The following is a 57,671-nucleotide window of genomic DNA, read 5'->3' on the forward strand; positions in this document are numbered from 1 at the left end:
AGCAGGCGTTGATTCATTTTCCTGGCGCTGTAGTAACAGTTAGTCATGATCGGTTTTTTATTGATAAAATAGCGACGAAAATGCTCACCTTTGATCCTGAATTAGGCATTACTGAGCAAAATGTCTAGGATTACGCGGGAAGTCGGATGATCACTGTCGTTCCTTCCCCTACGTGACTGGAAATTTCGATTCCATATTTTTCGCCAAAATGAAATTGAATGCGATCATGAACATTTTTAATGCCAATATGCTCTTCATCTAAGGTATCTGAGGGTTGAGAGAGACGGAAACGCAGCTGTTTAAGTTTCTCTTCCTCGATGCCAATACCGTTATCTTTAACGATAATCAGCATATCCTCCCCCGATATCACCGAGGATACCTCAAGCAGACCTGGTTCACTGCGGCTTTCTAGGCCGTGTACGATAGCATTCTCTACGATGGGTTGCAAGGAGAAGTGCATGACCTTAACGATTTCGCATTGCGGATCTAGCTGCTCCATGTACTGTAATTTATCCCCAAAACGCAACTGCTGAATCTTCACATATAGCCGGACATGCTCAAGTTCTTCGCGCAGGGTAACGGTGATTTTCCCAGTCTGGATATGAATCCGAAACAATCTGCCCACGATCCCCACCATCTCGCCAATCTCTCTTTGTCCATTGATGATGGCTTTCATTTGAATAGATTCAAGGACATTTGCCAGAAAATGCGGATTGATTTGGCTTTTGAGCGCACCATACTGGGCTACTTTTTGTTGAGCCTTGGCCATCGAAGATCGCTCAATATAGTTTTGCAAATCTTTTACCATCTTACGAATTCCATTATATAGAACCCCAAATTCATCTTGACGATTACTATACAAATCTACATCGAAATTCCCCATCCCCACCAGCTTCACCTTCCGGCTTAACAGAATAATAGGTTTGGTTACGCGTTCCGAGAGGATATACATAAATAAGAGTGCAGTGACAAGCGATAAGAGCGCCAAGGTTAAAATGATTTTGCCAAGAAAAGAAGCCTGCTTAGTCATCTCTTTCTCATCAATATATTGAATGACCTTCCAGTTGGAGTAAGGAGAGGTAACAAAATTAATGTACGAATCCTTGTCATCAAAAGTACCATATAAGCTCCCGGCGTCATTGTTCATAAAAGTGTTAAGCGCCTGTTTGTCGATAGGGACTGGCTCTAAAGGACTCGTCTCCAATGAATCTGAGCTGTAAACGTTGCCCCCCTTATCGTCTAAAATAATAAATTTCCGCTTGCTATTCTCGGACAGCTTTAAGATTTCCCGTAATGAATCCAGCCGGATATCGATTAACATGACACCTAAGGGCTGCTTGCTTCCTTTTTTATTAATGACTCTGGCGATGGAGATGACGGATTGTTTGGAATTGGTGCGATAGAAGGGGAGATGACTTCCAAACAGGATTACGCCCCCCTTTTTTTGCTGCGTCTGTAAATACCAATCCTCTTGGGTGTAGTCCTTCACATCATAATCCGCACGATTGAAATTGGCGGAGTAGAATACACGTGACCCCGCGAAAATCTGCACACTGTCGACATTTTTAATCGTCATTTCAATCCCGCTGATGAACTGTTCAATCGTGTTTCCATACTGAATACTTAGATCATTCCCGATATTATCTTTGTTGATAGTCCAATGCTCGAGAGCGGTTTGTAATTGACTATCTACCTGGGCATTAAGGGTCCCTTTTTCAATACTTTGCAGATACTGGTCGATGTTGAAAGAAAGATTATTAAGGATGAGATTAGAGCTGCTTTGATATTCATTTTTGACGGCTTGATTTGAAAAAATATAGATAATCGCGGATATAATCAGCAAAGGAATAGTAATGGTCAGGATCATCAGCACAAAAATCTGCCGATTGACATGCCGCATCCGATAGCGTTTTTTTGGCTGGTTTATTTGCATCATTTTGCTTACCACCCCGATTGTTTTCTATAGTCTGATGGGGTCATGTTGGTGAAGAGCCGGAACGTTTTAACGAAATGCTTATAGCTCTTGTAACCACACATTGTGCAGACATCGGTCACTAGAATTTCCGGTTTTTTTAAGCATTCCTGCGCGTATTCCATACGGATTTCGGTTACAAATCGCATATAGTTCTTATCGAGTTTTCTTTTGAACAGACGGCTTAAATAAGAAGGGTTATAGAAAAAGCGATCCGCTACCATTTGTAGAGTAATATCTTGATCAATATTAGCTCTAATGAAGGATTTAATATGTTCAAAGATAATCACATCCTGCTGATGGTTATCCGTCAGACCTTCGGTATATATGTTCCCCAGATGAACCATCCAATTCCCCAGCCACTCGAACATGACCTCAAGGGAGTGAAAATCCTCAACAAAAGTAAGGTTTAATAGTTTATCGCTGTACACACCATCCCTATGAATGTGGTTTTTATTAGCGAAGCGGATAATGACACTTATGATTTCTTGTACATACGCAAGCCATAGATCAGGTGAAGGGCCATCTGCTTTATGCAAAATATCTTGTGCCAATCGTTGCATTAATTGTAGAATTTCTTGTTTATTGGCATTTTCGATGCAGGAGATTATTCGTTTCTTATCGTTGTCATCTAGTTGGATAAGCATTGGTTTAGTAGCTGTGGCGCCTGCCTTTATGGAAGAGATATGGAATATATTCTGTTCATTCTGATAGAAGCGTTGATATAACAGCTTTTCAGACTCGTGAAGTAATGAAGTGATTTGAGACAGTTCGTTCGTCACTGTACCTATGGCAAGATAAAGGGCAAGATGATGTTCTAACGTAAGCTTGTTCAAATGCTGATCGAGTTCAGTAAGTACTTGGGTCTCAAAAGGGACAATGCTCGTTGCAGTCTGTGATCCCATGACTATTAGCCCGTAGAGTTTGGATTTAGCAGCATATGTAAAAATAGATCGTGGCAGACTCGCCGGGAGATAGGCCTCCGTTGCAAGATGTATGAACTTAGTCGCCTGTTCTCGCATCCACCTTGTGGATGGTGAAGGTGTTTCTCTGATAGGGAAACCTGCCAAAACAAAAGGGAGATACAGATAATGTTTACTTTTAAAATTACATAATTCAGCGATCAAATTAGTGTCAATTGCAGGTTGTTCTTCTTCGAGTAGTAGCTTTATAAGTTGTGAGCCTTCCAGAGTAGAACGTTTCCTTTGTTCTTGTTGTTTAAGTTGCAGCTTGTTCATGCATTCTTGAATCACGGTTAGGCTTTCTTCATATTCCAGAGGTTTGAGCAAAAAAGCATGCACACTCCCAAGTTTAATGGCTCGTTGAGCGTATTCGAAATCATTAAATCCTGTCAAAATAATAAACAAAGTATCAGGAAGGAATTGGCGAAGCTCTTCTATCATCTGAAGACCATCCATTTCGGGCATGCGAATATCAGTGATCACTAAATCTGGCTGCTCACGTAGTGCGGTAGCGACGCCTTCTTTTCCATTCTCCGCTTCAACAATACTCTGAACACCAAGCTCCTGCCACGAAAAGTAATGTTTTAATCCCGTCCGTATTAACGGTTCATCCTCTACAATCATAAGCTTGTACATGAAATCCCTCCGGAAGACTAGATTTATAGTGGATTTTTCAACAACGATATCATCAAATGTAAGTTATAAGCTAAAAATTAAAATAATTATAGGTGAAATATGTAATGTATTATAACATTGAAGAGGGGCTGAAAGAAGGTATAGGTCAGAATACGACCCTAAATGTAAAAGGAGTGGGATTCTCCTGAATTTATAATTGATTTATGATTAGCGCAAGGAATGAGAAAGCATTCTATTCCACAAAAATAATAGGGGGTAGCACATGAGAGCAATGAAAAAAGGGCTAATGAGCATTGTTGGTGTCGCACTTTTAGGTACACAGTTAGTTGCATGCGGAAATACGAATACAGCGAATTCCGCCAATGAACCAAGTAATAATACTGATAAGAGTGAGCCCGCGGCCACTGAGACTGCTGCTAAACCAGTAGAAATAACATGGTGGAATTTTCCGAGCTTTCAAGCTTTAGATGGTGAAGTTGGCAAATATGAGAAGGAAATCATTGCAGCTTTTAATGAGAAGAATCCGGAAATTAAAGTCAACCTTGAGATGATCACCTTTGAAGGCGGCCCTGAAAAACTGAATGTGGCAATTGCTTCGAATACCGCACCTGATGTAATTTATGATGCTCCTGGACGGATTATTGACTGGGGTAAAAAGGACTTATTAGCACCTCTTAATGATATGGTGACCGATGAAGTGAAAAATGATATTTCGGAAGCCTTTTGGAAACAGTCTAGTGTTGGCGAAGAGATCTTTATGTACCCGATCAATACAGCTCCTTTTATGATGGCGGTAAACAAGACTGTTTTTGAGAAGATTGGCGCGCTAGATTTGCTTCCTCTGGATAAGGAAGACCGAACTTGGACGTTTGAAGAATATAAGAAAGCGCTGGAAGCTGTTAAAGAAAAAGCACCTGATGTTATTCCTACCGGATTCTTCGCGAAGAGCCAGGCTGGAGATCAAGGAACTCGTGCATATCTTGCTAACTTAGGTGTATCCAGATTTCTAAATGAAGATAATTCCGCAGTCGCTATCAATACTGATAATGCTGCAAAAGCGTTGGATTGGATCGTTCAAGCTACAAAAGATAAACTTAGCGTTTCTGGTGCGGCTTCCCTTGCGGCTGCTGACGTGAACGACTTATTTTTACAAGGGAAATTAGCCTTTACACTCAACTATTCTGCAGTACTTAAAGCTCAGAACGTATCTAAAAAAATGGTTGAATTCGAAGATGTTCTGCTTCCATTCCCTACTTTAGATGGATCGGAACCTAAGCTTGAACCTTACCTCGGCGGTATGGCTGTATTCAATAATGGTGATGAAGCTAAGATTGCAGCTTCTAAGAAGCTGATTGATTTTATTGCTAATGATCCTGTATGGGGGAAGAAAAACTTGATTCAAACAGGTGGTTTGTCTGTTCGTAATTCGATTACAGGTCTCTATGATGATGCAGAGTACAAATACGCTGAGTATGCTCGTAAATTCACAACAGATGCACCTACCATTGCCGATGGATATGCTGATATTCGTACCTTCTGGTTCCCTGAATTACAACGTGCTTTAACTGGAGGAGCAACCGGTAAAGAAGCTTTGGACAGCTTTGCTGCAAAAGCAAACGAAGCGATTACGAAAGCAAAGGCTGCAATGAAATAAAAAAAGTGAATGGTGTCCAAAAGAATAGAGTGCGGGAAGCACTCTTTTCTTTTTAAATCATCGAAGAAATGGGGAAGGACTGTGGGGACAACGGTTCGCAAAATAAAAGGTTATGTGATTCGTGACTGGATGATGAGTTATCTCTTTTTAGTGCCGGCATTTGGGTTTTTCCTGCTTTTTGTAGCTTATCCGATGGTGAAAGGGGTCTATATTAGTTTCTTTGATTACTCCTTGAGAGATTTCAGCTTTATTGGCCTCGATAATTATATCTCCTTAATAAAAGATGATAACTTCAGGAAGTCGATGGGAAATACATTATTGCTTGTACTCATCACCGTACCCATCGTTATTATTTTCTCGTTATTTATCTCTATGAATATTTATAAGAAAAAAGAGTTTGCCAGATCGTTTTTCCGTGGAGTGTTCTATTTGCCGGCTGTATCCTCGGTTGTAAGCATCACAGTCGTTTGGGGCTGGATCTATCATCCGAACTATGGGATTCTAAATTATTTAACCAGCTTTTTGGGAATGGAGCCTATATCCTGGTTAGGAGATACGAGGACTGCACTGCTTGCTATTATCGTGGTTCTGATAACGACCTCTGTAGGGCAGCCGATCATTTTATATGTGGCATCTATTGGGAACATTCCTACTTCTTACATAGAAGCAGCTGAGATTGATCGAGCGACGCCTTGGCAGATTTTCCGGAAAATATTATGGCCAATGCTAATGCCAACGAACTTATATATTATCGTGATTACCACGATCAACACCTTTCAATGTTTTGCGCTAATTCAGTTGCTCACCTCGGGTGGACCTGTGTATAGCACATCGACTGTTATGTATGGCGTTTACGAACAAGCCTTTATGCTCGGTCATTTTGGATATGCCTCGGCGATGGGTGTCATCCTTGCGATTGTGATCGGGATCATTTCTATCATTCAATTCAAATACTTTGGCAGTGATGTTGAGTATTAAGGAGGGGACATCATGAATTCTACGAATCCGTTAGAACTGAGAGCACCTATTGGCCAATCTAAGAAAGTAAGCAAATGGAAAAAAGAATTGACGATTCCAAAAATATTAGCGACCATCCTGTTGATTCTAGCAACGTTGTTTTTTATCTTCCCTTTTTATTGGGTGGTTTCAGGGGCATTTAAGCTTCAGACTGTGGCAACAACGATCCCCCCGGAATGGTTTCCGGCTAAGCCGACTCTGCAAAACTGGACCGAGTTATTTAAGAATCCCGTTGAGCGCTGGATGTTTAACAGTTTCATCATTGCTTTTTGTGAAATGGCAGCGATTTGTATCGTTTCTTCCTGTGCTGGATATGTGCTAGCCAAAAAGTCTTTTCCTGGCCGAGGCATTATCTTTACGATGTTTGTTGCCGCTATGGCATTGCCTAAGCAAGTTATTCTTGTCCCGCTGTTTACGATGCTTGCAGATTTTGGGTGGGTCAACACGTATAAAGGGCTTATTTTACCGGCGATTGGCTGGCCATTTGGAGTCTTCCTAATGAAGCAGTTCGCGCAGACGATTCCAGGAGAATTAATTGAAGCAGCCAAAATAGATGGCAGCTCTGAAATTCGTTTGTTCGGAACCATCATTTTACCTTTGTTAAAGCCTGCAATAGGGGCACTGGCAATCTTTACTTTCATCACTTCTTGGAATGATTATTTCAGTCAGCTGATCATGACCAGATCGACTTCAATGATGACATTACCACTTGGGGTAGCGACTCTTCGGGGTGAATTCACAACAAACTATGGATTGCTTATGGCGGGTGCTGCGTTAGCCTCTATTCCTATGATTGCAATTTTTCTAATGTTCCAAAAAGCCTTTACCCAAGGGATTACTATGGGGGCTGTAAAAGGCTAGTTATTCTTATAACAACGAAAATTAATAGTAATGAATTAAACGATGGAGGCTGTAATTTATGAAATCATATGATCTTGAATCCTTTAAAGGCATTATTATTGCTATGTACTCCAGTTATGATGCTGAGGGGGAAATCGATAAAGAAGCAGCCCGAAAATTAGCTCGTCAGTATGCTTCTACGGGAGTAAAAGGTCTTTATATTGGCGGAAGCTCTGGCGAAGGTATGCTGCAATCTGTAGAAGAACGCAAACAAATGCTCGAGGCAGTTATAGCAGAGGTTGGAAAAGAGCTTACAATCATTGCTCACGTGGGTGCTCCATCTACAAGAGACAGTGTTGAACTAGCTATCCATGCTGAGAAAGTTGGCGCACATGCCGTATCGGCTGTTCCTGCGATCTATTATCGTCTGTCTCCGGACAGTGTTGAAAGTCATTGGCAGGCAATTATTAATAGTACAGCGCTTCCATTTATTATCTATCACATCCCGCAAACTACAGGCTTTCAATTATCGAAAAGCTTGCTGATTAAGATGGCAGCTCAGGATAAAGTGATCGGGGTGAAAATTTCGGCGGAGAGCACGTTTGAGCTTCAGCAATTTAAAGCCGCAGGCGGGAAGGATTTTCTAGTCTTAAATGGACCTGATGAGCAGTATTTGGCGGGCCGCAGTATTGGGGCAGATGGCGGGATTGGTGGAACTTATGGGGTGATGCCAGAGTTATTCCTAAAAGTGGAACAATGTTATGTGCAAGGAGAGATGGCTGAGGCGCAGAAATGGCAGTTTATCATCAATGATCTCATTGTTGAATTGCTATCCTTTCCTTCATTATATGGTGCGTGTAAAGCGATCCTTAGTGTGCGCGGATTTGAAACAGGTCAGCCAAGAATGCCACTTTTACCGATTAAGGATTCCGATCAGGAGCGGGTGGAAGCTCTGAACAATAGAATATTAGATTATATTCTTGAAGCGAAGGGATAGGGTTAATAATGACTCGAATAAGTGATATCTTTCCGGTGAAAGGTCTGATTGTTTCCTGTCAGGCACTTGAGCATGAGCCGCTTCATGGTGGGGATACAATGGCTAAAATGGCAAGAGCAGCGGTTCAATCAGGAGCTATAGGAATCCGGACAAATGGTGTTCCAGATATTGTAGCTATCAAAAAAGAAGTAAATGTACCGGTCATTGGACTTATTAAACGGGATATTCCCGGATCAGCCATATTTATAACACCAACCTTAGATGAAGTGAAGGCGATTGTTTCTGCAAAAGCAGAGATTGTTGCGCTTGATGTAACGAATCGGGAAGAACGCTTAGAGTCAGTAAAGCCATTAATAGAATATGCACATCTGAGAGGTGTGCTGGTTATGGCGGATATTTCGACATTTGAGGAAGGGCTTGCCGCTGAGAAATTAGGTGTGGATTTCATCGGTACCACGCTTTCAGGCTACACCCCATACAGTACACAGCAGGAAGGACCGGACCTTGTCTTAATTCAACAATTAAGCAAATTAGTGAACATTCCTGTTGTTGCGGAAGGACGGATATGGACACCGGAAGACGCAGCAAAAGCTAAGAATGCGGGGGCATCCTATGTTGTTGTAGGAAGTGCAATTACTAGGCCACAATTGATCACTTCGAGATATGTTAAGGCCGTGAGCAATTTCAATGACTGACGGAGGTGAGTCCGCGATGGAAGGGTATGATCCTCATATAGAATATGCGATCGGAGTAGATATTGGCGGCACGAAAATTAATGCCGGACTCGTCTCTTCACAAGGGGACGTTTTACATACTGTAAGCCTAAGCACATTGACAGGACAGACGAAAACAATGGATCGTATTATACTAGCTATTCGGACATTAATGGATGAAATAACAGCACAACAAGCGGGAATTCAGCTCCAAGGAATTGGCGTAGGATCAGCAGGGCAAATGGATTGGGAGGCGGGGCGTGTCCGCTCCGCTTCGGAGCTTATTCCAGGCTATGCTGGCACAGCTTTGAAGGAGTTGCTTCAGACACAGTTTCAACTTCCGGTAATCGTTGATAATGACGTGAATGTATTAGCAATAACAGAGAAATATTTAGGTTCAGGCAAAGAGGTAAAAGATTTTATCTGTCTTGCCCTTGGTACGGGCGTGGGTGGAGCGATAGTCGTAGACGGCCATCTTGTCCACGGTTCTTGGGGTGGGGCTGGAGAGTTAGGCCATATGTCCGTAGATTTCAAAGGGCCTGCATGCGTTTGTGGTGGAACAGGCTGCTTGGAGCAGTATGCTTCAGGCACAAGTATCGCACGTCGCATGCGCGACAAGCTTTTATTACATAACCAGTCCCCAGAGAACGTAGACTCACGGGAAGTGATAGCGAGATGGCGGGCAGGTGACTCTCTGGCCACAGAGTTAATGGAAGACACGATTGCTGCGCTCGGATCCGCGATTGCTTCATTAATCCATATTTTTAACCCTAAAGTCATCGTCATTGGCGGTGGAGTTGCTGAAGCAGGCGAACTTTTGTTTGAAGGCATTAGAAGGGAAGTAAAGGGCAGAGTAATGCCATCGATGCTGGAAAATGTTCGTATTGAAGCAGCCTATTATGGTAATTTATGTGGAATGATCGGTGCGGGGCTGCAGATGTGGGAGTATAGTCCCGATAAAGTAAAGAGAGCAGAGTTATAAGGGGCTATTCACCATCTATCTGTATAGAAAATCACGGGGAGCAATACGTAGAAGCGAGTTTAATTGTACATCGTACAACTATATTTCTCGAATCCCTCCAGCCGATGGGTATAAGTGTATTTTGTACAGCTATTTTCTTGATTTACAGCCTTAGTGGTGGCTTCTCGTGTTTTTAGTTGTAGAAAATGCAACTAAAGTCAAAATGATTGCATTCGCCTACGAAATAACTGTATAGAATACATTTATTCTATTTCTCAGATTCCCCTGAGATCCGGTGTAATTGAGCCATTGAAGATTGATTAGTGTTTTGGGATTGGTTAAATTTTAAAATAATTTAGTTAGAACCACATGTGAATAATACTCCATGTGGTTTCTTTTATTAGTTATAGCCCGCCCCAGTACCCACTGCCGAATGAACCCTTCGTTCAACCATCAACACATCTAATCCATGTTATGGGAAGCAGTTTTTCGCTTTTTACGTTGAATTTATGATGATGATTCATTAATGTGAGCATATCACACGATATCGCTACGACGAATTCAATGTGTCCAAAGACTCGGGGAAATTCGACCTTAACTGGTCCGGCTCGGATAACTTGTTTGACCAAACCAGCCTAGCTAAGATTTTAATTAGGCTTAAGGGATACAAATTTTCCAGTTTGTATCCCTTAACTTATATAACAAAGGATGGGAAAATTATGGTCGATTATAATAACAACGAAGGAATAGGCGGTTTTCAACAAGGCAGCTATCGTCCATTAGCCATTCATCCCATTGAGGCGAATTGGACCAGACAATCCCGATTCAGAGCTCCAACATCGCTTTCAGTTTTGAAGCGAGTTGTTGACTCGGGGCGGCCGGATTTTTCATATGTATTAAGCTCGTTTACAGTGGATGAACAAGGGAGAGCCATTTTAGCTGTGGGGCAGGGTGATTTCGAGCTTAATCATCAATACGGCAAACTGTTTCGGGTTTGCTTTGAATCTGACACTGTGGAGCTGCTATTGGAGACTAAGGCATCCCTTATGTCTCCCCTGCTGATCAGCCCAGCCTCCATTTTGGTTGCGACCAATAGCATTCGAGATAATCAGCTCATTTCGGTTGACGAAAACGGCCGGATAAATTGGAAGACTGCAGTGGATGGTGTGCCGTATGGCAGGCCGGTGGTAAACAGCGAAGGGTATATTTACCTGTGTACATATGAAGATGAGTCACAAATTATTGGGAGACTCTATGCTTTTGATGCGGATGGAACCATAAGATGGGTTTACAAGTGCTCGTCCATATTTTGGTGCGATCCGGTTATTTCCCGTGAAGGAATCATATATATTGGTCAAAATGTGAATTCCAAACTTTATGCTTTTAGTCCTGATGGAGAGTTGTTGTGGGAGAAACCGATGGGTCAAGGAGAAGGGCACCGTCCCCCTGTCATAGATCAGGATGGGGTTATGTATGGGTGTCTTTCTAGCCAGTTATATGCCATTGCTCCGGATGGCGAAGTGAAAAGGATATACCAACCGGAGGAAAGTTACGTTGACACCAGCCCTTCCCTGGGCGCAGACGGTAATTTATACGTAAATTTGACCGGCGGGGAATTCATTTGTTTAACGCGAGACGGTGAACAGCTATGGAGAGCGGAAACTAAAGGTTTTGCAATAACTCAGCCAATTCTCGGCCGATGCGGCAACGTTATTCAAAGTCGCTTAATGGATAACTCGATTGAAAGCTACTCCGTTGTTGATATTTTTTCCCAAAAAGGAGTGCATTTAGCGGAGACCGCAATCAAAGGTTCCATTCATTCGGTGATTTTGGCAAATGATGAAGTGATTTACGTCCTGTCCTCCTATTGGACGGCTAAGATGGAGCCTAAATGGGAACTTCATTTGCAAATCTCCATCGGGCAGTCCCAAGGTTGGACAACAGTACTGGGGGAGAAATTCAACTGGGAAACGATTGGTGAAAGCGCCAGATCTTTGTCTAACTTGAAGGAGCTGAAGCAAAGCGAACTTCAATCCGATATTATTGAGCAAAAGAATATTCTTACTGAAAGATCAGATGAGGAATTGTTGACTTCACTTCAGCACGCAGATACTAGTGAAGCGGATATAAGGTGGTACTTGACGGAGAATACGCTGGGGATAAGTGTGCAGATTTCTCATGCTATCGGAGATCATGCTGAGTTTGAAATCAAGTATGACAAACTGAAGTTTAAGCTGAACACTTTTCTTTTTTCAGAAATAATAGAGCCTATTAAATTCCCTTGATTTAATAGAATAATTTACCGATAATGTTAATGGGGGGACCCAAAATCAAATCCGTCATGAAGCAGGAGGCACTATCGGACAATGATGACTTTAATGAACATGGTGCGGGGAACGGAGAACGATCTTCCTGCTAAAGAGATGATTAAGTATTGGAATCATGAGCCTGGAACTTTAAAGATGGTAAGGGCCAGCAGCAATTTTATTTATACCTTTCAGTGGAATGGTAACCGCTTTTATTTAAGGTTTACTCATGAAGAGGATAATTCTCCAGACAATATCCAGGCAGAGCTGGATTTTATGATGTATTTATTAGAGCAAGGTTATGAGACCGTCGCTCCTGTGCGTTCTAAGTCTGGTAATTGGATTGAAACGTTGTTAACGGATCACGGGCGATACCACGGGGTAGTTTTTGAACAGGCCCAGGGTGAATATGTTTCACTTGATGAGATGAAGGAACCTCATTTTTATCAATGGGGACAATCGCTTGCACGTCTGCATAATTTTTCGGAAACCTATGCACCGAGCACACCTTATCGCAAAAGCTGGGTCGATTCATTGAATTTTATTTATTCCGTATTGAGCAGGCATCCTGAGGAGCATAAGGCGCTTAAGGAATATGAGCGGATTGAAGCTTGGCTATCAGAGCTTCCTTTTGGAGTAGGGCATACTGGGCTCGTACATTATGATTTTGAGATGGATAATATCTTTTATATGCAAGAAGAATCCCGCTACAGTGCCATCGATTTTGATGACTCTATGTATCACTGGTTTGCGATGGATATTACATCGGCGTTAAGAGACCTGACGGAATCGGATGATAATGAGAGTAGAAGAAACATTGACCATTTTATTAATGGATATAGATCGCTTAAGCAGCTAGATGATGAGTATATGAAGTTGATACCTGAATTTCAAAGATTTGCAGACTTATACAGTTTTGCTAGATTACTTCGGTGTATGGAGAATACGGATGATTCTATTTTCCCGGATTGGGCGAAACAGCTTAAACAGAAATTAGAAAGAGTTTGTGACCGATTACGAACCGGCTTTCAAGCACATATAGTGCTGAAGGATATCACTGAAAAAAACTGGTACGCTTGTACTCAATTAGAAGTATCGGATGAGCAAAAGGCTATTTTTCCTGTACCGGTGGTCTATTGGTTAGCAGAAGCAGCTTATTGTGGTATGACCCCGCTCGCTTTATACGCAGATGAAGAATTGGTAGGTTTCTCTGTGTATAGCGTAGATCCTGAGGATGGAAGTTATTGGATTATGGCTTTTATGATTGACCAGAAATATCAGAACAGGGGTTTAGGCAGAACGGGTATGGATACCTTAATTCGTTATATTAAAGCAGAACATCATTGTGACAAAATCGTTATTGGCCATCGGATCGAAAACGAACGTGCTACGAATTTATATACATCACTCGGGTTCGTTGAAGTCAGTAGGGACGAGTTTGAAGTTATACGAGGGTTGGTAGTGTAAAAAGGGAAAAGCCGCCAAGGGTTTGGCGGCTCTTTTTTATATTAGGAAATAAATTAATCTACAGAGCCGGTTGTCAGCAGCTGATCAAAAGAGACAGGGAATAGTGGCTCAATTAGCGATAAAATTGCTTTTGCATACTCCTGAATTTCTTTCTGAGCGTCATGCTCCAGTCTTTGATTTAAAAAATGGGCTACAGATTGAACTGAAGCTGTCCAGTACCAACGAACGAATAATCCATAAGCAGGTAGAAACAGTCTTGCTTGTTCAGCACATATACCATCTGCTAAAGCTGCTTCATACTTAGATAATCCTAACTCGGTGTATTCTTGAAGCTCACGGGTGTATTTTTCACCAAGCTCCCATGCAATGGTGTCACCACTGCCTTGTTTGGAATTCTCTGGTTTGGATCTCCATTCTCCCGCAGCAGGTTGATAAAAAACGGGTTCTTCTGTTATGTATCTTCGGCTGGATTCGTTCCAGGCTTCCAAGCTATCTCCAGTACCTTCGTAATGGGCAGAACCGACTACGTATTTCCACCACTGTCTCGCAACCATTAATGGGGCATAAACCTCAAATTGAGTGATGGCATGGCGGAAAGGAGAGGTATGTCCTTCACGGGCAAGGAATTTTATTAGTTTAATATCCCGATCACTAAGCTCAAAAGATTGTTTTGCATAAGAAACACGCGCAGCGTTAGCAACCGTTAAATCTGAGCCCATATGATCTACTAATCTTACATAACCTTCATTTAAAACTTTGATTGTTGTCAATTTAATGTAGCCTCCTTTTCCAAAGCAGAGTAAATGAGTTCGTCACACCATTGTTGATTGCAAAATCTAGTCTCTCTGAGGATTCCATCCCTAATCATTCCTGCTCTAATCATAACTTTTTCAGATTGAAGATTCTCTGCATTGGCATAGGCAACGACTCTATGGGCATTAAGAGAGCTAAAGGCGTAGCCTATCAGTGTTTTGACGGCTTCTGTCGCATAGCCCATTTTCCAGTATTCCGGCAGTAGGACCCAGCCAATCTCCCACTCTCTGATCTCTTCCCAATTTAACTTTATACTTACGTTGCCTATGGGGGTTCTATTTTGCTTTGTACATACTGCTAGATCATAATGCTCACGCGGATCGCTGGTAGTCTGAGTCAGAATCGAAAGGAAGTTCTCTTTAATTTGTTTTGCATCTGGTGCGGTGTTTTCATATTTGTGAGACAAAGGATTAAGTTCCAGTTCTTCATAAAAAGAAAAATCATCGCTTGTATAATCTCTTAATATCAATCTGTCGGCTATTATTTCCATGAGTTAATACCTCCTAATCCATGATTATAATGGAAGACTCTGTAATTATCACGGAGTAAATTCACTAGAAATACAAAAAAAAATTTCTGTAAATTTTTCTCTAGTAAAATTGTGGAATTGTGATACAGTAATTAAGGTTTATATATTTAGAGGGGGATGTAAGGGAAATGAAAGCTATTAAATGGAGCATCACTGCAGCGTTAGCAGTATCTATGTTGGGTCCAATACATACAGTGAAGGCGGCAGATACGCGTAACGTCGATTACGATCAAGGTAGTATTTTACGGAGTGCCCGTTCAGTTTCGTCATCATACAATGAAGGCAATCCGCAGGTTGAAGATTTGATTTTTCAGATGGATGCGACCGAAATCACTGTTGGGGACAATGTTCCGGTACAAATCTATGCTAAAGATGCCGATGGCATATCTGAACGCGTTCCGTTAGCTCAAGCAAATGTCGTAATTGAAAAACCTTATTTGCTGCAAAAGCAAGCCGATGGCACAATGAAAGCCTTAGCGGTAGGAGAAACGAACGTAACGGTCATTTCAGGATCAGATTCCAAAACAATAAAAGTTTCGATCAGTGCGGACCATGATATTGATCAAGGTGCATTTGTTAATGGAACAATGTATTTGCCGGTTCAATCGGTTTTTCAAACGTTGGGAGCAACAGTCCAAGTTAATACAGCAACTAAAATCTTTAGCATTCGCCTAGGAGATTTACCAATACAGCTTCAACTCGGAAGCGATATTGCAATGGTGAATGGTGCGAAGGTCAAAATGAGTGGTAACGTGCAAAAGATCGACGGATCTACAGTTTTTCCTGCCACGCTTTTAAAAACTGCACTGTCAGCAGAGTTAATTTGGGATGGAAATTATCAGACGATGGAGATCTACTTCGGCAAAGCAGAGTTGTTCGCCTATACGAAACAAACCGCGCAGATTTTTAAGAAGGAAGAACAAGGAAACCTCGTTAAGTTCATTGGAAAAACATATTGGCTCAATCAATTCGACTCCGATTATAAGTTCCAAAAAGTCACTATTGTAGATATTTTACCTGATTATGAAGGTGAATTCGCCATTTCATTTAAGGTTTTATCAACGGGGCAAATTCTTAACTCTTATACAATGTCGGGGGATGAGTTGATCCGTACATTAGGAAATAAAGAATATTTCTTAACAACGGATCCATTTAAGACCTATAAGTGGTCGGATGCGATTTGGAGTAAGATTAAAAAGAGCATAGTTGCTACTGGGATGACCAAGCAGCAAGTGGAGTTTAGTTGGGGTAAGCCTATAAGTAAATCCACATTATCAGGTAGTGGCATTCAAGTGGAGACCTGGCAGTATGGTAATTATAACTATGTTACCTTTACGAACGGTGTTGTCTCCATGATTTATACGAATTAATTCTTCCTAACTTCTGCGTTACTTTAGTCATAGAGCCTGTCTTTGCGACATATCATTTTGGAGAAGCACTTTCAGAATTAAAGTGTTGACTATTGTTGGCCGAAATGAGGGGTTTATTCATGGCAAAGTCAAAACGTGGACATGCACTTTGGAATTTACCATCAAGGGGCAGGGGGACTTGTCCAATCTGTCAGAACACCCGTATTAAGCTGCTTTATCCCAAGAAAAAAACGGATGGAGCAGTCGTTAAGGTCTGTAAACGCTGTGACAAGGCTCCGCAGACGAAAGTGGATGCCGTGTTGATTTAAAAAGAGTACACAAAAAGAGGCTGTCTCAAAAGTGGATTTTTCTACGTATGAGGCAGCCCTTCTCATGAATAAAACAAAGAAGCACTTCTCTAATAAGAGAGGCGCTTCTTTTAAATTTTACAGAGATTTAGTACGTATATGATTATTTCGTTATCCGATTAATGACCTGTTCGCGTCTAGGACCCACGGAAATCGTAGTAATACGCGTGCCAATAGAGGTTTCAATAAAATCAATGTAAAGCTTAGCTTGTTCTGGCAGATCTTCGAAGTCGGTGATCTGAGAGATATCGCAGTTCCAGCCAGATAAATGCGTGAATATCGGTTTTGCAGAGTTCAGTTTATTCGTAGCCGGGAACTTGTCGGTGATCTCTCCATTTTCAAGCTCATAAGCCACACAAACTGGAATCTCTTCCAAATAACCAAGCACGTCAAGATTAGTCAACACGACTTCAGTGGCACCCTGCATTTGGCAACCGTAACGAGTAGCTACAGCATCAAACCAGCCCATACGTCTAGGACGGCCAGTCGTAGCCCCGAATTCCCCGGCATCGCCACCTCTTGTACGAAGTTCATCCGCAACGGGCCCTTCTAATTCTGTAACAAAAGGTCCAGCGCCGACACAACTGGAATAGGCCTTGGTTACAGCGATGACATTCGTGATAGCTGCTGCAGGAAGACCGGCACCGACAGGTGCAAACCCGGCAAGTGTTGAAGAGGAGGTGGAGTAAGGATAAATACCGTGATCAGGATCACGCAGAGCCCCAAGCTGACCTTCAAGTAAGATAGTCTCTCCCTTAGCATAAGCCTCTTGTAGCAAGTCTGTTGTATTGGCTACATAAGGCGCTAGCTGTACAGCTTCTTCTTGCAGCTGAATCATTAATTCCGAGATTTGGATCGGCGCTTTCTTATATAAATGCTCAAGTAAAATATTTTTGGAAGCGAGTAATTGTTCAAGACGTTTCTCAAGTCGGGCGGTATCAAATAAATCCGCTACCTGTATGCCTAGCTTTGCATATTTATCTGCGTAAAATGGTGCAATTCCCCGTTTTGTTGAACCGAATCCTTGAGATCCCAGACGTTCCTCTTCTAGTTCATCAAACAAACGATGGATTGGAAGCACGATTTGCGCCCGTTCGGATACGAATAATCTAGGCTTTGGCACACCTCTATCCGTTAAAGCTTTCAATTCTTTTATTAAGACTTCTGTATCAAGTGCTGTTCCGGGTCCAATAATGTTTGTAACGGAAGGATAAAATACCCCAGATGGCAGCATATGCAATGAAAATTTTCCATATTGGTTTATGATGGTATGCCCAGCATTACTACCACCTTGAAAACGAACGACAAAGGAAGATTGTGCAGCTAGCACATCCGTCATTTTTCCTTTTCCTTCGTCGCCCCAGTTTGCTCCTACAATTGCAATTACGGTCACGCGTTTTCGCCTCCCAAGCTTGTTTTTGGCTACAGGACTAAGTATAATGCTAGTTAAATCATTAGAAAAATTGATATAAGTTATATCTATTATAAGGTGGAGTAATGACGTGGGGATGGACATTAATTTGGAGTGGTATCGCTCTTTTTATTGGGTAGCGAATACTGGGAGTTTAACTGCTGCGGCAGAACGACTCAATATTACACAACCGGCAGTAAGTCACACGATTAAACAATTGGAAGAAAAAATGGGCGGCCCGTTATTTTTTCGCACTTCTCGCGGGGTCGATTTAACAACAGAAGGAAAAGTACTGCTAAGCTTTATTGAGCAAGCCTTTCATCATGTAGACATGGGCGAAAGAGCGATCGCAGATATGAACAATCTGAACAGCGGCGAGATTCATATCGGAGCAAGTGACACCTTATGCAAATATTATCTGTTACCTTTTTTGGAGCAATTTCATGAACAATTTCCCAATATCCGCATTCATATTACGAATCGTACGACACCAGAAACACTTACGCTTTTAAAAGAAGGGAAAATTGATTTTGGTATCGTCAGCTTGCCGACATCTGATAAACAGATTGATTTTCGCAAAAGTACTCAGCTTCAAGATTGCCTGGTAGGGGGCAAAGGTTTTCGTCATTTGGCGGACAAGACCATGCCGCTTGCAGACATTCAGCAGTATCCGTTGTTATGCTTAGAAGCGGGTGGCAGCACCAGAAAGTATATGGATCAGTTTTTAGCTTCTAATCATCTGACGATTACACCTGAATTTGAACTGGGAAGTGTGGATTTGCTTGTTCAGTTTGCGAAACGTGGTTTTGGCCTTGCTTTTGTTATTCGTGATTACGTAACCGAAGAATTGAAGAAAGGTGAGCTTGTCGAGATTCCTCTGGACCCACCTTTGCCAGAACGTAACATAGGAATTGCTACCCTGCGTGGAGTTCCTCTTACAGCTGCTTCAAAGTCTTTTCTAACATTATTAGAGTAGAATCAGGAAAGAGCTATTAGAGCATACCTAGTGAAGAGGAGGAAAGGTAATGAATCCTTTACTGGCTCGGCTGCGCAAGGGATACGGGAAAAAGCTTCGGGCGCTTCATACCTGGAATGGCTGGCTGGTTGTGTTGCTCACACTCACAGGACTTGTACTTGTAGGTGGCTTCTGGCGTGGCTTCTTAGGGGAAGGCAGAGTATGGATCAAAGGGCTTCATATCGTGGTCGGTGTCGCTTCGATCATTCCGGTTATTTATTATTTGCTGCTGGCAGGGAAACATTGGAAACAACTGAAGGAGCGGCCTTGGCAACGTTTTAATGTAATCGTTGTACTTTCATTGCTGCTCGGCTGGTTCGTTTCAGGAGTACTACTCTGGCAATTCCGCGTGGTGGGTCCACATGTATCGAACGTTGCTCTGATCGTCCATGACTTATTGACCTGGATAGGCCTTCCTTATATTATTTATCATTCTTTGACTCGGGTAAAATGGCTTAAAGAACCGAGCCGGCGGATAGTGAAAAGTGGCATTGAGACAGGCAGCCCTTCGAATCATCGGGAAACCCCGCAGCCGGTTTATACACGTAGAGCTTTCATACGCGGATCGATTGGTGTTGGGCTTGCGGTCACTATAGGTCCATCGTTTATAAAATGGCTCGGCAGTTCAATTGGAAATATCGGAGGCAGCGAAACAATTGATAAGCTGATCGAAAGTGATCGTAATCAGTTGTTGCCTGCACCCCAGCCACTGGCGGCATCCTCACCCCCTCTCGGAGGAGGGGCGCAAGGACAATTCCGTGTTTACACAGTCACTCCGATTCCAGAGTTTACGAACAACAATTGGTCTTTTACGATAGATGGGCTTGTGGAGCAGAATTTCAAGTGGAACTGGGAACAGTTCGTAAAGCTGAAGCGGACCGTTCAGGTGAGTGATTTTCACTGTGTGACAGGCTGGTCAGTCTATAAGAATACCTGGGAAGGAATCAAGCTAAAAGATCTTTTGAGTCAGGCCGGTGTGAAGCCCACAGCTAAGACTGTGAAATTCTATTCGGGTGATGGTGTATACACGGATACGCTCACATTGGAACAAGCCGACATGGATGATGTGCTGGTCGCGGTAATGCATGATGGAAAGCCGATTCCTAGCGATCTCGGCGGTCCTGTACGGTTAATCGTTCCGAAGATGTTCGCATACAAGTCTGTGAAGTGGCTGAACCGGATTGAGCTGATCGAAGGCGATCATACGGGATATTGGGAGCAACGCGGGTATTCAAATGATGCGTGGGTATAAAATAGGGATCGTTAACCTTAATGGGCTTATTGCCTGTTAAGGTTTTTTTGTTGATTAATTCCTTATTTTTTTAGCATATAGCAAATGAAGAGACGTAATAACAGAAATTGCTCCATACAATAGAAGTGACTGGGATGCAGGAGGTGGTTGTGATGAACGGGGTTAGAGCCATAAAGCTGTTGGGACTTATTCTCGGTGTGGTACTACTGAACATTATCGTGTTGTCACCAGGTTTATTAGGGGTGGAAATCGGAGGAACCAGTGTATTTGAAATAGCTTTAGGTGTGACATTGTTGTTTGTTAGTCTACTTGTTGTTCTTTACGGAAGTTATATTTTATTGTTTAAACCTTCATCTATCCCTGCTGTGAAAACACTGAAATCTTATGAGGATTATATAGCCGCGCTTACTCAATACAAAAATGTCAAAGTGCTGAAAAAAGACATTGCGCTTGCTCTAGATCAGATATCCCGGATGGAAAAGAAGAGAAGTACCTTGTTAGATGTTTTAGGTCAGAGATTCGAATCCACTGAACTTAGCTTCAAAAAATTTAATGCAGTCAGTTATGAAGTAGCAAAGCTTTTTTACCTGAACATTCGAGGGATTCTGAATAAACTCAGTGTATTTGATGCCTCAGAGTTCACCCTTTTCTCCAGCCAGCATAGACCCTCGCAGTTCTCAGATAAACTGGTGCAAAAAAAGACAGCTTTGTACAATGAATATTTAGCCTACGTAACAGGGTATCTTGGGGCAAATGAAGAGATTCTGCTGAAGCTGGATAAGCTGCTGCTGGAAATATCGCTACTTGACAGTACAGATTATACAGATGTTGAAGAGATGCCTTGTATGAAGGAAATCGATGAGCTGATCAAGCAGACGAAATTCTATAAGCAATGAAGGGGAGATGTGTATGGCTAATAAAGGAAAAACAGTAGCAGTTTTAGGGACCATTACGGTGGTAGTTTTTGCTCTCGTGTATTTTGGAATCACCTTGACTTCTAATATAGGAAAAACCAAAACCCAGATTTCTTCCGAAGATGCGGGGAAGCAGCTTGAGAAGCTATATAAGAACATAAACGTGACCACTGCTGAGCAAATCAAAGGCCAGATTGATCTGGATCCTGTCGCGATTGGGGATTCACTACCAGATATCTCAAAGTTTCCTGTATCCGTAGACAATACAACAGATAGCTTTGTAGAGATATTTTCTTCTACAGAGAAATCAGGAACGGGTAATGATGGTTGGCTAAATGAAGTTGCTACAGATTTTAACAACTCTAATATTGAGGTGAACGGGAGTCATGTTTCTGTGAAAATCCGTAATATTGCTTCAGGTACAGCGACAGATTACATAAGATCTGGGAAGTATGTGCCAGATGCCTTTACCCCTTCAAATGAGCTGTGGGGCGAAATGGTAAAAGCAAACGGGATGAACACTCAGCTAATCACTAAACGTCTTGTAGGTAATGTAGCTGGTATTGTTACCAGTAAGGCGAAATATGATGAACTAATAGAGAAATACGGTTCTTTAAACGTCAAGACGGTTACAGATGCCATAGCAAATAATGAATTATCAATGGGCTATACCGACCCTTTTGCCAGTTCTACGGGTTTAAACTTTCTGGTAACAGCGCTTGGGACGTTTGGCGGTTCAGACTTACTTGGTGAGCAAGCGGTGCAGGGCTTTGAGAAATTCCAAGCAAATGTTCCCTTTATTGCCTCAACCACTTTACAGATGCGAGAGGCTGCAAAAACCGGTAAGCTTGATGCTTTTGTCTTAGAATACCAGATCTTTTTGAATGCAACAGATTTGAAAGGGGGGTATGTATTCACTCCTTTTGGTGTAAGACATGACAGCCCGCTTTATGCTTTAGGTGATCTTCCTCAGGAAAAACTCGATATTATTAAGAAGTTTGCTGAGTTTGTTGAACAGGATAAATACCAGGAGCTGGGTGAGAAAAAAGGCTTCAATGGTCTTAATGATTACCAATCAGAGCTTAGTACAGTGGATGGCAGTCTCATATCCTCAGCTCAGAAGCTGTGGAAAGAGAAGAAAAATGGCAATAAACCTATCGCCGCAGTATTTGTGGCAGATGTCTCAGGAAGTATGAACGGGGAACCCTTGAACCGCTTAAAGCAATCTTTATTAACAGGCCAGAAGTACTTGGGCAAGGATAACAGCATTGGTTTTGTCTCTTACTCTGATAACGTTACAATCAATCTTCCGATTGGAAAATATGACACGAACCAGCAGTCCATGTTTGTTGGTGCGATTGATAGTCTTCAAGCAAATGGGGGGACGGCTACTTTTGACGGGATCGCGGTAGCCATCCATATGCTTCAAACGGAATTACAGCTAAATCCGGATTTGAAGCCGTTAATCTTTGTATTAAGTGATGGAGAGACCAATGAAGGGCATTCCTTGAATGATATCAGAGGTCTTATTGAGACCTACAAAATCCCGATTTACACGATTGGCTACAATGCGAATATTAAGGCGCTTGAGAGTATTTCGAGTATAAATGAAGCGGCCAACATCAATGCAGATACAGATGATGTAGTCTATAAAATTGGCAACCTGCTCAATGTTCAAATGTAAGCTATTTTTTATAGGAGGGGTTCTATGTCGTTTACTATGGAAGTCGTAAGTCAGGAAAAGCTGAAATCAGTAATTGAAGAGCAGGTCAAACCTGAGCCTGAGGAAGTATCACAACTGAAAACACTGGCAGTAAACAATGTCTCCGCCATTCTGGATCTTAATTTAGAGTCACTGGATAAGCGGAAAGCGGTGCTGCAATCCATTGATAGCTTCGGTATGGAAACGATGAGATCCTCTTCGGACAAAAACTCCCTGTTGCAGGTTTCAGTGGGGAATTTATCAAAGACAGGGGATGAAGGCGGCCAAGTAGCAAAAGGTTTGACGGAGCTTAATCTCCAGCTGAAGGATTTGGATCCCAGTGCAGTAGATTTTGCCAAGACGGGTTTTCTTGGGAAGTTCTTTAATCCATTACGTAGTTATTTTGCTAAATATCAAAAGGCGGATGCTGTCATTTCAGATATTATAATTTCTTTAGACAAGGGAAAGACCGTTTTGAAGAACGACAATACTACGCTGGAATTTGAGCAACAGGCACTTCGGGAACTTACAAAAAAGCTGCAAAAAGAAATTCAGCTCGGCATGCTGATGGATCAGGAAATAGAGACGCAACTGGAAGCCGCTAAGCTGCGTGATGAGGATGAGGAGAAAGTTCGGTTCATTACAGAAGAGGTGCTTTTTCCGTTGCGGCAGCGTGTCATGGATTTGCAACAGATGCTTGTAGTGAATCAACAAGGAATTATGGCCATAGAAGTGGTTATTCGAAATAATAAAGAGCTGATCAGAGGGGTGGACAGAGCTAGAAATGTTACCGTGTCTGCCTTGAAAATATCGGTTACGGTAGCTAGTGCGCTGTATAATCAACGAATTGTTTTGAAAAAGATCGAACTTTTAAATCAAACCACCGATAGCCTGATCAGCGGTACCTCAAAAATGTTGAAAAACCAAGGGGCGGAAATCCATAAACAGTCGTTAGAATCAAGTATTTCAGTGGATACATTAAAGCAAGCTTTTACAGATGTGCTATCCGCTCTCGATTCCATCAGTACTTATAAGCAGGAAGCTCTCCCCAAAATGCGTGAAACCATTAATCAGTTCAGAGAGCTGGCAGATAATGGCGAACAGCAGATTGTACGGCTGGAAAAGGGAAATAAGTTGGGGTTGTAGCCTAGCAAAATCATAAATCTGGTTAATTATGCGCTTCGAAGCAACAAATCCTAGCCTTTAGTCTGGTATGACTCCAGCCCCAAGACTGTTTTGAGCCTTCTTTTTCCCACGTATAATGAGATTAATTGAAAAACGTGAGAGGAAGGACAATAGAAATGAATGATAAGTTATACACTATGCAGATGGGAGCTCTTGATTCCATGCATATTCCAGCAGAATCACAACCCCAATCTAAAACGCGCAAACGTGGAGCAAGTCCAAAGACATATCGGAGTATTTTATACTTCTTAATCTCTTTACCGCTTACGATTGTATATTTCGTGTTTATGGTGACAGGGCTGACGTTATCCATTGCGTTAACCCCAATATTCATCGGAATTCCTTTGTTTTTTGCAGTAGCTAAGGGATTGGATTACATCGTACAATTTGAGCAAGAGCTGGTCAGATCATTGTTAGATATTCCTAGACCTAGTGAAGAGGCCAGATCGGATATGCAGCTAGAGGGAGCGGGCTTCCTGCAACGAATGAAGTTAGGTTTTCATGGAGCGAAGTTTGCCCGTAACGTCATGCTGATTATGGGTCGATTCGTATCCAGCATTATTTTCTTTTCAATAACAGTAACTGTAGTAGCGGCTGCATTGGGCCTGATTACACTACCTGTGCTGCACCAGATTTTCTTGCAAACCATGGATTTGAACATTTTAGAGAATAGTGTGTTTGCTTTGTTCCAGATCGACTGGACATTATCCCAACAATATATCTCCTATGTAGTAGCTGGATTTGTTGTTGCCTTGTTAGCAAGTTGGGTAATTCGTATGCTTATGGATGTGCAACGTAGAATGCTGTTCGTATCCTACGAGGAAAGACAACAGTACTAATTGAAAAGAAGAGATTGTCTCCAAACAACCCTTACTGAATCTGAATAAAACACCAGACAATGATCCTTCAGTTCGTGGAGAATCACTGTCTGGTGTTTTTGGTCTGCGGGGAGGTTTGCTTTTGCAAATGATGAGCTAGTGGAGGCTGCCTGATTGCTTCATTGATTTTTTTTAGTGTCGGTTACTGGTGATGGATGTTGATGGAATGTGCGAAATAGCTGTACTTTGTGCAGTTATTTCGAGTGCTAAAAGAATACTTCTGACTTTAACTGCACTTTATACAACTAAAAACTAGAGAATCCACTTATAAGGGAGTAATTTCAGAAAATAGCTGCATGAAATACACTTATATCCAGTGATCGAGCGTTCTATTGGATTATAGTTGTATGAACAATTAAACTTGAGCGCTTTTACACATTGCCCCAACTTGTGAAAAAATGTTCATAATCCCATATAAATCCTGTATAATAAGAGTTGTGAAAACGTTTGAACAAAAAATCAGGAGGGGTTCTATGCATTCAAATGGATTATTTAGATGGAGCTTTTTGGGGTTTGCAGTATTAGTTTTGTTAGCGCTTTCGGGATGTTCCAGTTACGAAAATGTAAATGAAAAAGTTGCTACATCACCAACCCCCAATCCAACGATAAGCAATACTTCTAATGCATCGGAGAACCCAACCAATGTGGGGGCGGCAAAAGGTACTGTGCACATAGAAAATATAGGTGAGCGGAGAATATTTGTTTATTTACCTGCAGGTTATGAAGCTGACAGTGAGCGTTATCCTGTTGTGTATATGCACGATGGGCAGAATATTTTCAATACAAATACCAGCTCTTTAGGCAAAGAATGGAGAGTTGAGGAGATTATTGATCAGCTCGTTGCTGATGGAACCATGGAGAAGGTTATCGTGATAGGAGTCGCTTCAAGTGATGGATCAGAACGGGGAATGGAGTATGTTCCATTTCCGGATGAGTCTATTCCTTCGGATGGAGCGAGTGCAGCCGAATTTACCCAATATTTTATCAATACAGTTATTCCCTATGTTGATGGTGCTTACCGGACCATTCCCGATCGGGATCACCGGATGATAATGGGATCGTCATTCGGTGCTATTCAGGCTTTATGGATGGGGTATCAGCACCCGGAGACCTTCTCAGCGATAGGGGCTTTATCCCCTGCCACTTGGGTAAGCAATGGACGTCTATTGGATGAGTTGGCGAAAGAGTCCGGGAAGCCTGCATTGAAGATTTGGCTCGACATGGGCGTAACCGAAGGAATGCCAATTGATCCGCTTGTGACTGTACTAAAGTCGAAGGGATTTGTATTAGGGAAGGATCTATTCTTTCAGATGGACCCTTTGGGTACACATGAAGAGAAGTCATGGAATAGACGTGTACATAGTCCATTGATTATGTTCGCCGGGAAAGAGGCTGGACAAACGATCAAGCATGAAGTAAGTGACTATCTGACATTAATCGGACCAGAAGCTATCGATATACGTCTTAATTTACTAGTCACTATGGATAATGGGATGGATTTTACAATCCTTGACGGAGTTGAATATCAAGTGTTGAATCCTGAAGTAGGGCAGGTAGACAAGGCAGGTAAGGTGAGCTTCCTGAAGCCGGAATCCTTGAAAGTAAATGTTTCATTTCAAGGTGTTACTGAAGAGCATTTGGTTAACTATGAGCATTATGTAAAGGTATTTAAAGTTTATGTGAAATCTCTTGATGTTGACGAGCATGGGGATGAGTTCTCCATTAACCTGAAGCTTTCTGCTCGGAAATTAAATTCAACTCCTGAGTATATCTCAGCGTTAGTGAGCGCTGCTGAAAAAATCGGTATATATACAATTAAGGAGATTCAGGAGGATTCCATAAGTATAATCTTTAATACGAAGTAGTCATAGAAATTAAAATTCAACTGAGATTATGCTCCTTTTTTGAATTTACTATGATCGTAACTAAGGGGAAATGATTCTCTGGCTGATAATCAGGGAATTTCTCCCTGATTCTTTCAACTAAAAGAAGCTGAGTCAATAAGTAGCGGTTCCAACTTATTGACTCAGCTGTTTTTTATCGCAAAATATATCCCCCATCCGGAAATAAAGTACTTCCTGTTGTATAGCTATTGGTCATCAAATAAATCGTTGTATGTGCTGCTTCGTCGGCATGACCCACCCTGCCAAGGATATTGATATTCGTATATTTGTCGTAAGCCTTGTCTCTAGTTTCCTGTTCTGCGCCTTCCCAATTAAAGTTGGTATGAATGGTTCCAGGGGAGATGACATTTACCCGAATCGGAGCCAATTCTACTGCTAATGCTTTTCCCAGACTTTCAATCGCGCCGTTACAAGCTGCATAGGAGGCACCGTCTGCAAGTGGACGTTGGCTGAATGCGCCGGACATAAGAACAATGGAGCCTGTTGGGTTGATAAAAGGGACGGCATGCTTTACAGCATTATATTGCGGCCAGAACTTTGCATTAAAGCAACTGTGTGCAATCTCCAAGCTAGAAGTAATCGGTCCTCTAACATAGGAGGCTCCCGGAGTGAACAAATGGTCAAAAACGCCGATTTTTTCAAAGAAATCCTTCAAGTCCTGTTCATTTTGATTATCTAGTGAATGAATTTCAACAGAATCGAATCCCAGAAGGTGTTGAGCTTTCTCTAATTTATCTTGTGAACGCCCAGCGATTATGACAGCTGCGCCTTGTTCAACCGCTTGTTTGGCAGTCGCAAGCCCTATTCCGGAGCTTCCTCCGATAATGACGATGCGCTGGTTTTTTAATGAAATAGTGGACATATTTATCTTCTCCGTTCATAGTTAATTGGACTTATTAAGTTCTGTTTTTTATTATTAGCTATAAAATATAACCTGCACAGTACGCACTTTTCTCGTACTAGGTACGATTTTTCGTACTAGCTGGTTCGAACATACAGTTATATAACTATCGAAAGAGGGGATCGCATGGATTTGCTGGAGCCGAGATTAACCGGGGTTCTTACAACACTTGAAAAGATCGGTGGAAAGTGGAAGCCGCTCATTTTATTTATTTTATTGATAGATGGCACAAAACGATTTGGTGAACTTAGACGGATTATCCCAGATGTCTCCCAAGGTACGTTAGCTAAACAATTACGGGAGCTTGAAGAGGATCAGCTTATCGACCGGGTGAGTTATCATGAGCTTCCACTCAGGGTGGAATATAGTATTTCAGAACATGGCAAATCCCTAATTACAGTTTTGGATAGCATGTGTGGCTGGGGTAGGATGCATAAAGAATATTTGAATAATACAAATAAGTAGAGGGGGTGCATTATTATTCATACTATTTTGCAGGAACCAACGGGTCAGACCTACAAGACGCTGGTACAGGTAGCTATGGAAGTATGTGATGAATTTATTCTAGTAAAACGTGATCAGATGGAGTTGGAGCCAGAAGGATATGAACTGCTTGAACAGCTGGAACCTTTTCTCAAAAAGGTCATAAAAGATGACTATTGGCCGGGGACTCGGCTTATGGGGCATTATGCAGATGTTTATTTTTTTGATTGTTCACCTGAAGCGGTCAATATTCTTTTATCCTATTCCACCAGCTTGTACTCGTGGGTACAGACCAGGCTGCCTGATGATCTTTGTTTTCTAAAACAGGGACAACCGTGGCTAATCAATACAGCCCATGAGAGAGAAAGCAATTTGCTCACTGATGTGGATGAGGAACTTAATAGACTAGAGGCGTGCGGATTGTTGTTCCGTGACTTATCTGAGTTTTATAACGCTGATTAAAAAAAATGGACTCATATTTATAGTGCAGAAGAACCCGCAGTTGGTGCGGGTTCTTCTGCATGTTCACTAATCATTCAACGCAACTGTTAAATTACAAGATTTCATATAATCAAAGAAAAGTATTGATAATTATTCTCATATGATTTAATATGATAACGATTCTCATTATCATTACTTTAGTTTGAAGAATGATAAATAAAATATAGATGGGGAGATTGATTATGAATCAGAAAAAATATTTATTAGCTGGGGTATCAGCAGTTTTAGCTTTGAGTTTGGCAGCTTGCGGTAACAATGAAAAGGATAAGACAGCTTCAGAAAAAAGCACAAATAATGCTGCAGTAGCAACAGAAGGAACTGCAAATAACAAAGGAAATGCGGCTCAGGAGGCTGTTGCCACTGAACAAACCGTTACATATTTGGGCAAGGATTATGTCGTGCCTGCAGAGATTAATAATATTGTAGCAGCAAGTCTCGAATCTATGGAAGATGCTGCCATACTGGGAGTGAAACCTGTAGGTGTACTTGCAATAGCTGATGCCATTCCAGGTTATCTGTCAACTGACCTAGCGGGTGCATCCTTAGTGGGGGATAAATTTGCTCCAAGTAATGAAGCGATTCTGCAACTGGATCCAGATGTTATCTTAGGGTCTTCCAAGTTTGGGGAAGATGTGGCCGGCGCACTTAATAAAATTCAAACGATGATTCCTTATTCACATATTTCAACAAACTGGAAAGATAACTTGCTCTTATTAGGCCAATTATCCGGTAAGACCACAGATGCAGAAAAAATTATTAGTGATTATGAATCTAAAGCTGCGGGTGCAAAGGCTGAAATTGGAGAAAAGCTGAAAGATCAATCCATTCTAGTCATTCGCATTCGTCAGGGCAGTATGTGTGTGTATCCTGCTGGCGTTTATTTGAATCCGGTTATTTATGAAGATCTGGGTGCTGCCATTCCTGAGGTGATCTCCTCTACAGAAGCACAAGCAGAGCTTTCATTAGAAGCTTTGGCGGATATTAATCCGGACTATATTTTCTTGCAGTTTGAGACTAGTGAGAATACTGATAATGCAACAGCACTTGATGATTTGCTCAAGAATCCGATCTTCAAAAGCGTAACTGCTGTCAAAAATAATCATGTGTTTGTAAATGCAATTGATCCGTTGGCACAAGGTGGAACGGCTTGGTCTAAAGTAAGATTCCTGGATGCGGCAATTGAAAACCTGTTGAAGTAAAACCGAAGGTGCGATGAATAAGATGAATACAAAAAATTGGAAAGTTATATTGATCCTATCAACTTCTCCATTATTCATCGTATTAGCAATGGTTGTATCCGTCTTATATGGTGTTAAAGATATTGGAATATTGACAATATGGCAGGCGATTACACACTTCGATGCTAATAATGTGGACCACAACATTATTATGACATCTAGATTTCCGCGTGTAATCGCCGCTTTATTAGTTGGAGCGGCTCTGGCTGTTTCAGGGGCGTTAATGCAGGGGGTTACACGTAACTATCTTGCATCACCATCGATTATGGGAGTAAATGACGGATCGGCATTTGTTATTACGTTGGCTATGGTGTTTTATCCGGGATTATCGAATGTTCAGATGATTATTTTATCTATGGTGGGTTCAGCCATCGGAGCAGGTTTGGTTTTCGGATTTGGTTCATTGGTTAAAAACGGTTTATCACCAGTCAGGTTAGCTATTATTGGGACTGTAATTGGTACTTTTTTAAGTAGTATCGCCTCAGCAGTAGCGATGTTTTTTCAAGTCTCACAAAATGTTAGCGTTTGGTATAGCTCGAAAATACATACCGTTAATCCAGATATGCTAATATTATCAGTTCCTTTTATAATCGTTGGACTGCTCTTGGCGGTTAGTATTTCTAAGTCAGTAATGGTTGCTTCCCTGGGGGATGAAACCGCGATTAGTTTGGGTCAACGAACAAAATGGGTGAAAATTGTCAGTATTATATCTGTTATATGTCTGACCGGGACAGCAGTAGCTTTAGTCGGCAAGATAGCCTTTGTGGGTCTAATCATTCCTCATATTACACGTTTTATCGTAGGTATAGACTATCGCTTTATCATTCCTTGCTCAGCGGTGATTGGAGCTGTTTTTTTAGCGTTTTGCGATGTCTTAAGCCGTTATATTAACTTTCCGTTTGAGACGCCAATTGGTGTTGTAACAGCCTTTATTGGCATCCCTTTCTTCCTTTATTTAATTCGGGTTAAAGGGGGAGAGCAGCGTGGATAGAAGTAAAGTACAGTTTAGCCGCTATATGCTGACACTATTAGTTTTTATCCTGTTAACCCTTGTGGCCGGGTATTTTCATCTTACGAATGGCGTGTTTGATATGTCTGTAATGGACGTGATAAAAACACTGCTGCGAATAGATCCTAATGCTAAATTTGACCTGGTTATTTTTCAGTTTCGGTTACCACGGATCATTATTGCCTCATTAGTAGGAATAGGTCTGGGGATGGCGGGAACTGTCATTCAAGGGATTACCCGTAACGGGCTGGCTGATCCAGGTATCCTTGGGATTAATGCAGGCGCAGGAGCTGCCATCGTTGCATTTATGTTTTTCTTTCAGATGTCGGGAGTTACTTTTTTTAAAGAAAGCTGGTTCTCGATACTAGCCATGCCGCTGTTTGGTTTTGTAGGTGGGCTTGCCGCAGTTGTCATTATCTTTATTTTTTCATGGCGGAATGGTGCACTCGATATGCAACGCTTGATTTTGACAGGGATCGCGATTAGCAGTGGTTTTGGTGCGTTGTCGTTGTATATTTCTCTGAAAATGAATGCAAGTGATTATGAGATGGCTGCGGTTTGGAGTGTCGGAAGTATTTACAGCGCGAACTGGACTTATATCATTACGATCGCACCTTGGGTGCTTATTTTAGGATTTATAATGTATCGAAAAAGCTATTTACTCAATTATTTTCAATTGGAGGATTCCAGTACAAAGAGCTTAGGGATCTCTGTAGAAAAAGAAAAGCTGATCTTTCTGTTATGCAGTGTGGGGATCGTAAGTGTTTGTGTATCTGTATCCGGTTCTATAAGTTTTATAGGCTTGATGGCTCCTCATATCGCCAGAAGATTAGTAGGGATTAATCACCGCTATATTATGTTATCCAGTGCAGTGGTAGGGATGTTTTTGCTGGTGATCTCGGATTATTTTGCCAAAACAATATTTCAGCCGGCAGAGTTACCCGTGGGTATAGTCGTTTCGATTATTGGAATTCCTTATTTCTTATATTTATTAGCAAAGTCAAGAGTGTAGGGGAGAGTGTACAGAAAAAATGACAACACAAGTAGAGCTCGAACACACAGAATCATGGAAACTTGAATCTCAGTATATGGGTTACACGTACGATATAAAGGTTTCTCTTCCCAGAGAAGCAGCACCAGAAAAGGGCTTCCCCGTGTATTACATGCTCGATGGTAATTCATATTTTCAATTGGGTCGGGATGTTGTGAAATTGCAGTCAAGAAATGCCCCGAAAACTTTTATTGCACCAGCAATTGTGATTGGCATTGGACATAATGGTTCAGATGAAGAGGTCTCTAAAAGAAGATTTTATGATTTCACACCTCCAGCGAAGCATTATGTATATCCGGACCGATTGAAAAATGCTGACATAGGTCCACATGGTGGGGCTGAGAATTTTTTGGCTTTTTTAGAATTAGAGTTAATGCCAGCAATCAACAAGAAATATAATGTGGATCAGTATAAACAAGCCTTGTTTGGTCACTCTCTCAGCGGTCTATTTGTCCTCTGGACGTTATTCACTCGTGCGGAGCTATTCCAGTATTATTTGGCCTCTAGTCCATCCATTTGGTGGAATGATCATGAAATCCTGACGTATGCGGAGCAGTTCTATAGCAAGGGTCAAGAGTTGACGGCCGATAAACAAAAATTATTGATTACCGTAGGAAGTGAAGAATCATTTATGGTCGATGACGCAGCAGATTTATTTTCAAAATTGAACGAGTATGCTTTGCCTAATTTAGAGGTTGAGCACTATGTCGCACCCAATGAAAATCACGCTTCTGTAGTACCAACGATTATGAGTAGAGCGTTTCGAGTGCTGAACTGTTAAGGAGTGGGGATATGACGCAAATGAGGGCAGGCGAGCTTGTGCTTTTTGAACATATGGATCGTCAGATTACCGTGTATTTACCGAAAGAATATCATCTATTTCCGGAGCGGATGCTCCCAGCGGTTTTCTTACAGGATGGAGATTTTTTGTTCAAAGAGGCGATTACAGCTATAGAGAAAGATGTAGAAGAGGGAGTAACAGAGCCGGTTATTTTTATCGGGATTGATTCTCAGCTGCGGAATGATGAATATACACCTTGGGAAATGCCTGCTCTTTTTAAGGATTGGTCCTTTGGGGGCAAGGGCGATGATTATTTGAATTATGTCTATCAGGATCTTGTACCCTATATCAAAAGCTCCTATCGCATCTCCAACGAGCCGGAGAAATTGGCTTTGGGTGGTGTTTCACTAGGTGGATTAATAAGTCTGTACGCGATGTACAAGACTGAAGCTACTGTTGGGAATTTTATATTGATATCTGCGTCTGTATGGTTTAAAGATTTCATTCATTTCATGGAGACTTCAAGACTAGATAGGGAATGCAGAATTTATATGTATGTTGGTGAACAGGAAGGGATCCACAAGACAAATGCCCAGAAGGACATGGTGCCTAACAGCAAACGTGCTTATGATATTTTAAAAGAGAAGATTGATGGAGCGCATCAGCGAGTGAAGTTTGAGACGGATCCGCTGGGCACGCATAATGACACGTTTTTCCTGCAATATTTTCCGAATAGTATCAGGTTCTTATTTCCAGCAAAATAAACATAGTAGGACGAGCAGGAGAGAGTATCCTTGCATCGTCCTACTTATCGTGTGATAGCTGCTCTAGTTATTCTTCTGTAAATTCTCAAGATGGGCGTCCAAATTATCGAAGGTTTGGGAAATCCCCTCTAAGATCCCCATATCAATCACTTGTTGCAAGGCTTCCGGAGAAGTGTATTTACCGGTATTCACCAGCTTCGTTTGACCCTCCAGGTCGATAAAATCTAGCTGGACAAGCGTTTCAGGCAAATCTTTTGAAATATTACCTTCTGCATCTGAGAATCCATCTGTATAAATGACTTGTTCTGGGACTGTAATTTCCTTATACAACGCCTTGCCCCAAGACTCCATACCGTAGAAATCCCCTTGATTCTTATCCACGCACTTCATGCAATAATGCCAAGTACCCCCTGGACGGAAATCGACATTACATACGGGAAGCGTCCAACCTTTTGGACCCCACCAGTGCTTCAAATGCTCAGCCTCAGAAAAAGCCTTGAATACTAGCTCACGTGGAGCTTGGAATACGCGCTCTAATACTAATGTGTTGCCATCAACAACTTTGGATACCACTTGGTTGGACGGGTTAGAATTTGTCATGGGATAGATCCTCCTCAAATTTGTTTGCTTCCTGCCAATTTCGACCTGAGGCTACGATTTATTATTGTTTTCATTGCTCTGTAGCTTTTGTAAATAATCATCCAGTCGATCGTATCGTTCTTCCCATATATGGCGGTAGGAGTCTAACCAATCGTCTATTTCCTTAAATGGATCAGGACGGAGCTTGCAAATGCGCTTGTTAGCAACAGCTTGAACTTCAATTAAGCCCGCTTCACTAAGGACGCGCAAATGCTTGGACGCTTGAGGCTGCCGTAGCTGAAGACTTTCTGCAATCTCCCCAACGGTTAGAGGATTCTCGCGTAATAGTTCAACAATCTGCATGCGGTGGGGCTCAGCTAAGGCACTCATAACGTTAGTATTCATAAACAAGGATCACTTCGATTCATTAAATTCATTCGCATCTCTATTATGACATACTGTGGTTGAGCGGCTCTATAGCGCCTCCTTTTTGGTATTTCCTGTTTGTGATGATAATATACCACGGAGGGAATATTCCTGTAAAGGAATATATAATAACCATTGTATGACAACTGCTAGAGAAGGGCATGATACAAGCATTAAAAAGAAATATGTTCCATGATAACCAACAAACTTTACAAAAAACATAGGAATAGATATAATTAAGTATAACTTATCGGGTTTTAGAATTACGCAAGGGGCCTAACGCCAGTGGGCTCCTTTTGTATTTCTTGGCCATGTTACAGGAGGGTGAAGGTCATACACAATGAAAAGATTATGGTTTGTGTTCATTATGGTCCGCATGGGGAGCGTTTAATCCGGCGTGGTGTCCAACTATCTGAAATTATAGGGGCGCCATTGTTTGTATTAAATGTCGATAGTTCGGATATTGATGAATATAATCAGAGCAAAGAAATGTATATGACGGTCTGGAAACGTCTTGCCGATGAAGCTGGCGCTGAGTTTATCATTCGGAAACGTGAAGGCCGAAAAACAACAGATATTATTGTAGAAGTTGCTGAAGAGAATGAGGTCACACAGATCGTCATTGGACAATCTGCTCAAACTCGGTGGCAGGAGCTTACCAAACGTAATTTCATCAATGAACTCATTGGTAAAATGAAAATGATGGATCTGCATGTCGTGGCTGTGCAGCGGATGCGTGCAGGGCTGGAAGAAACCCATGAGGAAGGCGTTATCGCTTACCTGGTCAAAAACGGGGCTGAGTACCAGCTCAGTGATGAACCTCAGGGAGAGTATTCGCTTAAGGGAAAGTTCTTTCACGAACTACACACAGAATTTGAGAACGGTTTATTCAGAATTGAGCAAGAAGATGGAAAGGCTAGATATCTGCATATTTGTGATGGCACATTGACCGATTCTTTATAATCGGGCTTGCCCTTATCAACATTGGGGCCTTGTATAAAAGGCCCTACCAATCATATGATCTTTGGCTTTTGGTAAAAAAGTAAGTACTAAAGTTCACAACTTGATAAGCTCAAGTGGAAAAGGAGGACTGCCTTTGCTGCATGTAATCATACTTGTTCCGTTTCTAATGGCCTTAGTAATCGCACTTTTGTCCAAGAGAGCACCCAACCTTCATAGAGGATGGCTTGTTTTCCCTGGTTCACTCGTTTTGTTTGTTTATTTCTTAACCCGGATTCCCGTTATTAAAGGTGGAGATTTGGGATATGAAACCATTTCATGGATTCCTTCACTAGGAATTGATTTGGTTTTCCATCTGGATGGATTAAGTTTGTTGTTTGCTTTGCTAATCACTGGGATGGGTAGTCTTGTAATTATCTATTCAATTTATTATCTGGACCGGCGAAAAGAAGCGTTAACCCCTTTTTATATTTATCTAATGTTGTTTATGGGGGCGATGCTTGGCGTTGTGCTCTCGGATAACTTGATGGTGTTATACGGCTTTTGGGAATTAACAAGTGTTTCGTCATTTCTGTTAATTGCCTTTTGGCATCGGCGGCAAAAATCGCGGTATGGTGCTCTCAAATCTATGTTGATTACCGTATTTGGTGGTTTAGCGATGTTTGCCGGCTTTTTAATGCTTTATGTAATGACAGGCACCTTTAGTATCCGGGAAATTTGGAGTGAGGTTGGCGATATTAGCGGGCATGCTTTATTTATTCCGGCGATGCTACTAATTCTCTTAGGCGCCTTCACCAAATCAGCTCAGTTCCCGTTTCATATCTGGCTGCCGGATGCCATGGAGGCACCGACACCCGTCAGCGCCTATCTGCACTCGGCAACGATGGTTAAAGCTGGATTGTATCTTGTCGCCCGTTTCAGCCCTGTTTTTGCGGGGCAATATGAGTGGTTCTGGGTTGTGTCAGGCGTCGGTTTGATCACCTTGATTTATGGCTCCATCCAGGCGATGAAGCAGACGGACCTGAAGGCTCTATTAGCCTATTCAACGATTAGTCAACTTGGACTGATTATGGGATTGCTGGGAATGGGATCGGCAGCGGCATTTTATGTAGGGGAAGATTCAGTCTTTTACACTGCTGCAACAACAGCGGCTATCTTTCACCTTATTAACCATGCCATCTTTAAAGGCTCTTTGTTTATGATGGTCGGTATAGTTGACCATGAGACGGGTACCCGCGACCTGCGAAAGCTGGGCGGATTGATTTCCATTATGCCGGTTACCTTTACGGTAGCGATGATCGGCAGTTTCTCGATGGCTGGTTTGCCGCCATTTTCCGGGTTTTTAAGTAAAGAGATGTTTTTTACGGCTGTTCTGAATATCCGAAACCTGGATATATTGTCTATTCCCTCGTTGTTTACGCTCTTCCCGGTTTTGGCCTGGATTGCCAGCGTGTTTACTTTTGCATACAGTATGATTTTGGTTTTCCACACCTTTTTCGGAAAATATCAGCCTGAGAAGCTGGACAAAAAACCGCATGAAGCCCCATTTGGACTTCTGCTTGCCCCGTGCCTGCTAGCAGTGCTGTCTATATTTATCGGTTTTTTCCCGAATATATTATCCAAAACACTTATTATCCCTGCAATGAATGCTATTCACCCTATCTTGCAGACCGGAGAACCCTTTGTTGTGAATATTCATTTCTGGCACGGCTTTACACCAGAAATATGGATGACACTTGGTGTTGTGATTCTTGGTATTATTGTATACCGAATCTATGGCCGCTGGAGTCTGGTCGATAAAGAATGGGGCAGTGGCTACACTTTAAATCAAGTCTATGACGGAGTAATCCGGCTGGTCGAGAAATCGTCTAGGGCGTTGACTGGCATCTATATGACAGGTTCCATGCGCCATTACTTGATGTATATCTTCGCTTTCCTGATCGTAGCCATTGGTGGAGCCGTGTGGTATACCGATGGAATAACGCTTGGGACAACTGAATATGCTCCGTTTTCTTTGTTTGAAGTTATTGTTGTTATGGTTATGCTTGTGGGCGCTTTGGCTATCCCCTTTGTTCGTTCCAGAATCACAGCCATTTTGTTAACAGGAATGGTTGGTTATATGGTTACTTTACTCTTTGTTCTGTTCCGGGCACCTGATCTGGCGCTTACCCAGATGATTGTCGAAGTAGTATCCGTTACATTGTTCCTGCTATGTTTTCGGCATTTGCCTAAGCTGGAGAAAGAGCCGCTCAAACTTCGGTCCCGCTTGCCTAAGCTAATTATTTCCATCGGGATGGGAATAACCATGACATTGGTTGCACTTGCTGCTTTAGGCAGTAGTCCGTTCGAATCCATCTCGAAATATTATGTGGAGAATAGCTATACCTTGGGTGGCGGTAAAAATATTGTTAATGTTCTGCTCGTTGATTTCCGCGGCTTTGATACCATGTTTGAAATTACAGTGCTTGGCCTTGCCTCACTTGCTATTTATTCCATGATCAAACTGCAGTTGGATACGGATGGAACTATTGCCCCACTGAAGCGGGCTGTGAAGGATAATAAACCACGTTCTTCTGTAAGTGATGATGTGTTACTACAAGCGGTAGCTAAAGTAGCCTTCGTTATGATACTAATATTTTCGCTTTATCTGTTTTTCGCCGGACATAATAATCCGGGAGGCGGATTTATTGGAGCATTGATGGCATCAGCCGCATTGGTACTGCTCGCCATTACTTTTGGGATTGATATGGTTGAGAAGGTATTGCCTATCGACTATCGTAAGTTAATCGCGGTTGGGGTATCTGTAGCTTTTCTTACAGGAATAGGTTCGTTTTTATTCGATGTACCTTTTCTGAGCCAAGCGTTTGGCTATTTCCAACTGCCACTTATGGGCAAAACAGAACTGACTACAGCAATGTTCTTTGATCTCGGTGTTTTCTTAGCTGTTATTGGTGTCACTATGAATATCATATTTACGATCGGGAGGGATAGCTAATGGAGCTTATTATTGCCCTGGCGATCGGTGTACTGTTTTCCGTAGGTGTTTATCTAGTTCTTTCCAAAAGCTTGCTGCGCATCCTTCTGGGAACCACTTTAATAACGCACGGCGTTCATTTGTTGTTACTGACAATGTCTGGCCTCAAGACAGGTGCTGCACCATTGCTGGGTGAGGAAGCGGAAGCTTATGTCGATCCTTTGCCGCAGGCGCTCATTTTGACCTCTATTGTAATTAGCTTTGGAGTAACAGCATTTTTTATTGTTTTGGCATACCGGACTTACCGCTCGACGGGTACCGATGATGTGGAAGGAACCAAGGAGGAGAGACGATGAACAACTTGTTAGTGCTGCCTCTGCTGATTCCGGCCATTACGGCAGTTATACTCATTTTTCTGAAAGAACGAGTACGTCTGCAACGAATCATAAGTGCCGTCAGTGTGTTTTTAAATATCTTTGTTGCAGGATTCATTGTGTATCAGGTAAATACAAACGGTATCCAGACCTTATATATGGGGGGATGGCGTCCACCTTATGGCATTGTGTTTGTTGCCGATATGTTTTCGGCATTGCTCGTGTTGACTGCGGCCATTGTTGGCGCGGCTTGTCTGTTTTTTTCCTTCGCTAGCATTGGGGAAGACAGGGAACGGTTTTATTACTATCCGTTTTTCCATTTTTTATTAACCGGGGTATTTGGCTCTTTCCTCACCGGGGACCTGTTTAACTTGTTTGTCTGCTTTGAGGTGCTGTTAGTTGCCTCTTACGCTTTGATCGTACTTGGTGGGTCCAAGGGTCAACTGCGAGAGACATTAAAGTATGTATTAATTAATGTGATTTCCTCTTCCTTGTTTGTGGCGACGATTGCTTATTTATATGCCGCGACAGGAACACTGAATATGGCGCATCTATCTATGCGTGTAGCAGAGGCGGGACAAGGCGGTGTAATGAACGTCATTGCGGTTCTGCTGCTAATTGTATTTTCGATTAAGGCAGGTTTACTGCTCTTTTTCTGGCTTCCCGATTCTTATAGTGCACCACCATTGGCTGTTAGAGCCCTGTTTGGGGCTTTGCTAACCAAGGTCGGATTGTATGCAATTACTCGTACCTTTACTTTGATTTTTATTCAAGAACCGGGACTCACCCATACATTGATTGCCTGGATGGCGGGGGCGACGATGATACTTGGGGCAATCGGGGCATTGGCATACAACGATTTGGGCCGAATATTTAATTATAATATCATCATCAGTGTAGGATTTATTGCTTTTGGGATCTCTGTCGCGACTCAGGATTCGTTAAATGGTGTAGTGTTTTATTTAATGCATGACATGGTTGCCAAAGCATTATTATTCTTTCTGGGTGGGATGATTATCTCAGCTTCAGGCACTGACCGCTTAAAAGAAATGGGTGGTTTAATCCGACGTTATCCGTGGACCGGCTGGATGTTTTTTGTACTGACTTTGGCATTGGTTGGTGTTCCGCCCCTTAGTGGTTTCGCTGGAAAAGTGATGATGGTGCGGAGTGGATTTGGCGAGAATCACGTGGCTCTGGCGCTGATTGCACTTGCATCCAGCTTCGTAGTGTTATATTCCTTGATCAAGGTATTCCAGCAAGTGTTCTGGGGTGGCGAGAAAAGGGAAGAACAAGTCAAACCGCTTCATTATAAAGCTATGATGGCACCGGCAGCTGTTCTGTTCGCGATTGTAATTCTGATGGGTGTGGGTGCGGAGACGGTAAACGGACTTGTCAGCCAAGCCGGAGCTGTACTGGCTGATCCAGCACTATACATTAACGCTGTCATGAAGGAGTGATACTATGGCTTTTCAACTATTATTGAATTTCATGATAGCATTCCTGTGGATGTTCCTGCACAATGACTGGACTGGGCCACGTTTCGTCATTGGTTTCTTGATCGGTATCCTCATTCTGCTCGGAATGCGACGTTTTTGGCCCAGATTATATCTAGGAAAAGTGTGGGCAATTATTAAGCTAATCCTGTTGCTGCTGCGGGAACTGGTCGTTTCAAGTTATGTAGTAGTAAAAGCTGTTCTGAGACCGGAGCTTAATATACGTCCGGCAATCTTGAAATATACTACAGAGCTGAAATCGGATTGGGAAGTGGCTACTTTGATCACATTGCTCTGCCTTACTCCCGGATCTGTGGTACTTGAAGTATCGGATGATAACCGGACTTTGTATATTCATGCCATGGATGTTGAGGATCCCGCACAGTTCAGAGCGAATATCCGTGACACCTTTGAGCGTGCGATATTGGAGGTGACCCGTTAATGATCCATTTTATTCTTATGCTCTCGCTTACGATTATGGCGCTGGCGATTGGTGTATGTGCCTGGCGGTTGTTGAAGGGACCTTCTTTGCCCGACCGGGTAGCGGCACTGGATACGATTGGAATTAATCTGTTAGCCATGGTAGCCGTTCTTTCTGTTTTACTCCGAACGCAGGCTTTTATCGAAATTATTTTGTTAATAGGCATTCTTTCCTTTATCGGCACGACGGCATTTGCCAGATACATCGAAAGGGGAGTGGTGCTTGAACATGGAAATGATCAAGACAGTCGGTGAATTGCTGTTTGCCTTATTAATACTGATGGGGGCATTGCTTAGTGCTGTAAGTGCTTATGGTCTGATTCGGCTGCCTGATGTTTATCTGAGATCACATGCTGCTGCCAAAAGTGCCACCCTTGGTGTTTTATGTGTTCTGAGCGGGGCCTTTCTATATTTTGCATTTTTTCTAGATCATATAAGTGCTAAGCTGCTACTGGGGATTGTCTTTGTATTTATGACCTCACCTTTATCTGCGCATTTGACGGGCAGAGCTGCTTATCGCTCAGGGGTTCCCTTATGGAATCGCAGAATTCAAGATGATTTAAGAGAGGTACTGGAGAAAGAAAAAGCTGTAGCAGCATCCCCTGAACGGGATGTGCCTCAAGAATAAAATCCATGAAATGGTGATCTGCGATTTCGGATTACAACAATAAGTTTGGATCGCAATAGCTAAAAAGCAACAACCCTGCATGAAAACGCGGGGTTGTTGCTTTTTTAGATTAAAACTACTCTTTTTTGTTATCTTAACGAACTAATATTTTGCCTTCTCCAGCAAGGATGCGAAGTACTCTTGGGAGCCGATCACCATCATTCTCAGGGATGTCCAATTGAATGCCGTAGTGGAAACTGCCTTGTTGTTCTTTGTTCCATTTCAATATTCCTTCTATGTACATAGATTCATCCGTAAGATTCATTTCCATGCCAATGCGTACTAGGTTATTTTCTGGGTTGATATTGAGGGGTAACGATAAGTGGCAACCCGATCGACTGATGTCGAACAATACAGCCCTTACAGGCTTGGAAGGAACCTGGATTCCGTTAATAGTAAGAATATGAAGATCAAATGTTACAGGTTCTTTAAGGGTATATCGAAAAGGTTCGGTTCTGCGATTAGTGTTCATATGCTCCTCCATACTTTTCCATGTAATATAAATTATCGACATAAAAGTAGGATTAGTGAAGAGCTGATTCCATTTTTGATTTATTTCACTACTTGAGCAGTCTCGTAGGTAAGGCAGCGTAGACTTTGATCAGGATAACGCATTTCTGCCGTGTAGCTGCTGCCATCTTCCAGCATCATCTGAACAGCGACCATGCCGCGTTTATCATTGGTGTCAGTGTTGATCAGTGTTGCTGTAGCAATTTTCCGGTTTTCTTTTTGTTTATCTGTAAGGATAGTTATGGCCGCATTGATCCAACGGGCATCTTTATAGATAGTGCTGGCAGCAGAAGCGCTAATTGGTGTTCTTTTCAGAGCAATATTAATCGCGGTCGTGTTCACTACCATACCGTTTATGGGATCAATTAGTACATCATATTCCCAGAATTCCTTACCTTGCCCTTCTAGGGTCTTGGCGTTATATGGACTGAAATGTACAGCCCATGTCCACGGCAGCGAGGTTCGGGTATCACTCAGAATAACCCGCATCTGCAGCTTGGCAATGTCCACATCGAATAATTTGCGTACGCTTGAAGCAGCCAGAATAACGGCATCAGTCTGACTCAAATTCTCTGCAGCAGGCGGTGTGACAGTGGTCCGTTTGGATTCAGAAGTCTCATGACCCGCCATGTCTATGAAATTGTTAATGTTTTGTATTTCTTTAGGACTCATCTGCGGTTGCAGATCGTCATTCACTGTGGACACCGGCGTTGGTGCTTCCAACTTCACCCCTGGGGTTTTGGTGCTGGTTAAAGCTAAATGGGTGGTGTTTTGAATGACTGCACTGACGATTAGCAGACTCCCCGAGAACAGGAGTATAGCTAAAGTAGTGGGGAATTTGTTATTCACTTGAATATCCTCCATTTGCTTCGGATGATGCTGAATCTTCCTAACCTTAAACTATAGATGTTATAGAGTAGGTGAACAGATGTTATGGAGTTGTAAAAAGATGCGGATACTTGTTCCTTGACCTAAAGTAGAATTGAGTGAAATTCTAGTTTGATGCGCATCTGCGATTTGCTTGCATAAAGATAAACCAAGACCCGCACCTCCGTATTCGCGTGTGCGCGATTTTTCACCTCGATAAAAGGGTTCAAAAACACGCGCGCTCTGTTCCGGTGTCATCCCAAATCCTGAATCACATACTTCCAATATGGCTTCATTTTGCAATACATAGGCAAGCAAGCGGATGGTGCTCCCTTGCGGAGAGGCATGAATGGAATTTTCGACAAGGTTAACCAAGAAGGAAGTTAGCAGATCATGATCACCCCAAACCGCAGGGATGGAATAATCCATTTCTAGTTTGATGCCTGCTTCGTCCAATTTAAGCTGCTCAATCTGTTTAACCGATTTGAACAAATCTGATATGTCTACTTGTTTCAGAGTCAGAGGATGATGCCGTAGGACGGACAAATCCAGCAGTTTGAAGGCTAAATTCTTCAGGCGTAAGGTTTCACTAAGGATATATTGACCAGCCATTTGCTGTTCTTCCTGGCCTATATTCGCGGAAGTCAGAAATTCAGCAAATCCCTGCATACTGGTTAAAGGTGTGCGCAGTTCGTGGGCGAGGTTATCGACCATTCTCTGCTTTTCATCGGCCATATTAGACAGTTCGATCACGTGCTGTTCCACTGCGTTTGCCATTCGGTTAAAGTTCAGGGCTAACTCACCAAATTCATCTTTACTGCGCAACTGCACGCGCTCGGTATATTTGCCTTCAGCGATCGTTTTTGTAGTCTTTGAAAGCTGTTTAAGTGGTTTGGTCAACTGCCGGATCAGCAAGTAGAGTAATAGGAGCAGAATTGGACCGATAATCCAGTTAATCATTACAAAAAAACGGTTCAGCTCATGCTGCTTAGCATAGAGGTCACTGATATCACGTTGATAAACGATCGTCAAAGCTTGATAGGGAGCAGGGAGCTCAGTAGAGAGTTGAATAGAATGTGACTCCGGTGTTGAGACTGATGGGACTCCGGCATTCGGATAAACCAGCTGGTCATTCTCCCAGAGCTGTAGTCCGATTCCCTGCTTATGATAAAATTCACCATAGGATTGAGCCACACTTGAGATTAAAGTAGAGGTAAGTGTGGCCCCACGGGTCTGAATCGATTCAAGATTTTCATAAATGTTGTTTGCAATTAATAGCTGTTCGCTTGAAGCACGCTGCATTTCGCTGTCCATGTTCAGCTGCCAGCTTTTTTTCATAATCATGATTACACTCACATCTAGGGCGACGATGAAGAAAGCGAGGACTGACAGCAGAATTTTATGCCAGAATCTCATACTAGACCTGAACTTCCAAGCGGTAACCAAGCTTAAATACGGTTTTAATTCGTTCTTCCCAGCCTAGTTTTTTGCGCAGCTGTCTGATGTGAACATCTACGGTACGGGTATCTCCTTCAAAATCATAGCCCCAGGCTAATTCCAGCAACTTTTCCCTTGATAAAGCAATATTTCTGTTGCGGATAAGGACCTCAAGCAGCTCAAATTCCCTAGCGGTTAAATCTACGGGTATCTGATCCACCATCACAAGCCTCTCAAGATAACGTACCTCAACGTTTCCACAGAGAAAATTGGAAATGCCTTTTTCGCTCCTGCGTAACACCACATTGATTCTTGCCAACAGTTCAAGGATTTCAAAAGGTTTAATAATATAATCATCGGCGCCCAGCTCAAAGCCTTTGATGCGATCAGCCAGTGAATCTTTTGCGGTGATCAGAATCACCGGAATTTGTAAGTGAGCAATCCGCTGCATGATCTCAAAACCGTCCAGTTCGGGCAGCATTATATCGAGCAGAATTAAATCGGCCTTTTCACGTTCCAGCAGTTCAATAACCTCCAGCCCGCGATAAGCCTTGCTATAGGTATGTCCGACTAATTTTAGATTCATAGTAATTAAGTCACTGATTGCACGTTCATCTTCTACGACTATGATATGGCCCATAGTTCATTGTTCCCTCCTAAGCTAGCAAATCACTTCCTAATGCTAATAAACTATAAACAACTTATTACAGAATTGTCCAGTGCAGGTAAGGAAAAGCATCTAGTTCTTCCTAATTTGGTTTGTTGATAAAGCTCAAAAAGGACTGAAAAAGAGAGCGGAAGCAGTCTCTTAATCAATCCTGAAAAACATCATTATAAACCTTCGCAACTCTTGATTAATTGGAAATTCCATCTGTTGTTGACTTAGACAAGTGGGCATCAGGGGCAATAAATTCGTGAACGATTTGACGAAAATACTCGTGATTATCATAGCTGTTGTACATACGCCAGGCCACTGTTTGGGAGTTGCCGAAAAATAACCGCTCAAACTGGGTTTGACGACCTCCGAATGCACCCGCTCCTAGTTCCCAAGCCAGCCGGAATAAGGCATTTCGATACCACGCATCCGAGACATTTCCCTTCAAATACTCATAAAGATACGAACCAGCGCTTGATGTAAAGTCGGCTTCAGAGGGGATCATGATGAGCCCGCTTGAACTGAGGTTTTGAACCATTTCAACCATCTCTGGATAAAACTCTGAAAAGTGAATGGTTGAAGCCAACAGTGGACCTTTATCTGGAACGAGATATCCAAATTTGTCGAGCGAAGCCCCTATTTCCGCTGCAAGTCTTAAGGCTTTGAAAGTTTCTAAATAGGTTAATATTCTGGAAATAGGCAAAATCGTGTAGGCCTCAAGGACAGCATTTTGTTCTTCCGCCAAAGACTCTAGCATACCAAGAAAAAACTCGGTCTTTGCAATATAGCGGGTGATAATTTGGTGGGCCATATGCGTATGAAAGTTACTCTCGCCGAATAATCGGGAACAGTACCTCTCATCGCCATAATAAAATATACGGTCATGAGGGATCAGTACGCGGTCAAAGATAACAAGGGTATCCATTTCTTCATATCTTGAACTTAACGGATGGTCGTAGGTGGATGAGGCAGCGTAGCTTTCACGGCAAAAAAAAGTCATCCCAGGCAGATCATTAGGCACCGCAAAGGCAAACGCAAAGGGATTATCATCATCCACAAGTGAGGGTGAGGGAGTTGGGAATACAAGCATTTCATCGCATGTAGCTCCCTGTGTTGCCATCATAAAAGCACCGGTAACAAACATCCCTTGATCATTGATTTCTACGACTTTTGCAGCGATAGAATCCTCTGTAGCATCAATCTGGCCGGATATTTTGCTGGCTTGAGGCTGGATGAAAGCATGGGATAAGGTAATATCATGATCTCGACAGTAGGCATAGTATTTTCTGAGGTTCTCAGCATATTTCGGATTATGATCCTCAAGGATATCAGCAGCTGTGAACAGAGACATGATGGCCGTATTCATATAATCGGGGGAACGTCCTAAAAATCCGTGATGTCTGTTGGACCAGAGTTCAATCATTTTTCTCCGGCGTTCTAAATCTTCAGCATTTTTGGGTGGAAGAAAAGATAAACCAACCGGATCTCCAGTATCAGGTGAAGGATAGGTCATCTGCGCCAAATAACGTTCATCACACTGCATGTTATACATTTCGGCTTGTGTTTGTAAGAGACCTTGAAAGGCAGGGTGTTTGGATAAAGGACCTTCAACACGTGTTCCTTTGTACCAGATATTGATCTTTTGCCGGTCGATTCGTTCGATGTATTGATTACCTGTTTTTATAGGCATAGGTTCCACCTCTTTTGAAGTCATCTTTGACTAATAAAGCCGTATTATTGCTATTAATGTACGTAATCATGAATCTCCGTGTACATTGTCCATAAACCGTGGTGAGCTGGGAGTTTAGGGTTGACATAAACGATGCTGACTTGTATATTTTGGATATTGGATTACAAGTGTAGTCATACAGAGGAGAGAAAGGCGGATAGAATGATGTCTACGGAAACTCCAAAGATCTCGGATGCCGAGTGGGAAGTGATGAAGGTGCTGTGGGCAAGTGCCCCACGCACTGCAGGTGAGATTGTTGAAGCACTAGAAGGCAGCAGGGACTGGAACCCAAAGACGGTACGGACGTTGATTAAGCGTCTGACAGAGAAACGGGCTATTGGTTATAACCAGACAGGTAGGGTGTATTCCTATTATCCGCTGGTGCGGGAAGAGGAATGTGTCCAATCGGAGACAAGATCCTTTCTGAAGCGGATCTACGGTGGAACTCTGCGCCCGATGTTGGTCAATTTTTTGCAGGATGAAAAGTTGTCCCGGGAAGATATTGAAGAACTGAAGAGAATTTTGGATGAACGAAAGGACTGAGCCGCTTGCTGGAAGCTGCATACAATCTGTTCGTCAAGGTATTGTCGCTGTCTGCCATGGCGAGCGTGCTGGCTCTGCTGATCTTATTGACCCGCTTCCTGTTCAAGGATCGTCTGAAACCTACCTGGACGTATCTTCTGTGGATACCATTGATCGTGAGGCTGGTTATACCTTGGGCACCTGAAAGCACATTTAGTATTTTTAATCTGTTGCCGCTGGAGAAAGAAACGGCGCAGAGTTCCTTTATTCCGTCAGCGCAATCGGAAGTTGGCTTTACTTATGTCCCAGAGTTGACCGGAGGGGAAAAGGAACCGCCGTCAGTTACTGGAATTGCAAAAAGTGGACCTTTGCCGGGAGAATCGACATCGGATGTTATGGTACAAGTCAATCCGCAAACCGATTCAGGATGGCAGCCGATACATGTACTGGTTTTGGTGTGGTTTGGCGGAGCGGCGGTGGTGCTGGGCATGTCGGTTCGAGCGCAACTGCGATTTACCGCACGGGTTCGACAGGAAACGGAGATTCATTCCTCAGAAGTCCAACGGTTGTTCGAATCCTGTAAGCAGGAAATGCAGGTGCGTCGCCCAGTCAAGCTGATCGGGACGAAGCAGATTGCCGTACCGACACTACTTGGCGTTATGCGGCCCAAGTTGCTGCTGCCCATCTCTACTTTACACACTCTGGAGACGAACGGACTCCGTCATATATTCCTTCATGAGCTGGCACATGTGAAGCGCCATGACATTTTGCTAAATCTGCTGACAGGTCTGCTGCTGGCCATGCATTGGTTTAATCCGCTGTTGTGGTATGCCGTACGCCAAATGAAAGAGGATCAAGAGGTTGCCTGTGATGCTCTGGCCTTGAAGCATCTTGAACCAGCTTGCCACAGAAGTTATGCCTTGACACTTCTCAAATTGTTAGAAACCTTACCCGATCCGATCCGGTTGGCAGGTACAGCTGGCATTTCGAGCAGCAAAAAGGAAATGGAAAGAAGGATTATTATGATCACCAGGCACAAAAAATTTACGGCAAAAAGCTCAATGCTGGGCCTAGCTGTAATTATGATCTTAAGTGGCTGTACCCTTACAGGAGCAAAGCTAAAATCTGCATCAGCTCCGGCAATGAGCGCTCCTGCTACTTTTCAGGCAGAAGTGCAGGATAAAAATACAACGGCTTCCGGGGTTAAAGGCACTCTTTTGGCTGAAAAAAACGGAATCACGGTATCTGCTAATCCCACTGGGGAGAATACACTTTTGCATAAAGTCACGGTAGATGTGCGTGGTGAAGTAAGCCGTACGTTCTTGTGGAATGCAGGAGAAGATAAAACTCGGCCTCCATTGATTGAAGAAGCAGATGTGAACGGAGATGGAACGAAAGAAATTTTCATACGCATTACGACCGGCACGGGTACTGGACTTTCTATGAGTGAGATTCATGTGCTTCAGCCTGCTAGCTTGGAAGAGCTTGTGGTCGAAGATCCGATCGAAACGTTGAATCAGAAGCTGAAATCATCCATTACACATCGAAATAACCACACTTATGTATCTGCTGAACTGGACGGAAAGCATTTGACCAAAGTGTATGATTACACGGAGGGAGCTTGGGGAGAGAAGGTCGGATTTGGCTCTATAGTTTCATACGAACTGATAGATGACCAAATTGTAGCCCATATGTCCGGTGCGGCGTCTATGTCTGAGTTTCCGCTCGAAGTTATTGCCGTTTACGGGAAGAATCTGACCCTTGAGAGCGCACAGATGTACTATGGATCGTTTATATCTCCACCACTCAGTGAACAGGATATCAAGTCCATGATGGAAAAACAGCTTCCGGCAAGTGGTTGGACCTTTAGCAAAGACGGAGATCAGTATAGGGTGGATATAGATCCACTGAATGGCGTAGGGGAAGGCAATAGCTATAAAATAAATCCGCTTACCGGAACGGTTCATGACGTAACTTCTGGCAGTCCACTGAGAAGTCTTGTAAACCGAGAAGCGATAGATCTGTGGAACATCTCTAACGGTACAGAATACCAGAAGGAACTGTATAAGTTACTTCAACCTATCTTTGATACAGAGGGTTTCAAGCCAACAGATACGGACTGGATTTCAGGCTTTATCGGGGATGGTTATTTGTTCAGTGATGTTAGGCAAGGAAGCAGGGAATTCACGATTAAAGTAGATGTCTTTACTGGTCAGTGGGAGGAAATTCCTGACCCGTATCAATAGTTAAGTTTCAAGGTCTGTACCGTATTATAGAAGAGACCATTACTAGCGAATTGAAACTAAAAGCAGCCAGTACGCGCCGATAGATTATCGGCATGCACTGGCTGCTTAATTTTTCTAGAAGGGAGGACAGTCTTACGACTGTGCAAATTACGGATGACTAAAGGACTATTCGACCTGGAACTGGTTTAATTCGTCCTGAAGCTTTTTGGACAACTGATTGAGCTGCAGGGACAGTTCGGCAACCTGTTCAATGCTGTCCAATTGTTCCTGCGTACTTGCGCTAACTTCTTCGGTTGAAGCGGAATTCTCTTCTGTAGTTGAAGAAATGATTTCGAGTGCCTGTAGGATTTCATCTTTGTGTTTATGGACTTTGGAGGTGTTGCTGCTGATTTGAATCATACGTAATCTTAAAGCCTCCAAATCGCTGTTGATGCTAAAGAATACCTGTTTCGTAGCCTGCACGGATTTTGCATTTTCTTCGGCAATTTCAAGTCCTTGGGCTGTGTATTCCACAGATGCTCTAGTTTTCTCTTCGATTTCATGAACCTTTCTGCCAATCTCCTGTGTAGCCTGTGCAGTCTGCTCCGCCAACTTGCGAACCTCTCCGGCAACAACGGCAAATCCGCGTCCCTGTTCTCCCGCACGTGCTGCTTCTATGGAAGCATTTAGTGCCAGCAGATTGGTTTGCGTAGCGATTTGATGTACCGTGTCCACGATGCTCGAAATTTCATGACGGCTTTGATCAATATCATGGATGGCAGACGATATCGAATGAGTGGAGTTGTGATTTTCTTCTGCCCATTTTGATAACTGATCCAACACACCCAACCCCAGTTCGCTCTGGTCGGCAGAAGCCTGCACCATCGTCTCTATGGCTATGGCATCATTAGCGATTTCGTCAATTTGACCAGATAATGATCCGGTTTTTTGCAAAATCGTATCCGTTTCGATCGACTGATAGTTGGTTGCATTCGCAATCTCATTAATGGCTGTGGCTGTATCGTTCATCGTTATAGCTGTGCGGGAAGAAATAGATTGCAGATCCTTTGAGGACTGGTTTAATACCTGAGCGGAGGTACCCACTATTTGGAGCATCCCTTGAATTTTCTGGACCATGTTGAATATTCCGTTGGAGATTTGTCCAATTTCGTTGTTGGAATAGGCATCAAATTGAACCGTCAAATCCCCATTTTCCACCCGTTTGATTTTGGTAAGCAGCTTCGGTATAGATCTGAGCAGATAACGGAGCGTGATATACGAAAATAGAACGAGCAGAATCGCCGCTGCAACAAACCCGCCAATCGTAATCCAGGTGAACTTTTTTAATTCGGAGAGCACTTCTCGCTCTGAAATAGTTAAACCTACGGACCAGCCGGTATCTTTACTTGTAGCATAGCCGATGTAACGGCGTTCTCCGTTGTCATTAATCAGATGTACGCCGGATTCACCAGCGATCATTTTCTTGCCGATTCCCCCAAGATCACCTGGCAGCTCATTAATCTTTTCCTTTGTGACCTTAGACTGGTCTGGGTGATACAGAATATCACCTGTTTTGGAGGCGAGAATGGAATAACCTGTGCTGCCTAGCTTATAGCTTTCCATTATCTCAGGGATATTTTTAGACGCTATATCAACCGCGACAAAACCGATTAATGTATTGTTGTCATTTTTTATCGGATAGAAAATACCCATCAGCATATCACCTGTAGTGATGTCAATATAAGGATCGGAGTAGTACAGGCCGTCTGCTTCGACTGCTGGCTTATAATACGGCCGTTCTTTAATGTTAAAGTCAGCATCTGATGTCGTACCATTGTTGAGGATATAAAAACCTTTGCCGGCAGTACTCGCAATCCATGCATCTGCAAAAGTGGGTTCCACCTTTACTATGTCAGCTAGTGTCTTTGCTACTTCAGCGGCATGCGGAGAAGTCTTGGCCATTTCAGGAGCTTCGGTGGTTTCGATGTATTGTTTGAATAAGTTATTCGTTGACATTTGCTTGACCAGTGAACCCTTTTCCTTAAATAGTGCATCAAATTGACTGACAAGTGCCTGTGTTTTGGTCTGAAGCATAGATTCTTGTTGTTTCACAAGTATGCTGCGAGTGCTGGAAAACATAAAGGTTCCCAAGATTGAGAAGACGACAACAATAATAACTAAAAGTACAATGGACAAAGTATTTGCTATGCTTGATGAACCAAACCGCCTTTTTTTTAGTTGTTGTAACATGCTACCATCTCCCCCAAGTTGTCTCTGAGCAAATAGCTCATAAGAACATATCGGAAGATAGTGAGATTTTCGAAATAGTAATTTTGAGAATGAAAAAATTAAATTAAAATGGATGATGCACAGAATAAATCCTTGACTGGTGCGGGATTTCAAGATGGTGGGGGGAGAGGGAGATCTTAACAATTAGCCTGTAGCTTGGCACATTGCATCTACTGATTAGAGGCGAACTGTTGTTTTTTTAGGTGATGCTTAACTGCCTTTATCAGACTTCTTGTTTGTAGATTGCTTCCAGCTCTTGCGGTTGATAATGATTATCAATTATACTTCCGATAGGAAGGAGGCGAGTAAAGATTTTAAATGCTGATGATAATTTGATGCTCTGGGATTATGCACATATCCGGCTGATTGATATTCGCCATATGTTGTTTAAGGCAGGAGACAAGCTGAACTCCTATAGGTTCCCGGCTGCAGGTTTTTTATATATGGTTCGCGGCAACGTGGTTTTTCGGCTCAATGGAAATAAACATGCTGCAGAACGTTTTCATATCCTACACAGCGGAAAGGGAGGGCAACTGGATATTGATTGGGTCAGGGAGGAAATGGAGTTTTATTTTATTTTCTATAAAGCCTCGCTTTCGCTAACGTCCGGATCAGGTGTACGTAGACTTTTTGAAAGAAACAGTCCTTTTCAAAAACAATATGAATTTGCTCCGAATGCTCCAGTGGCTTTGCTGTCTCAAGTAAAGGAGATGCACCGGAAATGGCTGGACTCAAGTTCACTTGAACGGATTCAGATCAAAGCAATGCTTTATCAATTTGTCTACGAAGTTGAGCGGCAGAGACAGGCATATGGAGTCTATCCCGTCAAGCCGGATCTGGTGGAGCAAGCAGTTCGATACATACGAGAATATTACAGTCAGCCTATTACCTTATCCTCTATTGCAGAGCAGCTTAATTATAGTGTGGCCTATGTGGCGAAGCAGTTCAAAAGCAAGACGGGTACCAGTCTGATTGATTTTCTTATTCGGACGCGAATAGATGAGGCGCAGGAACTGCTGCTAAATACCGATGCATCATTGCAGGAGGTTGCCGCCGGAGTGGGGTACACGGACCTGTCCTATTTCATCCGTATTTTCAAGAAAACAACCGGTGTGACTCCGGGTAATTTTAAGTCATTGGCCCTAGGCTCTGCCAAAGGATCAGATCGTCCTAAAATCAGGCTAAGATTGTCTAATGCAGGATGGGCTGAGCCAAGTTATATTGATAATGATCATGATAATCATTATCAATATAGAAGAAAAGGGGATTTACCGATGGTTAGAAATACAAAAATGTCAATGGGAGCAGCGATGCTGTTATGTCTGGTTTTAATGCTTAGTGCTTGTTCTTCAGGGAACAGTCCTGTTAATTCTGTGAATGCTGGCCCTAGTCCAGTATCCTCTGTGCAAACAGAGACAAGTCCACCGGACTCAGCCACCAATTCAAAATCTACAAGAGTATATAAAGACAGTCAGGGGCATGAGGTTGATATTCCAGAGCGTCCACAGCGGATTGTGCTGCAAGGTAATTCGATCGGAGACCTGCTGGCACTCGGGATTCAGCCGGTCGGTGTCGACCGCCGGTTTATTGAAGAATCAGTCTATTTGGATAAGGAGACAACCCCGGCACAGGATATTGGATTTCCTACAAATCTGGAACTTGTTTTGGATCTGGAACCGGATTTGACAATGCTGGGTTATGTGATGGACAAACAATATGAAGAAGTGTCCAAAATATCACCTACTGTTGTATTTGACCAGAGTAAACCCTTGTCTGAGCGTCTGCCTGTCATTGGTGAGATAGTGGGTAAAAAGGCTGAAGCAGAGCAACTGTTGTCCGAATATAATCGCAAGGCCGAGAATATGTGGAGCGGATTGCGTCAGGAAGGCAAACTTGCCGAAGGAGAAACAGCGGTAGTGCTGATTTATTATTGGAACAAGACAATGTATTTGATGAAAACTGGTGGTATTCCTGCACTGCTGTATCAGCCGCAGGGCTACAAAATGTCCGAGGCAGTGAAGGAAATCGAGCCGGCAGAAGGTGCACCCTATATTGAGGTCTCCCCTGAGCTAATGCATAAGATGCTTATTGGTGACCATTTGTTTGTCATCTATCCGGCCAATGCTGATGCGGAAAATTCCTTTAATGAGTTAATGAAAACTGCGTTGTGGAGCTCGCTCCCTGCTGTAAAGAGCGGAAAAGTTACTTTTGTGGAGACTAAATGGAATTATGACGATATGTTGACCAGCAGCATGCTGCTGGATGAGTTCCCTAAACTGCTGGCTAAATAAATGAGATCTCAGGTTAATCCGCAATAAAGAAGCAGAGGAGGAACTCGCTGCTTCTTTATTTTGTTTATAAAGTAAAGAGGGTTGAATATAGAATAGTAATCGGTCATTGTTTTTTGTTGATTAGCTAGACTCCAAGAGTAGCATCGATTAATCTGAAGAAGTGGAATGCGGGTTATGATTGAATCGTCGACATAGATAAACGGAGGCTAACTATGACTTACTCACAGATCTGGAACAACTCAGGAAATGAAGCCGATATTCTTTATTTGGAGCAGCAGATTAAGGCCGTTAAAAAAGAAATAAAACGAGCAGAAGCTGCAAAGCTTCAAGAAATATTGGATCAAGCGAATCGTAAGCTGGCTGAATTGGAAGCGAAGCTGGACGAGCTTGAGGATTAGGAGCTCGCCGCCCTTTTGTACCGTTTGAACTTTATGTTTCTGAATTTGCACCGGTGTCTATATAGTTTTATAATTGTAGTTTACTTAATCGTATTACTGGGAGGAATGGGGAAATGGATAAAAATAGAAAATATATGCTTGTCGGTGCGCTTCTGACAGGGGTAGGTGTCTCTTTGATGGCCTATACAGCAAGCCGCTATACTTCGTTTAAACGAATCGTAGCCAATACCATCCGTTTGGAAGAAATCGCCTCTCTAGAAATCTCGCGATTGTCTTCAGTTCCCGGTGAAAAGAAAGACATCATTATAACTGATCCTGCTGTTATTGAGCGGATTTTTGCTGATTTCTCTCATGTTCAATTAATGAAATCGGCCCGAAATGTCAGTTCTGACAAAAACTTCAGCTATTATATTACGATAGTTCAGGCTGACTGCAAGCAACGATTTGATATTATTTTAAAAAGCAGACAGCATATGATCATTTATGATAATGATTTAAGCAATCCTCACTTGAATGCCTATAAAATTATCAGCCCTTATTATCCGCAAGCACTGGAACAGGTTTTCGACTGATTATATAGAGGTGCGCAATGAAGTAATATCATAGCCCATTTCCTGCATAGCATCCAATCCATTTATGATCTCTATTGTCCGGGTGCCGTCCCAGCCTTTAGCCGTTCCATATTCGATCCATTCGCGGATACGCTGTGGATGATTTAGATTATAGACATCTTCAAAACCCTTTTTATGGTTTTGCAGCAGATAGCCTGTATTTAGCGGACAACCGGCAATAGGATCATCCCATGTTAGGAGTTGGATGCGGAGGGGGTGGAGCTTTACATTTTTTATGATAAATCTTTAATTCAAGCAGACTCCGTTCGTCATGGATTCTCATGCCCAATATATAGCTGTATTCCAGTTTCCTGAGCGTGATAGAACGCAGCTTTTTTTTCATGAAAATCGCCTCTCATCCTAATAATTTTGTTATCATAGCAAGCATAGGGATATTTTTCAAGCAATCAACAGGAAGGATGTTTATATGAAGTATGAATTTGGGGTCATGGCATCCATTACAGAATTGGTGGAGTACCCGGATGAGCAGAGTGATACCTATATTCCGCACCCGAATTTTCAGATCATCATGGATCAATTGGGTATTACAGTACCCGTTGCGGAGATTTATGAACATTTTTTTGCCAACCCTGTTCACACCGGACATGTGCTCGTTTACAGCAATCCAGAGCAACCAAACGCTTGTATTATCCTCGACACTTACCGTGATCCGCTGGACCAGCTAGACATGATTTATTTCGGATGGCGCTGTTCGTCCGAGAAAGACAATATCCGTGAGCTGTCCCGGCGTTTTTATGATGAATGTGAATTTGCGGTCCGTTATGAAGAAGGTCAATCCGTGCTTTACAAGGTGTTGAAGGAGGATACCTATCCGCGAAAATTTTACTATAATACCGTGTTTGAGCAGCAGTTGAAACGATACCCGGCAAAATAGGCGCTAGAAATACATAACCGAATCACTTAGCACAAAAACGCGAGTTCAGGGCAATGCCGCCCAGACTCGCGTTTTCTATATACCTGTTTTTGAAATGCTCTGCATCATTCAGGCAATTACTGTGCCGTCAGCAGCTGCTCCAGAATTTCGGCGCGAATCTTCAGCAGGCTCAGCTCTTTCAGCGAACGGCTGCGCTGTGGAGTATCAATTTCAATAATTTTTACAATCCTGCCCGGATGTCGGGACAAGATCATAATTTCATCCCCCAACAGCAGGGCTTCATCAATATCATGCGTAACAAAAACGATGGCGCATTTCTTGCGCTCCCACAATGCGATTAATTTCTGAACTAAATCAAACCGCAGATGATAGTCCAGGGAGTGAAAAGGCTCGTCCATCAGCAGCATATTTCCGCCGTGATAAAAAGCGCGGGCAAGGGAGCAGCGCTGCCGCATGCCTCCTGACAGCTGATGAGGATAATGATTCTTGTAGGCAGCAAGCCCGACCTCTTCCAAAAATGCTTCGATTTCCGACGCAGAGGTCGGAGAAGCCTCCTTAACAAAGCTGATATTCTCACCAACTGTAGACCACGGCAGCAAACAATCCTCTTGAAAGACATAGGACAGCTTTAGCTCTGGATGCACAGTGACCCTGCCGGAATCGGCGCTTTCGGACTGTGACAGGATATTCAGCAACGTTGTCTTTCCCGCACCTGAAGGGCCTAGAATACAAATGATTTTCGGCATCTGGATTTCAAGACTGATTTTTTCCAGGATTGGAACTCCCGAATAGCGTTTGGAAACTTCTTGTAGTGTAATAAGCATAAGCCCCACCCTTATTTATTCAAAATGCGTCGGCAGGCTTACCCTGCTGCGGAACAGAAATGTAATGCAAGATTTGATCACATTCCAGAAAATAGCCATAAACAACGCCAGGGCAAACACACGATCGGTCTCCAGATTTGTTCTGGCATCGGACAGCAGGCTGCCGATCCCGTCGACGGAGGTCAACAGCTCCGCCATTACGGCCAGCTTCCAGCCCAGTCCCGCTGAGGTGATCATGCCTGATTTCAGATAACTTTTGAGCGAAGGCAATATGATATGCCGGAGAATCTTATTGCCGGGCACATGATAGACCTTGGCCATCCGCATCAATTTGCCATCGATCGCCGCAAATCCCTCGTACAGATTGACCACCAAAACCGGTGTAGTGGACAACACGATAATAAAAATTGCAGGCAGATCCGTAAGCCCAAACCAAATGATCGCGATGCCCAGCCAGGCGATCGGCGGCACGGATTGCATTATATCGATGACTGGTTCCAGATAAGGCTTCCAACGCGGATAAAGTCCAAGCAGCAGCCCCAGACAGCCGCCCAGCAGCAGAACGCAGACCATGCCGATCAGCAGCTTGAGCAGCGTGCGATAAACTGCATAATAAAACTCCGGATCACCGAAATAGCTCAGGACCGTGCGCATCGTCTCCAGCGGGCCAGGCAGGACAAAAGGGTCCATCTGCATAGCTACAAGCTGCCACAGCAAGGCAATGCCCAACAGGGATATGGCTTTTTTACTTAGGCTGATAATAGAACTGTTCATCGGGAAGCTTGCCTCCAATGCTGTCCTTGCTGTAATTCATTAGCGTCTGGTAATACGTTGACAGAACCTCTTTGCTCTCGGAAGCGGAGGCGAAATCCAGCGCCATATGCGGAATCGC

Annotated in this window: 56 protein-coding genes (2 of these 56 running past the window's edge); 39 read left to right on the top strand and 17 right to left on the bottom strand. The window is 42.8% G+C overall.

Annotation, left to right across the window (positions count from 1 at the left end; genetic code table 11):
* Window positions 1-128 carry the final stretch of an ABC-F family ATP-binding cassette domain-containing protein gene (locus tag MHH50_RS12960; RefSeq protein ID WP_076126001.1) on the top strand. 1,444 nt of this gene lie to the left of the window's left edge, so 128 of the gene's 1,572 nt are visible here — the last part of the coding sequence; its start codon lies beyond the left edge, outside the window; the stop codon is at window positions 126-128.
* Between the two features lie 2 nt (window positions 129-130).
* On the opposite strand, the gene MHH50_RS12965 is transcribed toward MHH50_RS12960, so the two are convergent.
* A complete protein-coding gene (locus MHH50_RS12965) occupies window positions 131-1,936 on the bottom strand; it encodes a sensor histidine kinase (protein WP_076275825.1) in 1,806 nt (601 codons plus the stop codon).
* Window positions 1,937-1,941: 5 nt separating this feature from the next.
* Window positions 1,942-3,570: a response regulator gene (locus tag MHH50_RS12970; RefSeq protein WP_076304194.1), complete on the bottom strand. Its 1,629-nt coding sequence runs from the start codon at window positions 3,568-3,570 to the stop codon at window positions 1,942-1,944.
* A gap of 262 nt (window positions 3,571-3,832) precedes the next feature.
* On the opposite strand from MHH50_RS12970, the gene MHH50_RS12975 reads away from it, so the two are divergent.
* The 8 genes from MHH50_RS12975 to MHH50_RS13010 all read left to right on the top strand — a co-directional run bounded on the left by MHH50_RS12975 (window position 3,833) and on the right by MHH50_RS13010 (window position 13,525).
* Window positions 3,833-5,224, top strand: a complete 1,392-nt coding sequence (locus MHH50_RS12975; protein WP_076183515.1) for an extracellular solute-binding protein — start codon at window positions 3,833-3,835, stop codon at window positions 5,222-5,224.
* A gap of 129 nt (window positions 5,225-5,353) precedes the next feature.
* Window positions 5,354-6,202, top strand: a complete 849-nt coding sequence (locus MHH50_RS12980; RefSeq protein WP_052097471.1) for a sugar ABC transporter permease — start codon at window positions 5,354-5,356, stop codon at window positions 6,200-6,202.
* 12 nt (window positions 6,203-6,214) lie between these two features.
* The gene (locus MHH50_RS12985; protein ID WP_051491452.1) at window positions 6,215-7,102 is read left to right on the top strand and encodes a carbohydrate ABC transporter permease; all 888 of its coding nucleotides are present in this window, start codon (window positions 6,215-6,217) and stop codon (window positions 7,100-7,102) included.
* 58 nt (window positions 7,103-7,160) lie between these two features.
* Window positions 7,161-8,078: a dihydrodipicolinate synthase family protein gene (locus MHH50_RS12990; RefSeq protein ID WP_076304195.1), complete on the top strand. Its 918-nt coding sequence runs from the start codon at window positions 7,161-7,163 to the stop codon at window positions 8,076-8,078.
* A gap of 8 nt (window positions 8,079-8,086) precedes the next feature.
* Entirely contained in the window at window positions 8,087-8,773 is a 687-nt protein-coding gene (locus tag MHH50_RS12995; RefSeq protein WP_038570497.1) for an N-acetylmannosamine-6-phosphate 2-epimerase, read from the top strand.
* A 16-nt stretch (window positions 8,774-8,789) separates the two neighbouring features.
* Window positions 8,790-9,773, top strand: a complete 984-nt coding sequence (locus MHH50_RS13000) for an ROK family protein (RefSeq protein ID WP_340034408.1) — start codon at window positions 8,790-8,792, stop codon at window positions 9,771-9,773.
* A gap of 698 nt (window positions 9,774-10,471) precedes the next feature.
* Window positions 10,472-12,037, top strand: coding sequence for a PQQ-binding-like beta-propeller repeat protein (locus tag MHH50_RS13005; protein WP_340034409.1), 1,566 nt, complete (start codon window positions 10,472-10,474; stop codon window positions 12,035-12,037).
* A gap of 81 nt (window positions 12,038-12,118) precedes the next feature.
* Window positions 12,119-13,525, top strand: a complete 1,407-nt coding sequence (locus MHH50_RS13010; protein ID WP_340034410.1) for a GNAT family N-acetyltransferase — start codon at window positions 12,119-12,121, stop codon at window positions 13,523-13,525.
* 53 nt (window positions 13,526-13,578) lie between these two features.
* Here MHH50_RS13010 and thyX read toward each other — a convergent pair whose 3' ends face one another.
* Both thyX and MHH50_RS13020 read right to left on the bottom strand, forming a co-directional pair.
* Window positions 13,579-14,295, bottom strand: a complete 717-nt coding sequence (gene thyX, locus MHH50_RS13015) for an FAD-dependent thymidylate synthase (protein ID WP_340034412.1) — start codon at window positions 14,293-14,295, stop codon at window positions 13,579-13,581.
* Window positions 14,292-14,828: a GNAT family protein gene (locus MHH50_RS13020; protein WP_076275817.1), complete on the bottom strand. Its 537-nt coding sequence runs from the start codon at window positions 14,826-14,828 to the stop codon at window positions 14,292-14,294. Before MHH50_RS13020 ends, thyX begins: the two co-directional genes overlap by 4 nt.
* Window positions 14,829-14,995: 167 nt before the next feature.
* Between MHH50_RS13020 and MHH50_RS13025 the strand changes: the two genes are divergently transcribed.
* Window positions 14,996-16,237 carry a stalk domain-containing protein gene (locus MHH50_RS13025; protein ID WP_340034413.1) on the top strand — a complete coding sequence of 414 codons (1,242 nt, stop codon included), beginning with the start codon at window positions 14,996-14,998 and terminating at the stop codon, window positions 16,235-16,237.
* Between the two features lie 119 nt (window positions 16,238-16,356).
* Window positions 16,357-16,545, top strand: coding sequence for a hypothetical protein (locus MHH50_RS13030; RefSeq protein WP_036686376.1), 189 nt, complete (start codon window positions 16,357-16,359; stop codon window positions 16,543-16,545).
* Window positions 16,546-16,687: 142 nt separating this feature from the next.
* Here MHH50_RS13030 and MHH50_RS13035 read toward each other — a convergent pair whose 3' ends face one another.
* Complete coding sequence (locus MHH50_RS13035; protein ID WP_339190747.1) at window positions 16,688-17,977, bottom strand: adenylosuccinate synthase; 1,290 nt, start codon at window positions 17,975-17,977, stop codon at window positions 16,688-16,690.
* Between the two features lie 115 nt (window positions 17,978-18,092).
* Here MHH50_RS13035 and MHH50_RS13040 point away from each other — a divergent pair, with 115 nt between their 5' ends.
* The 7 genes from MHH50_RS13040 (at window position 18,093) to MHH50_RS13070 (ending at window position 26,806) form a co-directional block, all read left to right on the top strand.
* Window positions 18,093-18,971: a LysR family transcriptional regulator gene (locus tag MHH50_RS13040; RefSeq protein WP_036686616.1), complete on the top strand. Its 879-nt coding sequence runs from the start codon at window positions 18,093-18,095 to the stop codon at window positions 18,969-18,971.
* 49 nt (window positions 18,972-19,020) lie between these two features.
* Window positions 19,021-20,262 (top strand): molybdopterin-dependent oxidoreductase, encoded by a 1,242-nt coding sequence (locus MHH50_RS13045; protein ID WP_339190749.1) that lies wholly within the window; start codon window positions 19,021-19,023, stop codon window positions 20,260-20,262.
* 152 nt (window positions 20,263-20,414) lie between these two features.
* Window positions 20,415-21,158, top strand: a complete 744-nt coding sequence (locus MHH50_RS13050; RefSeq protein WP_076217794.1) for a hypothetical protein — start codon at window positions 20,415-20,417, stop codon at window positions 21,156-21,158.
* A 13-nt stretch (window positions 21,159-21,171) separates the two neighbouring features.
* A complete protein-coding gene (locus tag MHH50_RS13055) occupies window positions 21,172-22,860 on the top strand; it encodes a VWA domain-containing protein (RefSeq protein WP_076279088.1) in 1,689 nt (562 codons plus the stop codon).
* Window positions 22,861-22,884: 24 nt separating this feature from the next.
* Window positions 22,885-24,024: a toxic anion resistance protein gene (locus tag MHH50_RS13060; protein ID WP_076279087.1), complete on the top strand. Its 1,140-nt coding sequence runs from the start codon at window positions 22,885-22,887 to the stop codon at window positions 24,022-24,024.
* A gap of 155 nt (window positions 24,025-24,179) precedes the next feature.
* Window positions 24,180-24,902, top strand: a complete 723-nt coding sequence (locus MHH50_RS13065) for a sensor domain-containing protein (protein WP_340034414.1) — start codon at window positions 24,180-24,182, stop codon at window positions 24,900-24,902.
* Window positions 24,903-25,414: 512 nt separating this feature from the next.
* Entirely contained in the window at window positions 25,415-26,806 is a 1,392-nt protein-coding gene (locus MHH50_RS13070; protein WP_340034415.1) for an alpha/beta hydrolase-fold protein, read from the top strand.
* 172 nt (window positions 26,807-26,978) lie between these two features.
* Here the strand turns inward: MHH50_RS13070 and MHH50_RS13075 are convergent, their stop codons facing one another.
* The gene (locus tag MHH50_RS13075; RefSeq protein ID WP_339190758.1) at window positions 26,979-27,707 is read right to left on the bottom strand and encodes an SDR family oxidoreductase; all 729 of its coding nucleotides are present in this window, start codon (window positions 27,705-27,707) and stop codon (window positions 26,979-26,981) included.
* 165 nt (window positions 27,708-27,872) lie between these two features.
* Here MHH50_RS13075 and MHH50_RS13080 point away from each other — a divergent pair, with 165 nt between their 5' ends.
* From MHH50_RS13080 to MHH50_RS13110, 7 genes are all read left to right on the top strand, one after another.
* Complete coding sequence (locus MHH50_RS13080) at window positions 27,873-28,211, top strand: winged helix-turn-helix transcriptional regulator (RefSeq protein ID WP_036686390.1); 339 nt, start codon at window positions 27,873-27,875, stop codon at window positions 28,209-28,211.
* Window positions 28,212-28,238: 27 nt separating this feature from the next.
* A complete protein-coding gene (locus MHH50_RS13085) occupies window positions 28,239-28,691 on the top strand; it encodes a hypothetical protein (RefSeq protein WP_081392446.1) in 453 nt (150 codons plus the stop codon).
* Between the two features lie 221 nt (window positions 28,692-28,912).
* A complete protein-coding gene (locus MHH50_RS13090; protein WP_076280775.1) occupies window positions 28,913-29,929 on the top strand; it encodes an ABC transporter substrate-binding protein in 1,017 nt (338 codons plus the stop codon).
* Between the two features lie 13 nt (window positions 29,930-29,942).
* Window positions 29,943-30,959, top strand: coding sequence for an iron ABC transporter permease (locus MHH50_RS13095; protein WP_076126037.1), 1,017 nt, complete (start codon window positions 29,943-29,945; stop codon window positions 30,957-30,959).
* A 25-nt stretch (window positions 30,960-30,984) separates the two neighbouring features.
* A complete protein-coding gene (locus MHH50_RS13100) occupies window positions 30,985-31,989 on the top strand; it encodes an iron ABC transporter permease (RefSeq protein WP_076279113.1) in 1,005 nt (334 codons plus the stop codon).
* Window positions 31,990-32,008: 19 nt separating this feature from the next.
* Window positions 32,009-32,809: an alpha/beta hydrolase-fold protein gene (locus tag MHH50_RS13105; RefSeq protein WP_076280774.1), complete on the top strand. Its 801-nt coding sequence runs from the start codon at window positions 32,009-32,011 to the stop codon at window positions 32,807-32,809.
* Between the two features lie 11 nt (window positions 32,810-32,820).
* A complete protein-coding gene (locus MHH50_RS13110) occupies window positions 32,821-33,573 on the top strand; it encodes an alpha/beta hydrolase-fold protein (protein WP_081392445.1) in 753 nt (250 codons plus the stop codon).
* Between the two features lie 63 nt (window positions 33,574-33,636).
* Here the strand turns inward: MHH50_RS13110 and MHH50_RS13115 are convergent, their stop codons facing one another.
* Together MHH50_RS13115 and MHH50_RS13120 are read right to left on the bottom strand one after the other, a co-directional pair.
* Window positions 33,637-34,173, bottom strand: coding sequence for an SRPBCC domain-containing protein (locus tag MHH50_RS13115; protein WP_076280773.1), 537 nt, complete (start codon window positions 34,171-34,173; stop codon window positions 33,637-33,639).
* A gap of 51 nt (window positions 34,174-34,224) precedes the next feature.
* Entirely contained in the window at window positions 34,225-34,557 is a 333-nt protein-coding gene (locus tag MHH50_RS13120; protein ID WP_076126043.1) for a metalloregulator ArsR/SmtB family transcription factor, read from the bottom strand.
* Between the two features lie 345 nt (window positions 34,558-34,902).
* Here MHH50_RS13120 and MHH50_RS13125 point away from each other — a divergent pair, with 345 nt between their 5' ends.
* The 7 genes from MHH50_RS13125 (at window position 34,903) to mnhG (ending at window position 41,487) form a co-directional block, all read left to right on the top strand.
* A complete protein-coding gene (locus tag MHH50_RS13125; protein ID WP_232061321.1) occupies window positions 34,903-35,541 on the top strand; it encodes a universal stress protein in 639 nt (212 codons plus the stop codon).
* Between the two features lie 127 nt (window positions 35,542-35,668).
* Window positions 35,669-38,533, top strand: a complete 2,865-nt coding sequence (locus MHH50_RS13130) for a Na+/H+ antiporter subunit A (protein ID WP_312147910.1) — start codon at window positions 35,669-35,671, stop codon at window positions 38,531-38,533.
* Window positions 38,533-38,868, top strand: coding sequence for a Na(+)/H(+) antiporter subunit C (locus MHH50_RS13135; protein ID WP_036686402.1), 336 nt, complete (start codon window positions 38,533-38,535; stop codon window positions 38,866-38,868). The genes MHH50_RS13130 and MHH50_RS13135 overlap by 1 nt, the downstream gene beginning before the upstream one ends.
* A complete protein-coding gene (locus tag MHH50_RS13140) occupies window positions 38,865-40,343 on the top strand; it encodes a Na+/H+ antiporter subunit D (RefSeq protein ID WP_076183579.1) in 1,479 nt (492 codons plus the stop codon). The genes MHH50_RS13135 and MHH50_RS13140 overlap by 4 nt, the downstream gene beginning before the upstream one ends.
* 4 nt (window positions 40,344-40,347) lie before the next feature.
* On the top strand, window positions 40,348-40,821 hold the full coding sequence (locus MHH50_RS13145) for a Na+/H+ antiporter subunit E (RefSeq protein ID WP_076126047.1): 474 nt from the start codon (window positions 40,348-40,350) through the stop codon (window positions 40,819-40,821).
* The gene (locus tag MHH50_RS13150) at window positions 40,821-41,114 is read left to right on the top strand and encodes a Na(+)/H(+) antiporter subunit F1 (protein WP_036686407.1); all 294 of its coding nucleotides are present in this window, start codon (window positions 40,821-40,823) and stop codon (window positions 41,112-41,114) included. The genes MHH50_RS13145 and MHH50_RS13150 overlap by 1 nt, the downstream gene beginning before the upstream one ends.
* Window positions 41,089-41,487: a monovalent cation/H(+) antiporter subunit G gene (mnhG, locus tag MHH50_RS13155; RefSeq protein ID WP_076126049.1), complete on the top strand. Its 399-nt coding sequence runs from the start codon at window positions 41,089-41,091 to the stop codon at window positions 41,485-41,487. Before MHH50_RS13150 ends, mnhG begins: the two co-directional genes overlap by 26 nt.
* Before the next feature lie 133 nt (window positions 41,488-41,620).
* Here mnhG and MHH50_RS13160 read toward each other — a convergent pair whose 3' ends face one another.
* The 5 genes from MHH50_RS13160 to MHH50_RS13180 form a co-directional block, all read right to left on the bottom strand.
* Window positions 41,621-41,998, bottom strand: coding sequence for a PilZ domain-containing protein (locus tag MHH50_RS13160; RefSeq protein WP_076126051.1), 378 nt, complete (start codon window positions 41,996-41,998; stop codon window positions 41,621-41,623).
* An 80-nt stretch (window positions 41,999-42,078) separates the two neighbouring features.
* A complete protein-coding gene (locus tag MHH50_RS13165) occupies window positions 42,079-42,885 on the bottom strand; it encodes a hypothetical protein (protein ID WP_076310431.1) in 807 nt (268 codons plus the stop codon).
* A 60-nt stretch (window positions 42,886-42,945) separates the two neighbouring features.
* Window positions 42,946-44,319: a HAMP domain-containing sensor histidine kinase gene (locus tag MHH50_RS13170; protein ID WP_340034416.1), complete on the bottom strand. Its 1,374-nt coding sequence runs from the start codon at window positions 44,317-44,319 to the stop codon at window positions 42,946-42,948.
* A 1-nt stretch (window position 44,320) separates the two neighbouring features.
* A complete protein-coding gene (locus MHH50_RS13175; RefSeq protein ID WP_076280769.1) occupies window positions 44,321-44,980 on the bottom strand; it encodes a response regulator transcription factor in 660 nt (219 codons plus the stop codon).
* A gap of 214 nt (window positions 44,981-45,194) precedes the next feature.
* Complete coding sequence (locus MHH50_RS13180; RefSeq protein ID WP_076280768.1) at window positions 45,195-46,685, bottom strand: 4-hydroxyphenylacetate 3-hydroxylase N-terminal domain-containing protein; 1,491 nt, start codon at window positions 46,683-46,685, stop codon at window positions 45,195-45,197.
* Window positions 46,686-46,886: 201 nt separating this feature from the next.
* On the opposite strand from MHH50_RS13180, the gene MHH50_RS13185 reads away from it, so the two are divergent.
* From MHH50_RS13185 to MHH50_RS13195, 3 genes are read left to right on the top strand one after another with little or no spacing between them, the layout of a single operon-like run.
* Window positions 46,887-47,267: a BlaI/MecI/CopY family transcriptional regulator gene (locus tag MHH50_RS13185; RefSeq protein WP_254847611.1), complete on the top strand. Its 381-nt coding sequence runs from the start codon at window positions 46,887-46,889 to the stop codon at window positions 47,265-47,267.
* A complete protein-coding gene (locus MHH50_RS13190) occupies window positions 47,251-47,451 on the top strand; it encodes a hypothetical protein (RefSeq protein ID WP_254847649.1) in 201 nt (66 codons plus the stop codon). Before MHH50_RS13185 ends, MHH50_RS13190 begins: the two co-directional genes overlap by 17 nt.
* Window positions 47,354-49,492, top strand: coding sequence for a M56 family metallopeptidase (locus MHH50_RS13195; RefSeq protein ID WP_340034615.1), 2,139 nt, complete (start codon window positions 47,354-47,356; stop codon window positions 49,490-49,492). Before MHH50_RS13190 ends, MHH50_RS13195 begins: the two co-directional genes overlap by 98 nt.
* Before the next feature lie 165 nt (window positions 49,493-49,657).
* Here MHH50_RS13195 and MHH50_RS13200 read toward each other — a convergent pair whose 3' ends face one another.
* A complete protein-coding gene (locus MHH50_RS13200; RefSeq protein WP_340034417.1) occupies window positions 49,658-51,721 on the bottom strand; it encodes a methyl-accepting chemotaxis protein in 2,064 nt (687 codons plus the stop codon).
* A 374-nt stretch (window positions 51,722-52,095) separates the two neighbouring features.
* Between MHH50_RS13200 and MHH50_RS13205 the strand changes: the two genes are divergently transcribed.
* From MHH50_RS13205 to MHH50_RS13220, 4 genes are all read left to right on the top strand, one after another.
* Window positions 52,096-54,051 (top strand): AraC family transcriptional regulator, encoded by a 1,956-nt coding sequence (locus tag MHH50_RS13205; RefSeq protein ID WP_340034418.1) that lies wholly within the window; start codon window positions 52,096-52,098, stop codon window positions 54,049-54,051.
* Window positions 54,052-54,263: 212 nt separating this feature from the next.
* On the top strand, window positions 54,264-54,449 hold the full coding sequence (locus MHH50_RS13210; protein ID WP_312147790.1) for a hypothetical protein: 186 nt from the start codon (window positions 54,264-54,266) through the stop codon (window positions 54,447-54,449).
* Between the two features lie 113 nt (window positions 54,450-54,562).
* Window positions 54,563-55,021, top strand: a complete 459-nt coding sequence (locus MHH50_RS13215; protein WP_076126068.1) for a hypothetical protein — start codon at window positions 54,563-54,565, stop codon at window positions 55,019-55,021.
* 466 nt (window positions 55,022-55,487) lie between these two features.
* Complete coding sequence (locus tag MHH50_RS13220) at window positions 55,488-55,955, top strand: hypothetical protein (RefSeq protein WP_076279073.1); 468 nt, start codon at window positions 55,488-55,490, stop codon at window positions 55,953-55,955.
* A 116-nt stretch (window positions 55,956-56,071) separates the two neighbouring features.
* Here MHH50_RS13220 and MHH50_RS13225 read toward each other — a convergent pair whose 3' ends face one another.
* The 3 genes in view from MHH50_RS13225 to MHH50_RS13235 are tightly spaced (at most 15 nt apart) and all read right to left on the bottom strand, a layout consistent with a single transcriptional unit that may run on beyond the window.
* On the bottom strand, window positions 56,072-56,779 hold the full coding sequence (locus tag MHH50_RS13225) for an ABC transporter ATP-binding protein (protein ID WP_076280763.1): 708 nt from the start codon (window positions 56,777-56,779) through the stop codon (window positions 56,072-56,074).
* A gap of 15 nt (window positions 56,780-56,794) precedes the next feature.
* The gene (locus MHH50_RS13230; protein WP_076310436.1) at window positions 56,795-57,553 is read right to left on the bottom strand and encodes an ABC transporter permease subunit; all 759 of its coding nucleotides are present in this window, start codon (window positions 57,551-57,553) and stop codon (window positions 56,795-56,797) included.
* Window positions 57,525-57,671, bottom strand: the 3' end of a protein-coding gene (locus MHH50_RS13235) for an MqnA/MqnD/SBP family protein (RefSeq protein WP_076189937.1). Its footprint extends 873 nt past the window's final position; 147 of the gene's 1,020 nt are visible here — the last part of the coding sequence; the start codon falls outside the window, past its right edge — the gene reads right to left on this strand; it ends in the stop codon at window positions 57,525-57,527. Before MHH50_RS13235 ends, MHH50_RS13230 begins: the two co-directional genes overlap by 29 nt.

The organism is Paenibacillus sp. FSL H3-0302, from assembly GCF_037982245.1.
GTDB classification, from domain to species: domain Bacteria; phylum Bacillota; class Bacilli; order Paenibacillales; family Paenibacillaceae; genus Paenibacillus_AQ; species Paenibacillus_AQ odorifer.

Coding starts and splice junctions, on each gene's coding strand:
- MHH50_RS12965 (WP_076275825.1), bottom strand. CDS start 1,936: ATGATGCAAATAAACCAGCCAAAAAAACGCTATCGGATGCGGCATGTC.
- MHH50_RS12970 (WP_076304194.1), bottom strand. CDS start 3,570: ATGTACAAGCTTATGATTGTAGAGGATGAACCGTTAATACGGACGGGA.
- MHH50_RS12975 (WP_076183515.1), top strand. CDS start 3,833: ATGAGAGCAATGAAAAAAGGGCTAATGAGCATTGTTGGTGTCGCACTT.
- MHH50_RS12980 (WP_052097471.1), top strand. CDS start 5,354: ATGATGAGTTATCTCTTTTTAGTGCCGGCATTTGGGTTTTTCCTGCTT.
- MHH50_RS12985 (WP_051491452.1), top strand. CDS start 6,215: ATGAATTCTACGAATCCGTTAGAACTGAGAGCACCTATTGGCCAATCT.
- MHH50_RS12990 (WP_076304195.1), top strand. CDS start 7,161: ATGAAATCATATGATCTTGAATCCTTTAAAGGCATTATTATTGCTATG.
- MHH50_RS12995 (WP_038570497.1), top strand. CDS start 8,087: ATGACTCGAATAAGTGATATCTTTCCGGTGAAAGGTCTGATTGTTTCC.
- MHH50_RS13000 (WP_340034408.1), top strand. CDS start 8,790: ATGGAAGGGTATGATCCTCATATAGAATATGCGATCGGAGTAGATATT.
- MHH50_RS13005 (WP_340034409.1), top strand. CDS start 10,472: ATGGTCGATTATAATAACAACGAAGGAATAGGCGGTTTTCAACAAGGC.
- MHH50_RS13010 (WP_340034410.1), top strand. CDS start 12,119: ATGATGACTTTAATGAACATGGTGCGGGGAACGGAGAACGATCTTCCT.
- MHH50_RS13020 (WP_076275817.1), bottom strand. CDS start 14,828: ATGGAAATAATAGCCGACAGATTGATATTAAGAGATTATACAAGCGAT.
- MHH50_RS13025 (WP_340034413.1), top strand. CDS start 14,996: ATGAAAGCTATTAAATGGAGCATCACTGCAGCGTTAGCAGTATCTATG.
- MHH50_RS13030 (WP_036686376.1), top strand. CDS start 16,357: ATGGCAAAGTCAAAACGTGGACATGCACTTTGGAATTTACCATCAAGG.
- MHH50_RS13040 (WP_036686616.1), top strand. CDS start 18,093: ATGGACATTAATTTGGAGTGGTATCGCTCTTTTTATTGGGTAGCGAAT.
- MHH50_RS13045 (WP_339190749.1), top strand. CDS start 19,021: ATGAATCCTTTACTGGCTCGGCTGCGCAAGGGATACGGGAAAAAGCTT.
- MHH50_RS13050 (WP_076217794.1), top strand. CDS start 20,415: ATGAACGGGGTTAGAGCCATAAAGCTGTTGGGACTTATTCTCGGTGTG.
- MHH50_RS13055 (WP_076279088.1), top strand. CDS start 21,172: ATGGCTAATAAAGGAAAAACAGTAGCAGTTTTAGGGACCATTACGGTG.
- MHH50_RS13060 (WP_076279087.1), top strand. CDS start 22,885: ATGTCGTTTACTATGGAAGTCGTAAGTCAGGAAAAGCTGAAATCAGTA.
- MHH50_RS13065 (WP_340034414.1), top strand. CDS start 24,180: ATGAATGATAAGTTATACACTATGCAGATGGGAGCTCTTGATTCCATG.
- MHH50_RS13070 (WP_340034415.1), top strand. CDS start 25,415: ATGCATTCAAATGGATTATTTAGATGGAGCTTTTTGGGGTTTGCAGTA.
- MHH50_RS13075 (WP_339190758.1), bottom strand. CDS start 27,707: ATGTCCACTATTTCATTAAAAAACCAGCGCATCGTCATTATCGGAGGA.
- MHH50_RS13080 (WP_036686390.1), top strand. CDS start 27,873: ATGGATTTGCTGGAGCCGAGATTAACCGGGGTTCTTACAACACTTGAA.
- MHH50_RS13090 (WP_076280775.1), top strand. CDS start 28,913: ATGAATCAGAAAAAATATTTATTAGCTGGGGTATCAGCAGTTTTAGCT.
- MHH50_RS13095 (WP_076126037.1), top strand. CDS start 29,943: ATGAATAAGATGAATACAAAAAATTGGAAAGTTATATTGATCCTATCA.
- MHH50_RS13100 (WP_076279113.1), top strand. CDS start 30,985: ATGCTGACACTATTAGTTTTTATCCTGTTAACCCTTGTGGCCGGGTAT.
- MHH50_RS13105 (WP_076280774.1), top strand. CDS start 32,009: ATGACAACACAAGTAGAGCTCGAACACACAGAATCATGGAAACTTGAA.
- MHH50_RS13110 (WP_081392445.1), top strand. CDS start 32,821: ATGACGCAAATGAGGGCAGGCGAGCTTGTGCTTTTTGAACATATGGAT.
- MHH50_RS13115 (WP_076280773.1), bottom strand. CDS start 34,173: ATGACAAATTCTAACCCGTCCAACCAAGTGGTATCCAAAGTTGTTGAT.
- MHH50_RS13120 (WP_076126043.1), bottom strand. CDS start 34,557: ATGAATACTAACGTTATGAGTGCCTTAGCTGAGCCCCACCGCATGCAG.
- MHH50_RS13135 (WP_036686402.1), top strand. CDS start 38,533: ATGGAGCTTATTATTGCCCTGGCGATCGGTGTACTGTTTTCCGTAGGT.
- MHH50_RS13140 (WP_076183579.1), top strand. CDS start 38,865: ATGAACAACTTGTTAGTGCTGCCTCTGCTGATTCCGGCCATTACGGCA.
- MHH50_RS13145 (WP_076126047.1), top strand. CDS start 40,348: ATGGCTTTTCAACTATTATTGAATTTCATGATAGCATTCCTGTGGATG.
- MHH50_RS13150 (WP_036686407.1), top strand. CDS start 40,821: ATGATCCATTTTATTCTTATGCTCTCGCTTACGATTATGGCGCTGGCG.
- mnhG (WP_076126049.1), top strand. CDS start 41,089: ATGGAAATGATCAAGACAGTCGGTGAATTGCTGTTTGCCTTATTAATA.
- MHH50_RS13160 (WP_076126051.1), bottom strand. CDS start 41,998: ATGAACACTAATCGCAGAACCGAACCTTTTCGATATACCCTTAAAGAA.
- MHH50_RS13170 (WP_340034416.1), bottom strand. CDS start 44,319: ATGAGATTCTGGCATAAAATTCTGCTGTCAGTCCTCGCTTTCTTCATC.
- MHH50_RS13175 (WP_076280769.1), bottom strand. CDS start 44,980: ATGGGCCATATCATAGTCGTAGAAGATGAACGTGCAATCAGTGACTTA.
- MHH50_RS13180 (WP_076280768.1), bottom strand. CDS start 46,685: ATGCCTATAAAAACAGGTAATCAATACATCGAACGAATCGACCGGCAA.
- MHH50_RS13185 (WP_254847611.1), top strand. CDS start 46,887: ATGATGTCTACGGAAACTCCAAAGATCTCGGATGCCGAGTGGGAAGTG.
- MHH50_RS13190 (WP_254847649.1), top strand. CDS start 47,251: ATGAACGAAAGGACTGAGCCGCTTGCTGGAAGCTGCATACAATCTGTT.
- MHH50_RS13200 (WP_340034417.1), bottom strand. CDS start 51,721: ATGTTACAACAACTAAAAAAAAGGCGGTTTGGTTCATCAAGCATAGCA.
- MHH50_RS13205 (WP_340034418.1), top strand. CDS start 52,096: ATGCTCTGGGATTATGCACATATCCGGCTGATTGATATTCGCCATATG.
- MHH50_RS13210 (WP_312147790.1), top strand. CDS start 54,264: ATGACTTACTCACAGATCTGGAACAACTCAGGAAATGAAGCCGATATT.
- MHH50_RS13215 (WP_076126068.1), top strand. CDS start 54,563: ATGGATAAAAATAGAAAATATATGCTTGTCGGTGCGCTTCTGACAGGG.
- MHH50_RS13220 (WP_076279073.1), top strand. CDS start 55,488: ATGAAGTATGAATTTGGGGTCATGGCATCCATTACAGAATTGGTGGAG.
- MHH50_RS13225 (WP_076280763.1), bottom strand. CDS start 56,779: ATGCTTATTACACTACAAGAAGTTTCCAAACGCTATTCGGGAGTTCCA.
- MHH50_RS13230 (WP_076310436.1), bottom strand. CDS start 57,553: ATGAACAGTTCTATTATCAGCCTAAGTAAAAAAGCCATATCCCTGTTG.